The organism is Sediminimonas qiaohouensis DSM 21189 (genome assembly GCF_000423645.1).
GTDB lineage: Bacteria > Pseudomonadota > Alphaproteobacteria > Rhodobacterales > Rhodobacteraceae > Sediminimonas > Sediminimonas qiaohouensis.
This window is the reverse complement of record NZ_AUIJ01000020.1, coordinates 1-50,092: the sequence shown is the minus strand read 5'-3', so window position 1 is coordinate 50,092 and position 50,092 is coordinate 1. Positions and strand designations below refer to the sequence as shown.

Below are 50,092 nucleotides of genomic sequence, written 5' to 3'. Positions count from 1 at the left end.
CCAAAGGCTGCATCTTCCACAGCGACAGAGGCAGTCAATACTGTTCGCATGACTACCAGAAGATCCTGCGCGAACACGGCTTCCAGGTCTCGATGAGCGGAAAAGGTAATTGCTATGACAATGCGGCTGTTGAGACGTTCTTCAAAACCATCAAGGCGGAGCTGATCTGGCGGCGGGCATGGGCAACCAGGCGCCAAGCTGAGATGGCGATCTTCGAATACATCAATGGTTTCTACAATCCGCGTCGACGACACTCAGCATTGGGCTGGAAAAGCCCGGTCGCCTTCGAACGGAAAGTGGCTTAAACGAGCACTCGGAGCGGCACAAATACGTGACAGGTCCAGAACCGGAAGCATCATCAACAGGACGCGGATCCACACCTTGCTCGGAGATCTCGGACCGTCAGGGGTACGCGCCGCTCTCGCACTCTGTGCGCAACAATCCTATCGCACGTCGGAACACTACCAGGCGGAGAGCCTCGCTCGGAACCAGATGCGCGAGAGCCAGGTCCTCGTGAATGCGGCTATTCCGCTCTCCGAACAGGAACTGGAGCGTCGGCTGGAGGGGATTTAGATAGATGAGATACGAGCCAAACCTCGCAAATAATCAGGCCGGGACGACCGGCCATCGACGGCCGGCACAGATATGTGCTGGCCGTTTCAGTTTGTGCTATCGTATTTCTACCTCGGGTAAAGAGCTACCGACCTACAAGACCGAGCGATTTAGGTTAGGTGTCAAAGGACTACGCGGGATTTCCCCAGTAAGGCAGATTTGACACGAACACCCCCCGCACCTCCGAGTCAAAGGCTTTGCCGGTGTGCGTGTCAAATCCCGGATAAGGGCGGTTCCAGCCGTGTAAGAGCCTCGCAGGACGCCGCAAGCAGGATTTGCTCGATGCTCGGCTCGACGATTGCAAGATGCGGGATCAGAGCCCGATCGGGACACCCTGAGGCGTGACCCAACCGCCGCCCGGCGCGCGCCCTTGCATGAGGGCGCGCCGACCGGCGGTTGGGGGTTCTGAAAAACTGGGCGGGGACGCCTTGCGCGACGCCAATCGCCAAGCGTGGGGGGATCTCCACGATCGGAAAAACCAAGCTACACGACAAGAAACGCACCACTTCGCAGCGGGGATACTGACGCGGCCCACCCCGGGTTCGCGCATCACCAAGAGAGTGAGTATCCAGATGAAACACGAACCGAATATCAATTCCCTGCTGCGGAATACACAGATCGTCTGCGCATTCCGGCGCTGGCTCTGCCACGACGGCGACACCCTCGTCGCCGCGGCCGAGTTACTCGGCGGTCCGAAATGGGCGCGTCGCGCCAGCGCCGTCGTCACCTGCGCTCGGACCGGTGGCGACTTGCAGACCCGCCGGCGGGATTTTGCACGACTGGCACGGCTCTTGCGTCTTGAGCTCGTCGACGATCTCTCACGACCCGAAGCGGCCCGTTTCGCGGCTGTTCATCCCGACGATCCTCGGGCCTCCGAGGCCATGTACTGCGCTGAGGCGGTCTCACGCGGCAGCCGGGCGCTTGAAGCGCTCTGGCTTGCCGGACTCCCCGGTCGAGGCGTGGAGTTGGGCTGATGGAGGCAGAACAAGAACGCCGCGTCAGGACGGCCCGCCTCCAGGCGGAACTTGCCGCGCAGTGGCTGAACCTGATCCGCTTTGCCGCTCATCCCGGCGCGCCCACATTCTCCCCGAGCCTGTGTCACTACCACGCCATGCTCGATCCGGAGTCCAGCGACGTCGCCCGGCTGGAGGCGTGTCGCGCCATGCTGGCCTGCGTCCGGCAGCGTCTTCCGATCGAAGACTTTAAGGGTCTTGCGAAATTCACGGAGGAGCGACCGGTCGATCCCTATTGCAAGGCGTGGCGAACTACGCGGTCTGGCGCTGAGCTCTGGGCGATCGGGCATCTTCTCGAAATCGCGATCAAAGGGTTCGAGGAGGGCTGCCAATAAACCGTGGAAACCGGGGCCGCCATCAGGGCGGCCCCGGTTTCTAGTGTGCTGCAGTCAGCGGCGAAGGGCGACGACATTTCCCGGAAGTGACGCTGGATTGCGCCAGGGCGATACGATCTGCGAGATATCGATCTCGATCGATTGCACCCACTCATTGAATTCGGGATCGTAATGCTCCTCGGTCACGTCTCGGAGCTCATGGCCGATAAGTCCCTTGCGGATATCCAGCGGGCATTTCTTCCGTTTCAAGACTACAGTGAAATGGGTGCTCAGGGAGTGGAAGTCGTGCCGCGGTTGTAGCCGCCTTCGGTGATCCGGCAGTGCATAAAGGCCTTTGTGAAGGTGCCGGAAAGCCTGCCCTTTGCCGAGCTTCGCGGTATGTCTGGGAAAAGCCATGTCTGAGCTTTGATGGCATTGGGTACGTTGATTGGCTGCGCGTTCGGGAGGGTGTCATGTTCCGGTTCCCTGGCGTGAAATTGCCTCGCCAGGCTACCGTGTTTCGGTCGATCCTATGTACAATCCGCTGTCTCGATAGTTTTTTGGTGCCTACCGTGATTTTACAGGTCTCACGCCCTTTATGCGCCTGCGCTCCACTGTCAGGGGCTGCGCGGGCCGCAAGTTTTCGTAAACCGGTTCGGGAGAGATGTCTCCTGCGCAGCTGAGGCCTTCTTGAATCCGTAGTTGGGCGTTGTTGCCGATGCGCCCCAGACGGCGATGCAAGCGAGCGGTATCCTCCTCGGGCACAAGAAACCGTCGCCGCAAATTGAACTTCGTCGGAATGTCGAGTTTGGCCTCGGCCATCTCCACCGACCGTGAAATCGCGAGTTCATGAGGCGCGGGGCCGAAGGATTCAAGCGGACTACCCCAAGCGATATCGAGAAATCTCCGGCTACCCAGGGAGCGCGTGGCGACGACCAATCCAGGACGCGCGGTTGGCTTGGTGCCGCCGACGCGAAGATTCGGAAGCGCGCAGACCACCAGATCTCCTGCGACAAGATTGACCGGGCGGCAGTCCTGGTCCTGGATGTCCGGTTCGGCCGCAGCTGCAGGCGCGTCTCCGGTATTCTTAACCTCCGTGGCGACGCCGCGATTGGCGGCGGGAATGTAGAACGGTTTGTCGTCAACAAGGATCAGCAGATGCTCGAGTGCGGCCGTAGCCTCTTCGCTCGCGGGCATCGTGAGCGAATATTGCCGGCTGAGCGAGATGATCCGGGCGGCAACGTCGATTTCCTCGAGCTGACGGCATCCATTCCAGGGATATCCCGATGGGGCCTTGCGGCCGGAGATGCTGGCTTCGAACACGATCTCGTCTGTTTCTGCATCCCGGAGTTGAACGGCGGAGACTTCCTGGCGATCGGTCAACGCCACGTCGACATCGAGGGCCGTCTGCAGGGCGGTGCGGTTGCCGACAATAATCGGGAAGCCAAACCGTCTGTCGCTGCCGACTTCGATCCCGTAGCTGACGGCGTCGAGCAGGTCCTTCAGTTCCAGAAGGCCATGATCCGAATAGTGCCGGTCGATGGTCGTTCCCTCGAGGTGGCCGAGGATCCTTTGGCGCGTGCCGGTGTCGATGCCCAGGCCCATGAGCTTTGAGGACAGCGTGCGCCGCATGGCATAGATGTCTTCGCGCGCGTCTTGCAGCTTGAGTGTCTTGAGGAGATTCCGCAGGCGATCGCCGAAGGTCTGTGACCGCCGGCCATGGCTTTTGTCAGGCTGGATTTCAGGGAAAAGCCAGGTTTCGCCGGACTTCCTTTTCGCGACGATCCATTGCCGGAAACCGAGATCGAGAAGGATCTGCGGGATGGGCAGGACGCGCCGCGATTGTTGGTTCTTCAACACCGCGTCCTCCTCGTCTCCGACCAAGAAGCAGAGGATGCCATCGCGGCGAACGACGTCCTGCACGGCAGCCTGGAGGATTTCCTCGGGGCGGACGCCCATCGTAATCATGATGAGCGGAACCCAATAGATCGCATCCCTGATGATGTATCTCTTTCGCGCTGTCGCCTTGCGGCTGCGCTGCTTGGGTGAGGAGGTGCCCAAATAAATCGGTGAACGGAGGAGCCGTGATACGTGTTCGAGCGACCAGGACATGCGTCGCTTCGGCCGCGAGACGCGGGTGGGGAGTTTGCAGGAAGTCTTTTGGGATTTGTGCCAGGCCCGCAGCCGGTTCTTGAGTTGGGAGTGAGATGGAACGACGCGATCCTCGTCATCGACATCGCGACCGACGCGCTTTTTCCCGAGTGCTGCGCGGAAAATGCGGTTGAGCATGTCGCGCTGGACGAACAGGTATCCATCGGTGAGCCGCGGGGTCAGTTCCTGCACCAGCCGACGGCGCTTATCCGGGATCGACAGCGTGTCGAGGCTCATGATCTCCTCGACAAGTTCAGCGTCCTTCGCGTCGGCTTCGCGAATTTCTTCGAGAGGACAAAGCTCCCGACCGGCTTGGCCGTGTCGATTCCGACCGTGGGCCTTACCCCAACCTTTCGGCAGCATCCAGACGGTGAAGAGGAACTCGAAAGACCGCTCCAGCACGATCGATGACACCGGAACGTCTTCGAAGAACGCCACGGCGAGTTTGCCGACAACGCGGATCTTGCTCTCCACGTCCTGAGGGGCCTCCTCGCACGCTTTCTCGATTGCGTCTGACAACCGCATCGGCGGCTTCATGGCGTCCCGGGACGGCGGCAGTCCATTGTCGATGAGAAGATCCCGCCCGGCATTGAGGGGATCATCGAACTCTCTCTCGACGCGCGCGCCCAATTCGTTCAACCGGCGCATGAGGGAAAGGACTTGCCGGGCGACCGCGGGCGCCTCGACAGCTTCGGGATCGAGGCCATTCTGCCGTGCGATTTCTCCAGCGAACGCGGAGGCAACCGACCAGTCCCTGGCTTGCTGCGCGTTCCGGATCAGGCTTGCCTCTGCGCTGATCCGGCAGAGGCTCGCGTCGGAAGTATCCACGGGAGCATCGCTCTCCTGTCGAGCGATCATGCCGGCCATGGCCTGCCTCACGATCTCTCGCAGCATCGATTGGACCCGCGCCTCGCAGACCGGACTGTCCTGAAGTTCCTCGAGCACGTTTCTCTCTCCTGCTTCGACTGCGGACAGCAGGTCGGCCGACCGCTTTACCGCTTCGGCGAGAACGTGCGTACGAAGCGAAACCGACAGAAATGCAGGTGCGCCGAGACGCCGGATTTTTTCGGGCCAGCGCCGCCGGAAATAGAAGATCCCGTTTCTGCGAACGAGGTGAAGTCCCCATTTTCTCGACGGTTCCCGCGTTCTACACCGCGCACGATGTGAACCAGTTTGTGAACCACCGCGACGTGGAGACGGGAGGCTGGCCGCTTGATCAACGGCTATCCCATTGGGAAATATGGAGTTTTTGGAGGTCATTGGCTGGGGTGGTAGGATTCGAACCTACGATACACAGTACCAAAAACTGCTGCCTTACCACTTGGCTACACCCCAACGTGCGGGGGGCGTGATACGCCGTGGCGGCGGGGGGATCAAGACCGTTATAGGCAAATCATGCAAATTTTTGCACCATCGCGCACCGGCCGTTGCCTCACTCGTCCCCGGCCATCGCGCGCGCCACCGCGTAGCTTACCGGAAAGGCCAGGACAAACCCCGCCAGCGCCGCCCCCGCCAGCGTCCAGCCCGAGCCATAGCCCGCCACCAGAACCGCGATGAGGCCCACCCCCGACAGGGTCGCGCCGATGAACAGGTGCAGGATGATCGTCAGCCGGAACATGCCGCCTCTCTATGCGTTGACATGCATACCGTTTGCCACGCGCAAGGGGCAGGGCGCCTTGATCTGGGTCAGGCGCCCGTTGGCGTTTGCGGTCCCTTGGGCGGGCTTGTAAGAAGGTACCGGATCACAGCAGGAGAGACGCGTTATGAGATTGGTAATAATCGGGCTGGTGGCAAGCATGGGCCTTGCGGCGTGCGAGACGGTGCAAGGCGCTGGGCGCGACATCCAGAAAGCCGGGCAAACGCTGGAGAAGGCGGTCGAGTGACCAAGGCGGGGCTGATCGGTGGATCGGCCCCGGTTTTTTGTCGCCGGGGGCAATATACCCCCTAGGGGCCGCGCTGCGGCCAAGGTCGGGGTTTCCCCGGGTCCACTATATTTTCTCAGTCACATGGCGCCCCATAGGCGCGATCTCGGGCAGCAGGGGCCGCAGCACCGCGCCCCCTGCCGTGGCGTGGCCGGGTCACTCGACCCCTAGGATTTCCTTGGCCTCTGCCAGCGTCTCGACCGAGGCGGCATGATCGCCCGCCTGGTGCAGCTCCTCGCCCTCGGCGCGCAGGGCCTTCACCTCGGCCATTTGCTCTTCCGACAGGCTGGCCGTCTCAAGCGCCTCGTCGATCTTGGACATGTCCGCCGGACACTGGTTCGCCACCGCCGGACCGGCGAACAGTGCGAGTGCTGCGGTAAGTGCCAGGTATTTCATGGGTCAGATCCTCCCTTTTTGATTGGTGGATACGACGAATCTAGAGCGCCCCGACCGCTTGGCGAGCGCATCGGCAGGATGATGCCGAGAGGGCGGTGGTGCGCGTCCCCACGCCAAGCCGCGCCGCGCCACCCACGGGGTCGGGCGCGAACCTGTGTTGCACACGAAGTTCAGTGATCCGCAGTTCAATTCCACTACATCAGGACATAGCCTCAGGCGCGCCGATGAGTGTGCTCACCCGTCCATCTTCAGCGCATTGATGAACGCCGATTGCGGGATTTCCACCTTGCCGAACTGGCGCATCTTCTTCTTGCCGGCCTTTTGCTTGTCCAGCAGCTTGCGCTTGCGCGAGACGTCGCCGCCGTAGCACTTGGCGGTCACGTCCTTGCGCAGCGCGGCAAGGGTTTCGCGCGCGATCACCTTGCCGCCGATCGCCGCCTGGATCGGGATCTTGAACATGTGGCGCGGGATCAGCTCCTTGAGCTTTTCGACCATCGCGCGGCCGCGCATCTCGGCGCGGTCGCGGTGCACCATCGTCGCTAGCGCGTCCACCGGCTCGTCGTTCACGAGGATCGACATCCGCACCAGGTTATCCGTGCGGTAGCCGGTGATGTAGTAATCGAAGCTGGCATAGCCCCGCGTCACCGATTTCAGGCGGTCGTAGAAATCGAACACCACCTCGTTGAGCGGCAGATCATACACCACCATCGCGCGGCTGCCGGCATAGGTCAGGTCCTCCTGGATGCCGCGCCGATCCTGGCAGAGCTTCAGCACGTCGCCAAGGAATTCGTCCGGCACCAGGATCGTAGCCTTGATGCGCGGCTCCTCGACATGGTCCACGTGGGTCATGTCGGGCATGTCGGCGGGGTTGTGCAGCTCCACGCAGGAGCCGTCCTTCATATAGACGTGATAGATCACCGACGGCGCCGTGGTGATCAGCTCGATCCCGTATTCCCGTTCGATCCGGTCGCGGATCACCTCGAGGTGCAGCAGCCCCAGGAACCCGCAGCGGAACCCGAACCCAAGCGCGGCCGAGCTTTCCACCTCGTAGCTGAAGCTGGCATCGTTCAGCGCCAGTTTCTCGATCGCCTCGCGCAGGTCCTCGAACTCGGCCGAATCCATCGGGAACAGACCGCAGAACACCACCGGCTGACTGGGCTTGAAGCCCGGCAGCGGCTTTTCGGCGCCCTTCTTCTCGTGGGTGATGGTGTCGCCGACGCGGGTGTCGCGCACCTGCTTGATCTGGGCGGTGATATACCCGATTTCGCCCGGGCCCAGCTCATCGACCGCTTCCATCTTGGGGCGGAATACGCCGATGCGGTCTACCGTGTGCACCGATCCGTTCTGCATCATGCGGATACGGTCGCCCTTTCTCAGGACGCCATCCATGATCCGCACCAGAACGATCACGCCAAGGTAGCTGTCGTAGCGGCTATCGACCAGCATCGCCACCAACGGCGCGTCGCGCTTGCCCTCGGGCGGCGGCAGGTGCTTGACGATCGCCTCCAGCGTCTCGTGGATGCCGATGCCGGTCTTGGCGCTGACATGTATCGCGCCGCTGGCGTCGATGCCGATCACATCCTCGATCTGCTCGGCCACGCGGTCGCAATCGGCGGCCGGCAGGTCGATCTTGTTCAGCACGGGAATCAGTTCGTGATCGGCGTCGATGGCCTGATAGACATTTGCCAGCGTCTGCGCCTCCACGCCCTGCGTGCTATCCACCACCAGAAGGCTGCCCTCGACCGCCTGCATCGAGCGCGACACCTCGTACGAGAAATCCACGTGCCCCGGCGTGTCGATCAGGTTCAGAACGTAGGTTTCCCCGTCATCGGCCTTGTAATCGATGCGCACGGTGTTGGCCTTGATGGTGATTCCGCGCTCGCGCTCGATATCCATCGCGTCCAGCATCTGGGCCTTCATGTCCCGATCCTGCACCGTGCCGGTGGACTGGATCAGGCGATCGGCCAGCGTGGATTTGCCGTGGTCGATATGCGCCACGATCGAGAAATTGCGTATGTGCGATAGCTCTGTCATGCGCACCATATGCCCCGGATCGCCCCACGTAGCAAGACGCACCGTGAGCCGCGAACACGATTGCGCCGGCGGGACGCACGCGGATTGATGCAGCTGCGCGATCGGTGCATAGTCTTGGTGAATCGGCATGCCCGCCGGCGCGGCAACGAGGCACGGAAATGAAGGCAGTTGTGGTTTTGACGATGGCGGTGGCGCTGGCGGCCTGTGGCGGCGGCGACAGGCGCTCGAACGACCGCGCGCCGGTGACGCGACTATCGCCCGGGCCGATCAGTTCGGCTTGCATGGCCTCGCCCCGCAAGGCCCGCTCGCGGCAGCTTTGCGGCTGTATCCAGACGGTCGCCAATCGCACGCTCTCGCGCTCGGATCAGCACCTTGCCGCGTCGTTCTTTGCCGATCCGCACCGGGCACAGGAAATCCGGCAGTCCGACAACTTCCGGCACGAGCTGTTCTGGGAGAAATACACCGAATTCAGCGGCAACGCCGAGGCAAGCTGCGGCTGACGCTTGCGCAACGCTCATGGGGTTTTCGGGTTTGGCTGGGATAAAGTGCCCCGCACCAGCGTAGGATCGCCGCACCGCGTCCCACCGATGCGCGGCTTCTCAACGGCTCGTCCAATGTCCGCAAAAGGCCATCACCGCCCCGTACGCCGCCCTCATACCCCAACAAAAATCACCCCGGCCAAACGCCATTATACATTAAAAACAACCACGTAACATCACCATCCTACCGTGAACACCACCCAAAACAAGGCATCACGCGCCCCGGCCCGGGACGAAGGCCGAGGCGCGCTCATGCAAGGCCTATCCCCGGCTATCAGTTGCCGGAGCCCCCTTGCATGTTGCCGTGGTTCATCATGCCCTGGCCCGGCTTGCGCTCCAGGTCCACGGGCACCTCAACCTGCACATCGCCCGCCTTCTCAAACGTCAGCGTCAGCGGGATCATATCGCCCTGCTCGAACGGCTCACCGATGCCCATGAACATCACGTGATGTCCGCCGCGCTGCATCGCGATCATGCCATCCTTGGGCAGGGCAAACCCCTCCTCGACATGGATCATGCGCATCACGCCGTTCTCGTCCTCCTTGTGGGTGTGCAACTGCACGACCTCCGCCACCGGCGACGCCGCGCCGATCAGGCGGTCATCCTGCCCGGTCTCGTTCTTGATCATCATGAACGCCGCGCCCGAGGTGGACATCATCGCCGAGGCCCGCGCATAGGGATCATTGACCGTGATCCCCTCTGCCCATGCCGGCAGGGCCATTGCACATACGGCCGCAGCCGCCATTACCGTGGATTTGAAAGACATCGCGTCTCTCCCTTGTCTGTCTGTGAAACTGTCTGTTCGTGAAGTCTGTTATCGGATCACGACAGGGCAGGGGGATCGCGCGCCGACGGCACGACATACGCCGCCTGTCGCGTGGACACAGGCGCACGCACCACCGCCGCCTCGCTGCGCATCGCAGGGCGCGGCGGCATTTCGGGTGCCGCCGGCACGGCGGCAAACAAAGACATCGCGCAGTCGGGGCAGATATGCGGCGCGCCCACGGGCTGCCCGTTCTCGTCGGTCAGAACAGTGATCGGCCCGGTGCCGGTGCACAAAACCATCTGCCCCGCAGGGTCCGGTGCCGTGCGCATCAGGGCCACCGACTGCCCCGTCAGGACCAGCAGCAGCGCCAGCGCAATCGCTTGCAAGGGATGGATCATCCGCCTCATGCGCCCATCATATAGCGATGCGCAGGGCGGGGGAAAAGCGACAAAAGGAAACAGCCCCGCCACCGCTGGCAGGGCTGTTTGAACTCTACAAGGCGTCGGTGCCCGGGCCTCAGGCCTCGGCGGCGACGGATTGTGCCTTGGCAATCTCTTTCTTGACTTTCAGTGCCGCCGGCGACAGCTCGTCGTCCTTCGCCTTGGCAAGGAACTTGTCCAAACCGCCACGGTGATCCACGCTGCGCAGCGCAGATGCCGAAATCCGCAGCTTGATGCCACGGCCCAGCGTTTCCGATTGCAGCGTCACATCGTTCAGATTGGGACGAAACAGGCGGCGGGTCTTGTTGTGGGCATGGCTGACATTGTTGCCAGTCATGGGGCCTTTTCCGGTCAGTTCGCAACGGCGCGACATGGGCGTATCCTCGTCTGGGTCAGCGGGGTACATCTGACCCCATCAACAAATATGAGGGCACTGCCGATGCGCAGCGCCCGGAATTTCGTCAGCGGTCATTAGGCGGAATCGGCCCGCCCGTCAAGCGCCCGCCGGCGCATTTCCCGTATTCCCCGAAATTCGGGGCGTGACAGCGGCCGCGCGCCGCGTCAAACTCGGCCCCATGCCACATGACCACCACGATCACGATCACGCCCACGCGGTGCTGCCGCCCGATCCCGCGCTCAGGGTGCGGGCGCTGGAAACCATCCTGACGCAAAAGGGCCTGGTCGATCCCGCCGCCCTGGACGAGATCATAGATACCTACGCGCACCGCGTCGGCCCGCAAGAGGGCGCGCGCGTCGTCGCCCGCGCCTGGGCCGACCCGGCGTTCCGCGAGGCGCTGCTTGACGACGCCGATCCGGTGCTCGATTCGCTTGGCCTGACCGGGCGGCAGGGCGAACATGTCACCGTCGTCGAAAACACGCCCGCGCGGCACAACGTCATCGTCTGCACCCTGTGCTCGTGCTACCCGTGGACCCTGCTGGGCATCCCGCCGGCATGGTACAAATCCGACGAATACCGCGCCCGCGTGGTACGCGAGCCGCGCAAGGTGCTGGCCGAGTTCGGCCTGACCCTGCCGCGCGAACAGGCCGTGCGCGTCTGGGACAGCACCGCCGAGGTCCGCTACCTCGTCCTGCCGATGCGCCCCGAAGGCACAGAGGGTTGGAGCGAAGATGACCTCGCGCGCCTCGTCACCCGTGATTCGATGGTCGGCACCGGCCTGCCGCGCGCCGCCCACGAGGCGCCCGCGCCATGACCCGCCTGCACGATATGGGCGGGCGCTTCGGCGATGGCCCGGTCACGGTGGATGGCGAGGACGCCCCCGTGTTCAAGGAAGGCTGGCACGCCCACGCGCTGGCGGTGACGCTGGCGGCGGGGGCGCTGGGGCAATGGAACCTAGACAGCAGCCGCCACGCCCGCGAACGGCTCAGCCCGCGCGATTACATGCGCTTCAGCTATTACGAGAAATGGATCGCCGCGCTGGCCGATCTGCTGGTGGAGCAGGGCGTCGTGACCCGCGATGAGCTACGCGCCGGACAGGCCAGCGGCCCCGCGCCCGAGGGCCTGCGCGCCCGGCGGTTGGAGGCCGCTGCCGTCGCCCCCACCCTGCGCCGCGGCGGCCCGACGGATCGCCCCGGCCCCGCGCCGCGCTTTGCGCCAGGCGACCGCGTTCGCCTGCGCCGGGCGGGCCACGCCCACATCCCCGGCGGCCACACCCGCCTGCCGGGCTATGCCGGCGGGCACTTGGCCACGATCCTGCACAGCCACGGCGCGCATGTCTTTCCCGATAGCCACGCGCACGGCCTGGGCGAGGCGCCGCAGCCGCTCTATACCGTGGCGTTGCGTGCCGCCGATCTGTGGCTGGCCCCCGAGCACCCCGATGACGAGGTCACCCTCGACGCGTTCGAGCCCTACCTGGAGCCGCTTGAATGACCCTTTCACCCACGCCCGAGGACGCCCCCCGCTTTGACGCACCCTGGCATGCGCAGGTCTTCGCCCTCACAGTCGCTCTGTCCGAGGCGGGCGCCTTCACCTGGCCGGAGTGGACCGACACCTTCGCCGCCACCTTGCGCGCGCGCGGCGTGGATGGCCCCCTCGACGGGTCCGAGGATTACTACCTGGCATGGCTTGCCGCGCTCGAGGACATGGCCCGCGCCCGCGGTTTTGCCGGGCCGGATGCCGTGGCGGACATGGCCGAGCGGTGGCGCGCAGCCTACCTGTCGACGCCCCATGGCGACCCGGTGAAACTGTCCTGAGGGCGCTTGGGGGCGCTGCCCCCGCCGCCTGCGGCGACTCCCCCGGGATATTTCGGGCCAGAAGAAGATGCACGCGTGCAGCCCTGCGCTTCATCTTGCTGAAAATACTCCCGCCGGAGGCGGCCGCCCTTAGTGGCCGCGCATCAGGGTCAGGACCTCTTTCGCAGCGATCGCGGGTGTCACATCGCCGCGTGCCACGCGTGCGCCCAGGTCGTCCATGATGCCGCGCACCGGTTCCTTGTCGAGCTGCGCAAGCAACGCCTGGCGCACTTCCTCGCCGAACCAGTAGCGCGCTTGTTCCGCGCGGCGAGCGTCGAAATGGCCGTTGTCGCGCCGCCATTCGACGAGGTTGGTCATATCCTCCCACGCCGCCGCAAGGCCCTGTTCCTCGATCGCCGAGATGCAGGCGGCCTTGGGGAACCCTTCGGGGTCTTGCGGGCGCTTGCGCAGCAGACGAAGGGCGCCGGCGTAATCGGCGCGGGTGCGCTCGGCGGCGGGTTTCAGGTCACCGTCGGCCTTGTTGATCAGGATGATGTCGGCGATTTCCATGATGCCGCGCTTGACGCCCTGCAACTCATCGCCGCCCGCCGGGGCCAGCAGCAGCACGAACAGGTCCGACATCTCCGCCACCACGGTTTCCGATTGCCCCACGCCCACGGTCTCGATCAGCACCACGTCGAACCCCGCCGCCTCGCATAGCGCGACCGCCTCGCGGGTGCGGCGCGCCACGCCGCCCAGGTGGCTTTGCGCGGGCGAGGGGCGGATGAACGCGCGGGAATCGCGGCTGAGCCGTTCCATCCGCGTCTTGTCACCCAGGATCGAGCCGCCCGACCGCGCCGAGCTGGGATCGACCGCCAGCACCGCCACCCGCAGCCCCTGCGCGATCAGCATCATGCCGAAACTCTCAACGAAGGTGGATTTGCCCACCCCCGGCGTGCCCGACAACCCGATGCGCACCGCCTGCGGCCCGCCGCGGGTGCGCAGCGCCTCGATCAGCGCGGCGGCGCGGTCACGGTGATCCTCGCGCCCGCTTTCGATCAGGGTGATCGCGCGGGCCAACGCGCGCCGGTCGCCCGCCGCGACCCGGTCCGCCAGATCGTCGATGTCGTCGGCCATGTGCCCCCCTTGGTTGCCCTGCACCCCTTCATACCGCCCCGCGCGCCACTGTCCAGCCGCGCCGCGCTACGGCAGCTTGGGCGGCGCCCCCGCGGGGCGGCGCGCCTCTTCGACGCCGGCGCGAAACCCGCGCCCGATCCGATGCGCCAGCGCCGACCACGCCGCCGCTTGGCCCGCCGGCAACTGCCGGTGCAGCACCCCGTCGAACAGCGCCAGCCACACATCGAAATGCTCGGGCCGGACATCTCTTGCGGCCACGTGCACCGCCTGCGGGTTGCCGTCATAGCCACGCTCGCGCAGGATCGCGTTGGCCCAGAAACGGGTGATCTTCTCCTCGTGCGCGGGCCAGTCGGTGACATGCGCGGCAAACACCGGCCCAAGGCCCGGATGCGCGCGCACCAGCGCATAGAATTCCGCCACCACCGCGGCGATCTGCGCGCGGCTCACGTCGAATCTGGGGGGCTGTGCCTGTATCTCGCTCATGCCTGTCATCTAGCGCATCGCACTGCCCGCCGACAGGGGGGCAATGCGCCACTGGACGCCCCCGGTGTTGGCGCCTATAACGCGGGCCATGACGCGGATCGGCCTGATCATCATTCGAATTACGTGCCCGGCGCCCTGATCAGACGGGCGGCCGGGAAACAGGCGTATGAGCACTCGCGCCGATGACATTCCATCACAGCCACATCCGACGAAGGGACACCTTTCATGTCCACCGATACGCCCGACTACAAAGACACGCTGAACCTGCCGAAAACCGATTTCCCGATGCGCGCCGGCCTGCCCAAGCGCGAGCCATCCTGGCTTGAGCGTTGGAACCGCATCGGCATCTACGACCGCCTGCGCGAAAAGGAAGGGCGCACGCCCTTTACCCTGCATGACGGCCCCCCGTATGCCAACGGCCACCTGCATATCGGTCACGCGCTCAACAAGATCCTCAAGGACATGGTCGTGCGCAGCCAGCAGATGATGGGGCGCGACGCGCGTTACATCCCCGGCTGGGATTGTCACGGCCTGCCGATCGAGTGGAAGATCGAGGAACAGTACCGCGCCAAGGGGCAGGACAAGGATCAGGTCCCGGTCGTCGATTTCCGGCAGGAATGCCGCCGCTTCGCCGAAGGCTGGATCGATGTGCAGCGCGATGAGTTCAAGCGCCTCGGCATCACCGGCAAGTGGGAAAAGCCCTACCTGACGATGGATTTCCACGCCGAGGCGGTGATCGCGTCGGAATTCCAGAAATTCCTGATGAACGGCACGCTTTACCAAGGCTCCAAGCCGGTGATGTGGTCGCCAGTTGAAAAGACCGCACTGGCCGAGGCCGAGGTCGAGTATCACAACCGCCAGACCGACGCGATCTGGGTGAAGTTTCCGGTGGCTGCAGGAACTGTACATCTCCCTGCGGAGGCGGGTGAACGAGTTGATTTTCACACAAGGCTCGCCGAGAATATCGATCAGCTCTACGTCCTCATCTGGACAACCACCCCCTGGACCATCCCGCAGAACCGCGCGATCTGCTTTGGCCCCGATATCTCCTACGGCCTCTACAAGGTCGTGGGCACCCCCGAGGAATGCTGGGCCAAGGTGGGCGACACCTACCTGATCGCCGATGCGCTGGCCGAGGAAACCTTCACCCGCGCGCGGCTGGAAGAGGGCATGGTCACCCGCCTGCGCGACGTGACCGCCGACGAGCTGTCGGCGCTGACTTGCGCCCATCCGCTGCGCGGGGCCGAGGGCGCAGGCGGCGAATGGGACTTTGCCGTGCCGCTTTTCCCCGGCGACCACGTCACCGACGACGCCGGCACCGGGTTCGTGCATACCGCGCCCAGCCACGGCGATGACGACTACCAGATCGGCCTGAAGCATGGCCTGCCGATGACGCATAACATCCGCGACGATTCCTCGTTCCGCGATGACCTGCCGTTCTTCGGCGGCGAGCGGGTGATCCGCGAAAATGGCAAGCCGGGCGGCGCCAACAAGGCGGTGATCGACAAGCTGACCGCGCTTGGCGGGCTGCTGGCGCGGCAACGCATCACCATCTCCGACGCGCATAGCTGGCGCTCCAAGGCGCCGGTGATCCGTCTCAACCGGCCGCAATGGTTCGCCGCCATCGACCGGCAGCTTGGCGATGGACTGGACGAGGCGACGGGGCAGGGCACGATCCGGGGCCGCGCGCTTACTTCCATCGACAAGCTGGTGCAGTGGACGCCGCCCTCGGGCCGCAACCGTCTCTATTCCATGATCGAGGCGCGCCCCGACTGGGTGCTGTCGCGCCAACGTGCATGGGGCGTGCCGCTCACCTGCTTTACCAAGCGGGGGGCGAAACCGACCGATCCCGATTTCCTGTTGCGCAACGATGAGGTCAACGCCCGCATCACCGCCGCGTTCGAGGCCGAAGGCGCCGACGCATGGTACAAGGACGGCGCCAAGCAGCGGTTCCTGGACGGCATCGTTGACCCCGACGCGTGGGACAAAGTCGATGACATCCTAGACGTGTGGTTCGATAGCGGCTCGACCCACGCCTTCGTGCTGCGCGACCGCGAGGATGGCTCCGAGGACGGCATCGCCGACCTGTACCTGGAAGGCACCGATCAGCATCGCGGCTGGTTCCATTCATCGATGCTACAGGCCTGCGGCACCATCGGCCGCGCGCCGTATCGCGGCGTTCTGACCCATGGTTTCACGCTCGACGAGAAGGGCAACAAGATGTCCAAGTCGCTGGGCAACACCATCGCGCCCGAGGACGTGACCGGCCAATACGGCGCCGATATCCTGCGCCTGTGGGTGGCGCAGTCGGACTATACCGGCGATCTGCGCATCGGGCCGGAGATCCTCAAGGGCGTCGCGGACAGCTATCGCCGGCTGCGCAACACCATGCGCTTCATGCTGGGCGCGCTGGCGCATTTCGATGAGGCCGACCGCGTCGATCCTGCCGATATGCCCGAGCTGGAGCAATGGGTGCTGCACCGGCTGGCCGAGCTGGATCACCGCGTGCGCACCGGCTATGACGCCTATGACTTCCAGGGCGTGCTGCAGGCAGTGTTCAACTTCGCCACGGTCGAGCTGTCGGCGTTCTACTTCGACATCCGCAAGGACGCGCTCTATTGCGATGGCGATACCGACCGCCGCCGCGCCGCGCGCACCGTGCTGGATATCCTGTTCCATCGCTTGACCACCTGGCTGGCACCGGTGCTTGTCTTCACGATGGAGGAGGTCTGGCTCGAACGGTTCCCCGGTGATGACAGCTCCGTGCACCTTGTCGATATCCCCGACACGCCCGCCGATTGGCTGAACGAGCCGCTGGCGGCGAAATGGGCGCGCGTGCGCCGGGCCCGCCGCGTGGTCACCGCCGCGCTTGAGGTGCAGCGCACCGACAAGGTCATCGGTGCCTCGCTCGAAGCGGCGCCGGTGGTCCACGTGCGCGACGCCGAAATGCTCGACGCGCTCAAGTCCGTAGCGTTCGAGGATGTCTGCATCACCTCCGATATCGTGCTCACCGGCGATCCCAGCCCGGCCGAGGCGTACCGCCTGCCGGATGTGGAGGGCATCGGCGTGGTGTTCGAACGGGCCGATGGCGGCAAATGCGAACGCTGCTGGAAAATCCTTCCCGATGTCGGCACCCATTCCCACCCCGGCACCTGCGCCCGCTGCGACGCGGCGCTTGGCTGACGGCGCGGCCGGTTTTCACGACAAAGGCAAGGGGCGCCCGCGGGCGCCCCGGCGATGCGCGGCGGCGCTATGCGCCTGTATTCCGCGCGGGGCGCCATGTGAGATGTCACCAATATCTCGCACCACCAACCGCAAAAAAAACGGCCCGCATGCACCCTTCTCCGGCCAAACGTACGAATCGTAAGGTTCACGACCCGAAACGTCCGTTACGGGCAGTCCGTCAATCGTTACCCCGTCGTCCCGCGCGCCCTTTCGGGGATGATCTGCTGCGCGATTCCCGCGAAAACAAGGTAAACGCTGGTCAACACTAACCCCCAGTGCGCCCAGCTTTCGGGATGGAAATCCACCCATGCCGCCCAACCCGCAAAAAACGTCCACGCAAAGGCGATCGGCAATGAAATAAGCCGCCAGCGCTCGGTTCGAACGGGGTGAATGAACTTTAGCGGCAGGAACATCGCCACCGACAGCACCGTCACCAGTAGCAAGATCACCCAGATAGGCGGCGACACCGCGAACAGGACAATCACCAGCATGTTAAAGCATCCGGGAAATCCGTGAAAAGAATTGTCCTTTGTTTTCATGCTGCTATCGGCAAAATACATGGCGCTGGCATAGGTGATCACGATGATTGCCACCCATCCCGTCCACCCCGGCAACAGGTCCGAGCGGAACAGTGCAAAGGCGGGAATGAACACGTATGTCAGGTAGTCGATGATCAAGTCCATCAACACCCCGTCAAACCGCGCAGCCTTGGTTTTGACATGGTATTTGCGCGCCAAAGGCCCGTCGATCCCATCCACCGCAAAGGCCACGACCAGCCACAAGAACATCAGGTCCCATTTTTCATCTACTGCCGCCAGCATTGCCAGCATCGCGAAAACGGCACCGGTCGCAGTCAGCAGGTGAACGGTCAAGGCTTTGATTTCACTTGTCATTCGTCTCTTCCTCACGCGCGAGGTGGCCTTGCCTTGGGTGCGCTTTCTTGTATACGTCCATCAGGCGGGCCGTGTCGACCGCCGTATAGGCCTGCGTTGTCGATAGCGATGCATGCCCCAGCAGATCCTGTATCGCCCGCAGATCACCGCCCGCGTTTAGCAGATGCGTTGCAAAGCTGTGGCGCATCGCGTGCGGCGTGACGCTTGCCGGCAGGCCCAGTTGCATGCGCGCCTGTTGCGTGACCTTCTGCACCGCGCGTGGGCTTAACCGGCCGCCGCGCGCGCCCCGAAATAGCGGCGTGCCGGGGCTCAGATCATAGGGGCAGCTTCGCACATATCGCCCCACGACATCGCCCATGATCGGCAAAACGGGCACCACCCGCTCGCGCCCGCCCTTGCCGACAACCCGTAGCGCATCGCCGAGGGGAAGTTGCCCCGCATCTATGTCCAGGGCCTCGGAAATCCGCAGGCCACAGCCATAAAGCATTGTGACAACTGCCAAATCCCGGGCCGCGATCCAATCCTTGGGCGCCTGAAGTTCGACCGTCTCCATCATGGCGCGGGCGCCATCCTCGTCCAATGGGCGGGGCAGGCGGGCCTGAAATCGCGGCGCGCGCGTTGCCAGCACCGCAGTCGGGTCTATTCCCTCCCGCTCGGCCAGCCACTTGTAGAAACTCTTAACAGCCGACAGTTTGCGCGCCAGCGTCCGCGGCGAAACGCCCGTGCCCCGCACCTGCGCCATCCATGCGCGCATGTCCGATACCGTGATCCGCGAAAGCGGGCCCAGCCCCTGCGCCGCGCCGTGGTGGTGCGTGATGAATGACAGGAAATCTGATACATCGCGCTGATAGGCATTCAGGGTATTTTCAGATGCCCCGCGCAGCGCCTTGAGCGCCTCCAGCCAGCGCGCCAGCGCATCACGCGCAGCGGGCGCAATTGCCGTTGTCATGATAGCCAGCGGCGCATCGTCCTTTCGAATACGCCTGCGAAAAACGCCAGCAAATCAGTTCCTTGGCTCTGGTTGAACTGGTGCGGGTCCTCCGCCCCCATGGTCAGCATCCCGGGCAGCCGTCCAGGCCCGAAATCCAGTTTCAGACACGCCTCGGACCTGATCCAGTCAGCCGCTTCGCCGTGCACATCGGGCACCCCCGATGGCACCTGCCGCAAGGTGATCTGCCGCACCGGCGTATCGCGTCCGCCGGTCAGGTAATCGTCGATGAATCCCGGCGCGCGCACCGCCAGGACATTGCCCAACCGCTCGACCGTCGAATCGCCATCATTTTGCGCCGACTCTAGGACCAATCGGATACTGTCCACGCGCAAAATATCCGCCACAGGCCCCCCCAGATCGCGCAGGAACGTCTCGAATTCTGTCGAGTCGAGCATCCGCAGGATCGCGCGATGGACCTGGTTTGTCCCGGCAAGGTTGTCGTAGGCGGCCGCGATCACGCTGCGATGCGTGTCCTCCAGCCGGTCCAGCCGCGCCTCAAGCCGTTCCATTGCGATGCCGCGCAAATCGACGATGTTGCCGCCCATGGTGCGCTCGTTCGCGGCGATCAGGGCGCGCATAAGGTCCTGATCTTCAAGGATAACATCAGGTTGGGAAATGATGCGGTCGCGCAGGGCGTCATCGATCCGGGGCTTGGTGCTCATGTCTGCCTCGTAGCGTTTTCGCCTTTATAGCACGCGATTACAGGATTTTCTGCCCTGTTTTTTCCCAATCCTTCAAAAAGGTTTCCAAACCTTTGTCGGTCAAAGGATGCAACGCCAGCTTGTGGATCACCTCGGGCGGGGCGGTCACGATGTCGGCCCCGATGCGGGCGCAATCGGTTACGTGGTTCACGTTGCGGATCGACGCCGCCAGGATCTGGGTCTCGAACCCGTAGGTGTCGTAGATCTGCCGGATGTCCGCGATCACGTCGATGCCGTCCAGATTGATATCGTCCAGCCGGCCGATGAACGGGCTGATGAACGCCGCGCCGGCCTTGGCCGCCAAGAGCGCCTGATTGGCCGAAAAACACAGGGTCACGTTGATCATGTGCCCCTCTGACGACAGCGCCTTGCACGCCTTCAGGCCATCCCACGTGAGCGGCAGCTTGATCGCGATGTTGTCCGCGATCTTGGACAGTTTGCGCCCTTCCTCGATCATCGCATCGGCCTGCGTGGCAATAACTTCGGCGCTGACCGGGCCATCGATCAGGTCGGCGATCTGCTTGGTGACCTCGATGATGTCGCGTCCCGATTTCATGATCAGCGACGGATTGGTCGTGACGCCATCGACTATGCCCAGCTCGTTAAGCTCTGCAATGGCGTCGAACTCGGCGGTGTCTACAAAGAATTTCATGGCTCGGGCCCCCGAATGGCTTGGGTTTTGTCAGGGTTGGCTTTACCCCATAGACTGCTATCCCGAAACCCTTTTCACGGATGTGACGTGGCCGAGACGGATTTCTTTCACCATGACGATGTTGTGGCGGTGCTGACAACGCAGCCGCTGGATCGGGTGCTGGATTATCGTGCGCCCGAGGGCGGGTGCTTTGCCGGCGCGTTCGTCGAGGTGCCACTGGGGCCGCGCAAGGTGATCGGTGTTGTCTGGGGCGCAGGGCAGGGCGCGGTCGATCCGTCCCGTTTGCGCCATGTGATTCGGGTTCTGGATGCCGCGCCGATGCGCGCGGAGATGCAGGAATTCATTCACCGTGCAGCGGACTATACCCTTACACCATTGCCCGCCATGCTACGCCTTGCCACGCGCGCGCCGGGCCTCGGCGATCCGCCCGCCATGCGCCGCATCCTGCGCGCCACGCACACCCCCCCAAGCCGTTGGACCGATGCCCGTCACCGCGCGATGGAGGTGCTGAACGCGTATGGCGGCTTGGCGCTGACATTGGCGGAACTGACCGAGGCGGCAGGCGTTTCATCAAGTGTTGTCAAAGGGTTGATAAAACAAGGCTCCATTGTCGAGGAAGAAACCCCGCGCGACAGGGCATTCCCGCATCTTGATCCAGCGCGCCAGGGAAAGGCGCTTAGCGACGACCAGGCCGCGGCGGCCACAGCCTTGTGCGCGGGCCTGCAGAGCGGCGCCTATGGCACGACGCTTCTGCGCGGGGTCACCGGATCGGGCAAGACCGAGGTGTACCTCGAGGCCGTGGCGGAGTGCCTGCGGCAGGGGCGGCAGGCGCTGGTTCTCTTGCCCGAGATCGCGTTGACGGCCGAATTCCTGTCGCGGGTCGAGGCGCGGTTTGGGGCACAACCGGCGGAATGGCATTCTGGTGTCACCATGACCGAGCGTCGCCGCATCTGGAAAATGATAGGCCAGGGCGGCGCGCAACTGGTGGTGGGCGCGCGGTCTGCGTTGTTCCTGCCTTTTCAGAACCTTGGCCTGATTATCGTGGATGAGGAACACGACACGTCCTACAAGCAGGAGGATGGCGTTCTGTATAACGCGCGGGATATGGCCGTGCTGCGCGCGTCGATCTGCGATGCGCGGGTGGTGTTGGCGTCCGCGACGCCCAGCCTTGAAAGTTGGGCGAACGCCGAGGCGGGCAAGTATGACAAGCTGGTTCTGACGGATCGCTACGGCGCCGCGGTTATGCCGCGCATCGGTGTTATCGACATGCGGAGCGAGAGCCTTCCGTCTGATCGGTGGATATCGCCCAGCCTGCAACAGGCCGTGAACGAGCGGCTGAACAGGGGTGAACAGGCGATGCTGTTCATCAACAGGCGGGGCTATGCGCCGATCACCCTTTGCCGCGCGTGTGGTCATCAGATCGGGTGTGACCATTGCGATGCGCGCATGGTCGAACACAGGTTCCTCAAGCGGCTGGTCTGCCACCAATGCGGCGATAGCAAGCCGATCCCGAATGCCTGCCCCGCCTGCGACGCCGAGGATCGCCTTGCCCCGGTCGGCCCGGGTGTCGAGCGCCTGTCGGAAGAGGCCACCAGCCTGTTCCCCGACGCCCGGATTGCCACGCTGTCATCCGACATGCACGGCACCGCACGCGACCTCAAGGCCGAGATCGAAGCGATCGTCGCAGGCGGGGCCGATATTATCATCGGAACGCAATTGGTGGCCAAGGGGCACAACTTTCCGCTCCTGACGTTGGTGGGGGCGATCGATGCCGATCTGGGGCTTCAGGGCTCTGACTTGCGCGCGGCCGAGCGGACCTTTCAATTGATGCGGCAGGTCGCCGGGCGCGCGGGACGCGCGGAAAAGCAGGGTATCGCGATGCTGCAAAGCTATCAGCCCGAGCACCCGGTGATCCGCGCGATCGTGGCCGGCGACGAAGAGGGCTTCTGGCGGGCAGAGGCGGCCGAGCGACAACAAGCCGGTGTGCCGCCCTATGGCCGCATGGCTGGGATCATCCTGTCGGGGCCGGATATGCAGCAGGTGTTCGATCTGGGTAATCGGCTGGCGCGCAACGACGTTGCATTGCGGCGGATCGGGGCGCAGGTGTTTGGCCCTGCCCCCGCTCCGATCGCGCGCATTCGAGGGCGTCATCGGGTGCGCCTGCTGGTCAAGGCTGACAAGTCGGCCCCGTTGCAGGGCGCGTTGTCTCAATGGGTTGGACAGCTCAAGCTGCCCGCGCAGGTGCGGCTGGCGGTGGATATCGACCCGCAGAGCTTTTTCTGAAGTGCCTCAGGCGTGTGCCGTCGCGTGGCGCTGGTCCAGCAAGAAGTCCGTGACCATCGCCCCGATCCACATGCACAACAGCGCCAGCCATGCCGTGCCCGCGAAGACGGAGGTTCCAGTCACACCGTTACCGATCGCGCAGCCACCAGCCAGCATGCCGCCGAACCCCATGAAAGCGGCTCCAGTCAGGGCGCGCCGCATGTTGGATTCGTCAGAGAATCCTTGAAACTTGAACTCGCGCGCCAGCATGGAGGCGATGAAAGAGCCAAGAAAGACGCCCGGTATCAAGCCTATGTCGAACTCCAGAACCGCATTGTAATCGAGAAAGAACATCAGCGTGTTGGCCGACGGACCGGTGAAGGTGGCGCTTTCGATCTGGATCGGGTCGAACACGACTTGGCTAAGGGTGAACGTGCTGACCCAGCCAACAGCGACGGCAAAGCCGACCCCCGACGCAAAGACAAGCCGCCCAAACCCGATGCGGTTGCGGCGGGAAACCTCCAGCGCAACAAGCGCCGTGACTACCCCAAGCGCCAAGCCTCCCCACTCGGGCAGGCCGGACCATGCCAGCAAATCCATGTTGCGCCCACCTTGCGTTATCCACATCGCCGCCAGCCGGTCCCGTATCGGCGAAAGCCACCCAGAAAGGCTCATCTGCGCAAAGACCGCGAACACCAGCCCGGACATGAGCGACCGCAGATTGCCCGTGGCGGCCAGAACCAGAAGCCGCCCAGAGCACCCGCGCGCCAGCACCATGCCCACGCCGAACAATAGACCGCCGATGATGGCGCCCGACCAACTGCCGGTGACGGCAACGATGCGCGCATCTTCGGGGCGCATCCATCCCATGAGGCTGGCGGCCTGAACCCAGACCATTGCAGTGGAAAACGTCAAAAGCCAAACTGCGACGCTGTCATTCATGCGACCGCGTGCGAATTCGACCGTGGCCGCGCGTAGGCAGAATCGCGAGCGTTGCGCCGCGATGCCAAAGATCACGCCGGTCAACATGCCAAGCAGCGCGGCGGTCGGAGCTTCGCCGATACGTTCAACAAGCAGCAGAATATCCATAGGCGGGGTCCCTTGGTGTTTGCGGCGCTTCTTGCCACAATCATATTCCATTTTCATTGATTCAGATCAGATATCTACACATTCATCGCAAAGCGGCGTAAGGCAAATGGATGAGACAGATCCTTCCCTTGGCCCAGGCACGGCAAATGCCGCTATTGAGGCGCCCGACTGCGCTGTTGTTCCTCATGGCGGTGGCGATGCCGGTCGCGTTTGCCACGTGGTCTGCATTGCTCAACAACTTCGTCATCGAGGCGGCCGAGTTCGATGGCTCTGACATCGGGTGGCTGCACACGGTGCGCGAGATCCCCGGTTTTCTGGCCGTTGGGGTGATCGCCATCATCATGGTAATGCGCGAGCAGGTGCTTGGCGTCGTGGCGCTGGCCCTCTTGGGGGTGGCCACGGCAATGACGGCCTGGTTCCCTTCCCTCGGCGGCATTTTGACGATCACGATGCTCAGCTCGATCGGATTTCACTACTATGAAACGGTCAATCAGTCGCTGCAATTGCAGTGGCTGCCAAAGGATCGCGCGCCGCAAATGCTGGGCTGGCTACTGGCCGCGGGGTCGGGCGCGACGCTTGTGGCTTATGTGCTGGTTGTCCTGACATGGCGTGCTTTTGACCTGAATTACAACCTTGTTTACATGGTGTCGGGCGGGTTCACCGCGATCGTGGCGGTGATCGCCTATTTCGCGTACCCACAGTTCGAGGCCCCCAATCCGCAGATCAAGCGCATGGTGCTCCGGCGCCGCTATTGGCTATACTATGCGCTGCAGTTCATGTCGGGCGCCCGGCGGCAGATTTTTGTCGTGTTCGCGGGCTTCATGATGGTCGAAAAGTTCGGCTTCGAAGTGCACGAGGTGACCGGCCTTTTCTTGATCAACCTGATCGCCAACATGGTGTTCGCGCCGCTACTGGGGCGGGCCGTTTTCCGGTTTGGGGAACGCAGCGCGCTGATTTTCGAATATGTCGGCCTGATTGGCGTATTCCTGGCCTATGGGGGCGTCTACTATTTCGGCTGGGGTGTGATTCTGGCCGCAACGCTTTACGTGGTCGATCACATGTTCTTTGCCCTCGCGCTGGCGCTAAAGACGTATTTCCAGAAGATCGCCGACCCCGGGGATATCGCGCCAACGGCGGCGGTGGCCTTTACCATAAACCACATTGCGGCGGTGTTCCTGCCTGCGGCCTTGGGCTATCTGTGGCTGGTCTCGCCGGGGGGCGTGTTCGTCCTCGCGGCGGGCATGGCGGGGGTGTCGCTTGCGCTTGCGCTGCTGATCCCGCGCCATCCGGTACCCGGATATGAAACGCGGCTAAGCAATTTGGTGCCCGCAGCGGCAGAGTGAGCGTGCGCCCGACGGCCGGCAGAGCTTGACGCCGCATTCGCGGCGACATAGGCGCATCGGCATAGCAATCGGAGACGCATGATGCCCACATTCACGGCCCTGACCACCCTTCCCGGAAAAGACGCGGCCGAAGCACTCGGCGAGGCGGTCGAGGCGCTTACGCCCGAACCCAGTGGCGTTGGCGTGTTCGAGATCGAGGACGATTCCGGCCTGTGGGAAGTCGCCTGCTACTTCACCGAAGCGCCGGACGAGGCGGGTCTGGCCCTTCTGGCAACGATCCATGATGCAAAGCCGTTTGTCGTCTCGGAACTGCCGGAAACCGATTGGGTCGCCAAGGTCAGACGAGAGCTGAGCCCGGTCGAGGCCGGGCGGTTCTACGTCTATGGCAGCCATGATGCACACACCGTGCCCCGGGATTGCGAGCCGCTGCTGATCGAGGCTGCGATGGCTTTTGGCACTGGCCACCATGGCACGACGTTGGGATGTTTGCGGGCGCTTGATCGGTTGGACAAGGCCGGGATCATCGGCAAGAACGTCGCCGATATTGGCTGCGGAACGGCAGTGCTGGCAATGGCCGCGGCGCGGATCTGGCCCAACCCTGTCTTGGCGAGCGATATCGACGCAGTCGCAGTTGATGTGGCCAAGGCCAATGTCACCGCCAATGGGCTTGAGGGGCGCGTGATCTGTGTCGAAGCGGAAGGGTTCGATGCCCCCGCTCTGCGCGACGCGGCGCCCTACGACCTTATCTTCGCAAATATCCTGAAGGGGCCGCTGATTGATCTGGCTCCTGACATGGCGGCGAACCTTGCCGCCGGCGGGCACGCGATTCTGTCTGGTATTCTGACAGGGCAGGCAGACGAGGTGGTTGCCGTTTATGCACAAAATGGCATCAATCTTGATCACCGTGAGGATATTGGTGAATGGACGACGCTAACCATGGTCAAATCCGGCTGATTTTGTTCAAAATGCAGCGCAAATGGGGCAGATGCCCAAATTTTGCCACATTTACATTTCATTAAACCGCTCGGTTATTGGTGGGGGCCATTGACCAGAGGCTGCGATGGAAACCTCATCAACAACGCAACGCCGACGTTCGCGGCGCGAGTATACCACAGTTTTCAATGGCGAACGGTGGGTGGTGGTGCGCGCACGGCCACGCAGACGCACGCGCATGCCGCTTCGCGGGATCGGTGTGGCGATTATTGTCCTGTTCCTGACGAAAGGTGCGGTCCTGGCGTATCTGGGGCCCGATGGGCACAGAACGCGGATGATAACATTGGCATCCGACAGCTTTTCCCACCAGGCGCAGGCGTGGCTTATGCAGTCTGACCCGCTATCGCGCTTCGTGGCTGCGCAAATGCGCCCCCTGATGCGCTGACACACAGGCTTGTCGCAAATACCAAGGGCCGCACCGTTCCGAGGTGCGGCCCTTCTTTGCAATCTACGGTAAGGCGTGGGCTCAGCGAATGCGGGCGACGATGTCGATGTCACCGCGGCAAAGGCCGATGTCCTCAAGCTCACGATCCGACAGCTTTGACAGCGCATTGCGGGTCTCGCGGGATTCATGCCAGCCGACGAGCATGCCGTTGACCGATGCGAAAGCCTGACCGATACGGCCGATCAGACCAAGGTGGTGCGCGCGGGGGGCTTCAAATACAGCCATATCCAGTCTCCGTTTTCCAAAGGGCACATATCGAACGTGATCCGTGCTTCTGATCCGCAACTAGGCAGGGTGAGGGGGCGGCGCAAGACGTAATTTTTGCATAGGTCCCATATCAATTTCGCATAACTCGAAATCATTATTTTTTGTTGTATAGCAACAGTTTATGCACATTAAATGTGACGCTTTCAGAACAGGATTTGCCGCAAACAGGCGATGGCTGTCGCGGCGTGAATATCAATGTCGCATTCAGGACAGGCCGGATTGGGATTGGTTTTTGTTCGCGTTTCGTGCTAGTGAGTTGGAAAAGCAACACGAGCAGGAAAAGTAATGCGGATTTTGGGCATTGACCCAGGCTTGCGCAATCTGGGTTGGGGCGTGATCGAGGCGGTGCAAGGGCGGCTCACGCATGTTGCGAACGGCGTTTGTCACTCGGAAGGGACGGATCTGGCGCGGCGCCTGTTGTCCCTGCACAGCCAACTCAGCGATATCATGACGCAGTATGCGCCCGATGCGGCGGCTGTCGAGCAGACCTTTGTGAACAAAGACGGTGCCGGGACGCTCAAGCTCGGGCAGGCGCGGGCGATTGCGTTGTTGGTTCCGGCACAGTGGAACGTGCCGATTGGCGAATATTATCCCAACACAGTCAAGAAAACGGTTGTCGGGGTCGGACACGCGGCCAAGGCGCAGGTGGACCACATGGTGCGCATGCAATTGCCGGGTGTCGAGATTGCCGGCCCCGATGCGGCGGATGCACTGGCAATCGCGATTTGTCACGCGCATCATGGCGGCGCGGCTGGTGGGCTGGCTGCGGCGGTACGAAGGGCAAGCGCATGATCGGCAAACTGGCGGGGCAGGTGGATTACAAGGCCGAAGACCACGTGTTGATTGATGTGCGCGGCGTTGGCTACTTGGTGTACTGCTCGGAGCGCACCTTGTCGGCCTTGCCCGAACCGGGGGGCGCTGCGGCACTCTATACCGAACTTCTGGTGCGTGAAGACATCCTGCAACTATTTGGTTTCACGACGCTTTTGGAAAAAGAATGGCACCGTTTGTTGATGACCGTGCAGGGCGTCGGGGCCAAGGCGTCGATGGCGATCCTCGGTAGCCTTGGGGCTGAAGGTGTCGGACGGACGATCACACTGGGCGATTGGACCGCGATCAAGGCGGCCAAGGGGGTCGGCCCGAAAACGGCGCAAAGAATTGTTAATGAGCTCAAGGACAAGGCGCCTGGCGTGATGGCATTGGGCGGAACGATGCAGATGGCCATGGGGACCGTGAGCGCAGACGGGGACGCCGTGATTGACGCGCCCGCCGCAGGTGGCGCGCCCGCGCCGCAGCCACAGCCCCAGAGCACGAGCGCCGCCGCGCAGTCCGAGGCATTGTCGGCGCTTGGCAACCTGGGGTATGGCCCGGGCGAAGCGGCCAGCGCGGTTGCGCAGGCCGCGAACGATGCGCCGGAGGCGGAAACGCCCGCCCTGATACGCGCGGCGCTTAAACTGTTGGCACCAAAGGGATAATACATGACGGATCCGGACCCGACCCTGCGGCCAGATCGCCAGCCAGACGACAATGATCGCGCCCTGCGGCCCGAGGCGCTGGACGATTTCATCGGGCAGGCCGAGGCGCGCGCCAACCTGAAGGTGTTCATCCAGTCCGCCCGCCAGAGGGGCGAGTCGATGGATCACACGCTGTTCCACGGTCCGCCCGGATTGGGCAAGACGACGTTGGCGCAGATCATGGCCAAGGAGCTGGGCGTCGGGTTTCGGATGACGTCGGGGCCGGTGTTGGCGAAGGCGGGGGATCTGGCGGCGATCTTAACCAATCTTGAGGCGCGCGATGTCCTGTTCATCGACGAAATCCACCGTCTCAATCCCGCGGTGGAGGAGGTTTTGTATCCCGCGTTGGAGGATTTCGAACTTGATCTGGTGATCGGGGAAGGGCCGGCGGCACGGACAGTTCGTATTGAATTACAACCATTTACGCTGGTCGGGGCCACGACGCGCATGGGTCTTTTGACAACGCCGCTGCGCGACCGCTTTGGCATTCCGACGCGGTTGAACTTCTATAGCACGGACGAGTTGCACGAGATCGTCACCCGCAATGCAAGGTTAATGGGCGCGCCGGCCGAGGACGCGGGCGCGCGGGAAATTGCGCGTCGGTCGCGGGGGACGCCGCGCATCGCGGGGCGGCTTCTGAGGCGGGTCGTGGACTTTGCCGTGGTCGAGGGAAACGGCAAGGTCACGCAGGCGATCGCCGATCATGCCCTGACCAGGCTGGGCGTAGATGGCTTGGGCCTGGATGGCGCTGATCGGCGCTATCTCACTGTAATCGCGGAAAACTATCAGGGCGGGCCGGTTGGTATCGAGACCATGAGCGCGGCCTTGAGCGAGAGCCGCGACAGCCTGGAAGAGGTGATCGAGCCGTTCCTTTTGCAGCAGGGATTGATCCAGCGAACGCCGCGCGGGCGGATGCTGGCGCAGAAGGCCTGGGCGCATCTGGGGCTGCCCGCGCCGCAACGCCCCGAGCAGGCGCAGCTGTTCGGCGAGGGGAGTTGAGCGCCGTGTGAAACGTACGAAACGGACGTTTCGTGGCGTGAGCCGTACGTTTCGACAGGTTGCTGGACGTCGGGGGCAGAGACTGTAAAAGGGTGGCGATTGTGACCCGGGATCGGAGGCCGCGATGACACCCGATGAGATCGAGACGCTGTTCACTCGGCGCGACGACAGCTATGGCTTTGCCCGGTGGGGGCGACCCATCGTGCCGGTCGTTTTTGGCGTGGAGGATGACACCCTGCGCGTGATCAAGGGCGCCATCGAGGCGGTGGTCACCCTGGCCGGGCACAAGATGGCCGAGACCGACCCGGAGCTGGGCGCCAACCTGATGATCTTTTTCCTGCGGGAGTGGAGCGAGTTGGAGGAGGTGCCCAACCTTGACCGGCTGGTGCCCGACCTGGGGCCACTGGTGGCGCGGCTAAAGGAGGCGGGGGCCAACCAGTATCGCGCCTTTCGGTTTGACGAGGATGGCGCGATTCAGGCGGCGTTCGTGTTCTTGCGAATGGATAGCCACCTGAGCGATCTGCCGGCGCAGGACCTGGCGTTGGGGCAGGCGGCGCAGGTGATGCTGTCGTGGTCCGAGAGCGCCTTTGCCGCGCGTGCGCCGCTGGCGCGGGCGGGCGAACAGACGGTGCTGCGGCCCGATCTGGCAGACCTGATCCGCGCGGCATACGATCCTGCCATGCCGGCGTCCGCCAATGACAGGGCGCATGCACTACGCCTTTATGCGCGGATGCAGGCCGCGCCGCAGGCGAACGCGGAGTAGGGCGCGCGGGCGGTCAATACCACGCGTCGGGCATCGAATCCTTTCGGGTCTGGACGAAGTCGCGCAGCGCCGTGTCTATCGCCGGGTCGATCATCGGGGCCTGGTAGTTGGCCAGCGTCTCGCGCCAACGGGTGTTCGCGCGCTGCAACGCGTCCTCGCGCCCCTTCTCGGACCAGGTTTCCCAAGGGGTGTCATCGTTGATTGCGCTGTCCCAATAGGCGGTCTCGAAGTGGCGCATGGTGTGGGCGGTGCCGAACATGTGGGTGCCGGGGCCACCTTCGGCCAAGGCGTCGAAGGCCAGCGTTTCGTCGTTCACGTCCAACCCCTTGAGGTAGGTGTGCATCATCGAACAGATATCGGTATCGAGCACGAATTTCTCGTAGGACATGGAGAGCAGCCCATCGAGAAACCCGGCGGAGTGCAGGATGAAGTTGGCCCCGCCCTGCACCGCCGACATCATCGACATCACGGCCTGGATCATGGCTTGCCCGTCGGGCAGCTTGGAGGTCGAGAAGTTCCCCGCGCAGCGCAGTGGCAGGTTCAGCCGGCGCGCCAGTTGCCCCATCACCAGAGAGCCGAGCGCCGGTTCAGGCGTGCCGAATGTGGGCGAGCCCGAGCGCATCGACAGGGACGACAGGAAACTGCCCAGGATGGCGGGCGCGCCGGGGCGGGTTAGCTGCGTCAGGGCGCAGCCAACCATGGATTCGGCCAGGCTCTGGGCGACGGCGCCGGGCATCGTGACGGGAGACACCGCCCCGCCCAGCAGGAAGGGCAGGTGGATCGATCCCTGGCCAGCCGCGGCATAGGTGCGGATGCCTTGCGTGGTGACGCCATCCCAGACCAGCGGCGAGGTGGAGTTGAAATTGCCCATGATGACGCAGTTGTTGTCCACGAAATCGGCGCCGAACAGGATGCGGCACATTTCGATGCTGTCGGCCGCGCGCTCGGGCGCGGTGATCGAGCCGAGGAACGGGCGATCGGAGTAGCGGATATGGGCATAGACCATATCGAGGTGGCGCTTGTTCACCGGCTCGTCGGTGGGCTCGCAGATGGTGCCGCCGGAATGGTGGAGCCAGGGCGACGATTGCGCGAGCTTCACGAGGTTCTCGAAATCCGCCAGGGTGGCGTGGCGGCGGTTGCCGTCCATGTCCATGATGAAGGGCGACCCATAGGAGGGGGCGAACACCATGGCATCGCCGCCGATCTCGACCGAATTGGCGGGGTTGCGCGCGTGCTGGGTAAAGCGGGCGGGCGCGGTTTTCAGGATGTCGCGGATCAGGCCCGGCTCGAACCGGATGTTCCATGCCTCTTCGCCCGCGTCGGTGACCCGGCCACCGGCGGCGCGGAACATCTCGACGGTTTCGGGGTCTTCGCGAAACTCGATCCCGATCTCGTCAAGCAGGCGGTCGGCGCCTTGTTCGATCCGCGTCAGGCTGGCGTCGTCCAGGATGTCGTAGGTGGGCACCGTGCGGGTAATGTAGGGCACCTGAAGCGTCGGGTTCTCGCCCGGCGTGGCAGAGCGCTGCGGCTTGCGTCCGGCACGCTGTCGGCGGGCGCCGGTGGGTCGGCTGCGCGAGGTGCTGTGCATGGTGATCCTCCTGCTTTCTTTGCGTGCCGCGGTGTTTGTCGGGGCAGAAAACCATCTGGAGCAAGGAGTGTCCGCCCTGAAAGCGACACACATGTCGTAAAATGTGACGATCATGTTGGAAATTGCAGCTACCACAAAACACTGCTAGGGCACGCGGGATGGAGCGCAGTGTGAAACAGTTGAAGCCCGAGAAAACGACCGGCTGGCGCGGGTCCGAGGAATTGTGGCTGCAAGCGGCCTACGAGACGCTGATCGAGCAGGGCGTCGAAGCGGTCAAGGTGATGGAGCTTGCCAAGCGACTGGACCTGTCGCGGACAAGTTTCTATGGCCATTTCGAGAACCGCGAGGCCCTGTTGCAGGCACTGGTCGAGCGGTGGCGGCAGAAGAATACCGGCAATCTGCTGGAGCGGACGCAGGCCTATGCCGAGACGATTGCCGAGGCGTTGTTCAACCTGTTCGATTGCTGGCTGTGCGATGATCTGTTCGATGCGCGGCTTGATTTCGCGATTCGCAACTGGGCGCTGTCCGATCCCGAACTGCGCGCGGTTCTGGAGGCGTCGGACCAGGAACGGATCGACGCGATCCGCGAGATGTTCGTGCGCTTCGGTTTTGAGCCGGACGAGGCGCGGGTGCGGGCCTATACGGTCTATTATACGCAGATCGGGTATATCTCGATGATGGTGGACGAGCCGCCCGAGCCCCGGATCCGGCGCATGCCGATCTATGTAGAGACATTCACCGGCACCCATCCGACCGAGGCCGAGGTCGCGCGCTTTGCCTCGCGCCATGGCATGTCGGCGGATTTCGTGCAGCGCCGATCGGGTGGGCAGGCGGCGCTGTAACGCCACCTGCCTTGCGCAATCAGATATCCTTGACCAGCCGCAGCGCATCGTAGATCGCCGCGTGGGTATTGCGGGCCGAGATCGCATCGCCGATCCGGTAGAGGGCAAATCTGCCCTCCTCGTTGGCGCCAGCCGGTTGCGGGCGACCGGCCAAAAGCGCGTCCTGATCCACCGCGCCGAGGTTGCGCGAGTGCGGCTTGAGATCGAAATACAGATCGTCCAGCGGCATGGTGCCGTGATTGACCACGACCTGATCAAAGTCCCGCTCTTCGCGGTGGTCGGAGTAATCCGTGCCGATCACCGCGCGCAACTGGTTCCCCTCGCGCCGCACATCATGCAGCCGGTAAGTGACGGTAAAGCACACGTCGCGCGATTGCAGGTTGCGCATGTAGGGCACCAGGTTCATCGCCATCACATCGGCGGAAAAGCTGCGGTCGGGGGTCATCACTTCGACATGGTTGCCCGCTTCCGCGACGATCTCGGCGGCCTGAAGGGCGGGGTGGTCGCCCGCGTCGTCATAGACGAGGACGCGCGCGCCGGGCTTTACATCGCCGGCGATGATGTCCCACGCCGACACGACCAGGTCGTTGCCCGTCTCCAACACCTCGGTATGGGCCATGCCGCCAGTGGCGACGATGACCACATCGGGGTTTTCCGCGCTGACGTCTGCCGCTTCGGCATAGGTGTTGAAGCGAAACTCCACGTCGCGGGCGGCGCATTGGGCCATGCGCCAGTCGATGATGCCGATCATCTCGCGGCGGCGGGGGTTTTGCGCGGTCAGGCGGACCTGTCCGCCGGGGTCTGCGGCGGCCTCGAACACGGTGACTAAATGGCCGCGCTCGGCGGCGACGCGCGCGGCCTCAAGCCCGGCGGGGCCGGCGCCGACGATCACCACGCGCTTGCGCGTCGGGGCGGGGGCAATGTCGTGCGGCATCGACAGCTCGCGCCCGGTGGCGGCGTTGTGGATGCACAGCGCATCACCGGCCTGATAGATCCGATCAAGGCAATAGGTGGCGCCGACGCAGGGGCGGACGTCCTCCTCGCGGCCCTCTACGATCTTGCGCACGATATGCGGGTCGGCCATGTGCGCGCGGGTCATGCCGACGAGGTCAAGCTTGCCCTCGGCGACGGCATGGCGGGCGGTGGCCACGTCGGGGATGCGCGCGGCGTGGAAGGTTGGCATGCCGGTTTCGGCGCGGATGGTTCCGGCGAAATCAAGGTGCGGGGCCGATTTCATGCCCTGAACTGGGATCACGTCGGTCAGGCCGGCATCGGTTTCGATATGGCCGCGGATCACGTTGAGAAAATCCACCTGCCCCGTGTCCCTGAGCCGCCGGGATATCTCCAACCCTTCCTGAACCGAAATGCCGCCATCCATCGCCTCGTCGGCTGTGTAGCGAAAGCCGACGATGAACTCGGGGCCGACGCGCTGTCGGATGGCGTCCAGCACTTCGAGCGAGAACCGCATGCGGTTTTCAAGGCTCCCGCCATAGGGCGCGTCCAGCGTGTTGGTCATCGGCGACCAGAACTGATCCATCAGGTGGCCGTAGGCTTGCAATTCGATCCCGTCGAGGCCGGCCGCCTGCATGCGTTCGGCGGCATCGGCGTAATCGGTGACGATGCGCGCGATATCCCATTCCTCGATCTGCTTGGGAAAGGCGCGGTGCGCGGGTTCGCGTTCATGGCAAGACGATACCGCCGGGAGCCAATCGCCCTTGTTCCAATGCGTGCGGCGGCCAAGGTGGGTGAGCTGGATCATCACCGCGCAGCCATGGTCATGGCACGCATCGGTGAGCTGTTTCATCCACGGCACGACCTCGTCCTTGTAGGCGAGGATATTGTTGAAAACGGGCGGCGAATTGCGCGACACGGCCGCCGAACCGGCGGTCATTGTCAGGCCGACGCCCGCCCGCGCGCGTTCCTCGTGATAGGCGCGGTAGCGATCCTTTGGCATGCCATCCTCGGGGTAGGCCGGCTCGTGCGCGGTGGTCATTATGCGGTTTTTCAACGTCAGATGCTTGAGCTGGTAAGGTTGCAACAAGGGATCGCTGGACATTCTGGCACCATTGTCTTGCTGGGTTCATGCGTGGTTGCGGGGATCACTGTGCCCAGATCGCGAGGCCGGGTCAAAGAAAAACACGACAGTAGTGTCTTTAAACGCGACATTACTGACAATCATGCCGCGATGGCGACGATTGCATCTTTCAAAACGGGTGCGGTTGTGGTGACGTGCCGTTGGCGGCGCAGGCGTTGCCGCGCATGACCAGCCCGAGGAAAAACATGACCTGTGTATTCGTGCAAATCCGGTGCAAGCCGGGAACCACATATCGCGTTGCCGAAGCCATCGTTCTGCGAGAGCTGCATTCCGAGTTGTATTCCACTAGCGGCGAGTGGGATCTGTTGTGCAAGCTATACATCCCCGAGGGCGCGGATGTGGGCAAATATATCAATGACAACCTGTTGGATATCACGGGTATCGAGCGGACCTTGACCACCCCCACCTTCAAGGCGTTCTGAGCGCGGCGATTTATTAGGTCGCGGGGCTGCAGATCACGGTTTGCGTGCCCCATTCGGCGCACCGCTGCAGCAGCGCGGGCGGCAACGGCTCGTCGGTGTAAAGCGTATCGATCTGTTCCAGGGATGCGATGCGCGCGGGCGCGGTGCGTTGCAGCTTGGAATGGTCCGCGACCAGTTTGCTGCGCCGCGCCTGGCGGATGATTGTTTGGCTGACAGTGACCTCTTGCACATCGAAATCAAGGATGTCGCCACTGGTATCCATGGCGGAGCAGCCGATCACCGCGATATCGACCTTGAACTGCTCGATCACGCGGGTTGTCAGCGTGCCGATCAGCCCGCCATCGGCCCGGCGCAGCACGCCGCCCGCGACGATCACCTCGATATCGGGGTTGGCGACAAGGATGTTGGCGACGTTCATGTTGTTGGTCACCACCATCAGGTTGTGATGGTGCAGCAATTCGCGTGCGACTGCTTCGGTCGTGGTGCCGATATTGAGAAATACCGACGCGCCTTCGGGAATATCGCGTGCGCAGCACTTGGCGATATCCGTCTTGGAGGCGGCATTGAGGCGGCGGCGCTCGTCATAGCCGATATTGGTGACGCCGGACGGCAGGATCGCGCCGCCGTGGACGCGCTCAAGCTTGCCCGCCTCGGCCAGATCGGTGAGGTCGCGGCGGATTGTCTGGACCGTGACGCCAAAACGTTCGGCCAGCCCCTCGACCGTGACCTTGCCCTCGTTCCGCGCGATTTCGAGTATGTCCGGCTGCCGAAATGTCTGGCTCATGTGGCGCTCCTTTAGGGGACTATTTTTGATATTTCGCCTCAGTGCAAGCGCTTCGCCCGCCCTGGTGCCCGGTTTCGGCGGTCATGGCGGCGGGGGTTACCCAACGGAATGTTCGCCCGGGCCCAGGGGGCGAAAAGCGACGCCATAGCCTATGCATACGACATGTTGGATGGTAATTTGAGACTTGGATCAAGCCCGTTCTGTCATGAAACCTTCCAGTTTATGCTTGATACATCGGGCACAATCGGCATTGTTGACTCGCGAGTCAATGACCCGGCCATCGGGCTGCCAGTACACCGACAGGGGAGAGTATTATGCGAGATCAGATCGAACACCTGAAAAAGCGGGTTGGACAGGGCCGGATCACCCGGCGCGAATTCGTCGGCCGGTTGGGCGCCTTGGGCGTAAGTGCCGCGATGGCCAATGTCATGATGGCCGAGGCCGTACGCGCCGAAAGCCCGAAAAAGGGCGGTCACCTGAAGATGGGGTCCGTTGGCGGCGAAAGCACCAACTCCCTGGATCCGGCAGCGGCGGCCAGCCAGGTGCCCTATTACAACCTGAACCTTTTCGGCGATACGCTGGTCGAGGTGACGCCGGACGGCTCGGTGGGGAACCGCCTGGCCGAGGAGGTCAGCTCGAGCCCGGACGCGAAAACCTGGATGTTCAAAATCCGCAAGGGCGTCGAGTTCCACAACGGCAAGACACTGACCCCTGAGGACGTGCTGCGCACGATGGAGCGTCATTCAAACGAGGAGTCCAAGTCGGGTGCACTGGGCATCATGCGCGGCATCGAATCCATGAAAACCGAGGGCGACATGTTCTCGGTCACGCTCAAGACGCCGAATGCGGACCTTCCTTACCTGATGGCCGATTATCACCTGCAGATCCAGCCCGATGGCGGGTTCGACAACCCCGGCGCGGGTATCGGCACGGGGCCCTACATCCTGGAGAAGGACGAGCCGGGCGTGCGCCACCTGTGGTCGCGCAACCCCAACTACTGGGATGACAGCCGCGGCCACGTGGACAGCGTTGAGATCCTGGTCATCAACGACGCGACCGCGCGGATGGCGGCGCTTCAGTCCGGGCAGGTTCATCTGGTCAACCGGGTTGATCCGAAAGTGGCCGACCTGGTCAACCGGGCGCCGGGCGTGAGCATCAAGAGCGATTCGGGGCCGGGGCACTACGTCTTCATCATGCACGTGGACACCGAGCCGTTTTCGAGCAACGATCTGCGGCTGGCACTGAAATACGCCATCGACCGCGAGGACATGGTGGACAAGATCCTGCGCGGCTATGGATCGGTCGGGAACGACATGCCGATCAACGCGGCCTATCCGCTGTTCGACGAGACGATCCCGCAGCGCAGCTATGACCCGGATAAAGCCGCCGAACACTACAAGAAATCGGGCCATGACGGCAGCCCGATCATCCTGCGCGTGTCCGACGTGGCCTTTCCCGGCGCGATCGAGGCGGCGCAGCTATTCCAGGAAAGCGCCAAGGCCGCGGGTATCCCGCTTGAGTTGAAGCGTGAGCCGGGCGACGGGTATTGGTCGGAAGTGTGGAACAAGCAGCCCTTCTGCGCCTCGTACTGGAGCGGCCGCCCCGTGCAGGACCAGATGTATTCGACCGCGTACCTGTCCACCGCGGACTGGAACGACACGCGCTGGGACAACGAGGAGTTCGACAAGCTGCTGCTTGAGGCGCGGGCCGAGCTGGATCAGGAAAAGCGCAAGGAAATGTACTCCAAGATGGGCCGCATGATCCGGGATGAGGGCGGGCTGATCTGTCCGATGTTCAATGACTTCATCACCGGGGTCAGTGACAAGGTGCAAGGCTGGGAGGATGACCCGACCGGCGAGACGATGTCGGGGCAGTGGTCCTCGAAGCTTTGGCTGGCATGATCCGGGGCGTCTGAATGCATCCGGTTCTGATATTGGTGGTCCAGCGCATCGCGCTGGGCCTCCTGCTTCTTGTTGCGGCGTCGGTCCTGATTTTCGCGGGGACGATGATCCTGCCGGGCGATGTTGCCCAATCCATTCTGGGGCAATCGGCCACGCCCGAGGCGCTGGCCAACCTGCGCGCCGAGCTGGGTCTGAACGAGCCGCCGGTGACGCGCTATTTCAACTGGCTGTTCGGGGTGGTGCAAGGGGATCTGGGCACCGCCCTTACCAACGGGCAGGACATCGCAACGTCGATGGGGCGGCGCCTGTCCAACACGTTGTTCCTGGCGTTTTGGGCTGCGGCGGTGGCTGTGCCACTGGCAATTTTCCTGGGACTTCTGGCGGTTTTGTACCGTGATCAGTGGCCTGACAAGCTGATCTCGGGGGTGACGCTGGCGTCGATCTCGATCCCGGAGTTCCTGATCGGCTACGTGCTGATGTACTTCGTGGCGGTGCAACTGGGGTGGTTTTCGACCGTCGCGATGATCAACGATTCCATGACCTTGCTGGAAAAGCTCAGTGCCATCGCGCTGCCGGTGGCGGTGCTGACGCTGGTGGTTTTGGCGCACATGATGCGGATGACGCGCGCGGCGATCCTGAACGTGATGCAATCGGCCTATATCGAAACCGCCGAGTTGAAGGGGCTGAGTGCGTTCAAGGTGATCTTTCGCCACGCCTTTCCCAATGCCATCGCACCGATCGTGAACGTGGTGATGATCAACCTGGCATACCTGGTTGTGGGTGTCGTGGTGATCGAGGTGGTGTTCGTCTATCCCGGCATGGGGCAATACCTGGTCGATCACGTGTCCAAGCGTGATGTGCCGGTTGTGCAGGCCTGCGGCCTGGTGTTCGCCGCCGTCTATATCGGCCTGAACATGGTGGCCGATATCGTGTCGATCCTTGCCAACCCAAGATTGAGGCACCCAAAATGAGAGGAATTCCAATTTCCGCCCTCATCGGGTTGGCCTTTACCGCCGCGTATTTCCTGGCGGCGATTTTCGCGCCTTTGATCGCGCCCTATGGCCTGTCCGAGATCGTCGGCGATGTGTGGGAGCCGTCCTCGTCCAGGCATCTTCTGGGCACTGACAGTATCGGGCGCGACCTGCTGACTCGGATGATATATGGCGGGCGCACCACCATTTTCATCGCGACCATGGCAACTCTGCTCAGCTTTGTCACCGGGTCCGTTCTGGGGTTCCTGGCGGCGGTGCTGGGGGGCTGGATGGATCAGGTGATGTCGCGGCTCATTGATCTGCTGATGTCGATCCCGACGCTGATCTTCGCGCTGGTGGTCCTGTCGGTGATGCCGGTGACGATCCCAGTGCTGATCGCGGTGATGGGCCTGCTGGATTCGACGCGCGTCTACCGCCTTGCCCGGGCGGTGGCGGTGGATATCAACGTGATGGATTTCGTCGAGGCCGCCCGCCTGCGCGGCGAGGGGCGTGGATGGGTCATCTTTCGCGAGATCCTGCCCAATGCCCTATCGCCGCTGGTGGCGGAAATGGGCCTGCGGTTCATCTTTGCGGTGTTGTTCGTCTCAACTCTGTCGTTCCTGGGGCTGGGGGTGCAACCGCCCGCAGCAGACTGGGGCGGTATCGTGAAGGAAAACAAGGACGGGATCGTCTACGGCATTCCGGCGGCACTGGTTCCCGCTTTTGCCATCGCGACGCTGGCGATCTCGGTTAACCTTGTTGCGGACTGGGTTCTCAACCGCACCACGAGTTTGAAAGGGGGGCGCGGTGGCTGATCCGCTGTTGAAGGTGACCGATCTGAAGATCGAGGCGACGGCCTATCCGCCCGGAGAGCCGCCGCAGGACATCACCATCGTCGAGGGCGTTTCATTCGCGCTGGAAAAGGGGCGGGTCCTGGGCCTGATCGGCGAGTCCGGTGCCGGCAAATCCACCATCGGGCTAAGCGCCATGGCCTATGGCCGGGGCGGGGTGCGGATCACGGGCGGGCAGGTGCAGGTGAACGGCCGCGATATCCTGAAACTGGGCACATCGGGCCTCAGGCGACTGCGAGGGGCCGAGGTGACCTATGTCGCGCAATCGGCGGCGGCGGCGTTCAACCCGGCGCGCAAGATCATGGAGCAGGTGACCGAGGCAACGCTGGCCCATGGCCGCGCCAGCAAACGCGAGGCCGAGACGCGCGCGGTGGCCCTGTTTGACAAGCTCGGCCTGCCCGATCCCGAGACGTTCGGAAACCGCTACCCGCACCAGGTATCGGGCGGGCAGTTGCAGCGCGCGATGACCGCGCTGGCGCTATGCCCCGAGCCCGAGCTGGTGATTTTCGATGAGCCGACGACGGCGCTGGACGTGACAACGCAGATCGACGTTCTGGCCGCGATCAAGGATGCGATCCGCGATACCGGGGTGGCGGCGTTGTATATAACGCATGACCTGGCCGTTGTGGCGCAGGTCAGCGACGACATCATGGTGCTGCAAAACGGCCACCGCGTGGAATACGGCGCCACCGACCAGATCATCAACGCCCCGCGCGAGGATTACACCCGCGCACTGGTGTCCGTGCGCTCGATCGTGCACGAGGAAAAGCAACCCGGCGACGATCCCGTGTTACAGGCGAGCCACGTCACCGCGCGCTACAAGGGAACGAAATTCGACGTTCTGCACGATATAAACGTGGCCCTGGACGCCGGTCAGACGCTGGCGGTTGTCGGCGAAAGCGGCTCGGGGAAATCGACGCTGGCGCGGGTGATCACCGGGCTGCTTCCGCCCTCAAAGGGGCAGATCACCTTTGCCGGGCGGCGGTTGTCGTCGGACCTTGCGGGGCGCTCGCGCGAGGATCTGCGCGAATTGCAAATGATCTACCAGATGGCCGACGTCGCGATGAACCCGCGCCAGACCGTGGGCACGATCATCGGCCGGCCCTTGGAGTTCTATTTCGGCCATCGCGGTGCAGAGAAACAGCGCCGGGTGATCGAGCTGCTGGACAAGATTGAAATGGGCGCCGGCTATATCGACCGCTATCCGGCGGAATTGTCAGGCGGCCAGAAACAGCGCGTCTGCATCGCCCGCGCGCTGGCGGCGGAACCGCGGTTGATCATCTGCGACGAGGTGACCTCGGCGCTGGACCCCCTCGTCGCCGATGGCATCCTCAAACTTCTGCTGAACCTCCAGAAGGCGGAAAACGTGGCCTACCTGTTCATCACGCATGACCTAGCCACCGTGCGGGCCATCGCGGACAGTATCGCGGTGATGTACCAGGGCCGCGTCGTGCGCTACGGGACAAAATCGCAGGTGCTGGCGCCGCCCTATGACGACTATACCGACCTGCTGTTGTCATCGGTGCCCGAGATGAAACTGGGTTGGCTGGAAGAGGTGATCGCGCATCGCAAGATGGAAAGCGCGGGTCACTGAGATATGCCTCCGGCAGGAGTATTTAGAGCAAGATGAAGCCCTTGGTGTACCAGTCTTCATCTTGCCGGAAATACTCCCCCGCCGGAGGCGTCCGCGGATGAAGCCCGGGGCATTGGCCAGTGATGGGGAAGACATGGATCGCAAGCTGTTATTGATCATTCTGGACGGGGTGCCGCTGCGCAATTGGCGCCGCCTTTTCGGTAACCTTGAAGGGTGGGTCGATTCGGGCGACGCGCAGAGCTGGACCATCCGCTCGGTCTTGCCGTCGATCTCGGCCAGTTGCTATGCCTCGATCCACACCGGGGTGAGCCCGCAGGAGCATGGCTGCACCGGCAACGGCAACGTGTTCCGCCTGTCGCAGCCGGATGTCTTCGGTCAGGTGCGCAAGGTGGGCGGCGTGACCGGGGCTGTGGCGCATTCGTTCTGGTCGGAGTTTTTCAACCGCGCGCCATTTGACCGGGTGCGCGACATTGAATACGACGAGCCGGGCAGCGACAGCATCAACCACGGTCGGCTCCACACGATGACCGGCTATGGCCTGATCAACCAGATGACGCCGAGCGACGTGGACCTGTTTGCAACGCTGAGCAACCTGTGCGCCCGGTTTTCGTTGAATTACGGTATGCTGCACACTTGCACGCTGGATAGCATGGGGCACAGGTTTTTCCACGATTGCCAGGAAATGGATCATGCCTGCGTAGTGATGGATGAAATGCTGGCGCCGTTCATTCCGCGTTGGCGGGCCATGGGGTACGAGGTGATCGTGACCGCCGATCACGGGCAGGACGCGCGCGGACATCACGGGGGGCGCGATCCGTTGCAGCAGGAGGCGGCGCTTTACTATTTCGGTCCGGGGCAGGGGCCGCCAGGCGACACCGTTCTGGACCAATTGCAACTGGCGCCGACGATCCTGAGCCGGCTGGGCGCGCCGATTGCCGATACCATGCGCGGCGAGGTGTTCTTGCGTTAGGGCGGCGCGGCGTCAGGACGCGCGCGGTGGCAGCTCGTCGAGCACGGCGCGCGCGGCGGCGCGCGGGTCTGCGGCGGAGTGGATGGGCCGGCCCACGACGATATGGTCCGCGCCGTCCAACACCGCGCGTTCCGGGGTTGCGATGCGCTTTTGATCGCCGGGCGCGGCGCCGGCCGGGCGCACGCCGGGGGTGACGATCAGGCGTCCGGCAGCATTGGGAAGCGCGCGGATGGCAGCGGCCTCTTGCGGGGAGGCGATGACGCCATCGGCGCCGGCCGAAAAGGCGCGCGCGGCGCGTTCGACCACCAGTTCGGACACATCACCGGCCTGCATCAACCCGTCGTCCAGGTCGGACCGGTCCAGCGAGGTAAGGATCGTCACGGCAAGTATCTGCAGGTTGGAGCCCGCCGCGCCCTGCTTGGCGGCGCGCACGACATGCGGATCGCCATGCACGGTCAGGAAATCGATATCGAACTGCGCCAGGCCGCGCACGGCGGCCTCTATCGTGGCACCGATATCGAACAGTTTGAGATCGAGGAAGATGCGTTTGCCGTGCTCTTGCTTCAGCTCGTTGGCCAGCGCCAGCCCGCCCCCCGTCAGCATGCCCAGCCCGACCTTGTAGAAGGACACGGCATCGCCAAGTGCCTCAGTGAGTTTCAGCCCTGCGAGTGCATCAGGCACATCGAGGGCTACGATCAGTCGGTCATCTGGCTGCATGGGGCGCTCCGGCTGCGGTTTGCCCCTTATTCTACCGCCGCGCGGGGCGGGTCAAGCTCCTGTCGGTGCGCCAAGCCCGGGCGCGACGTCGATGCGGCGGCGGCCGGTGCGGTATTCGGGCATGCGGCGCAACTGGCGCAGGGCCTCGGCGACAAAGGCGGTGCGGCGATTGGCGGGGTCGGGTTCGCTGGCGGAGCAGGACAGGTTGACGCAGCGGTTGCCGCTGAACAGGGCGACAAGCCCCTGCCACGGCTGCCCCGGTGCCGAGGGGGTGGATTCGGCGATGTTGATCTGGGTGATATACATGGCATACCTCGTTGTCCGGCTTGGCCGCGGCGGATGGGCTCGGGGCAAGCTATACAGTTCGAATCCGGCGAAAAATGTGGATGAATGCGACTTTTTCGCGGCTTGCCACTCTTGAACGGGCGCTGTGTGATCACAATCTGTTGTTCGAGGCCCGCAGAGGGGACGTGCCGCGATGGCGGGCGTTTTCGGCGACGGGCGCTTGGCAGAAAAGGAGAGATACCCATGGACTTGAACAAGTTCACGGAACGGTCGCGCGGCTTTATTCAGGCGGCGCAGACGATCGCGATGCGCGAGAACCATCAGCGGCTCTCGCCGGAGCATGTGCTCAAGGCATTGATGGATGACGAAGAGGGGCTGGCCAGCAACCTGATCCGCCGCGCGGGCGGTGCGCCCGAGCAGGTGGCGCAGGCGGTTGATGTGGCCCTTGGAAAAATCCCGCAAGTCAGCGGAGATGCCGGGCAGGTGTATCTGGACAGCGCCACCGGCAAGGTCATGGACGAGGCCGAGAAGATCGCGAAAAAGGCCGGCGACAGCTATGTGCCGGTCGAGCGTATCCTGATGGCCCTGGTCATGGTGAAATCCCCGGCGAAAGAGGCGCTGGAGGCAGGCGCGGTCAGCGCGCAGGCGCTGAACGAGGCGATCAACGATCTGCGCAAGGGGCGTACCGCCGACAGCGCCAATGCCGAGGAAGGCTATGAAGCGCTGAAAAAATACGCGCGCGATCTGACCGAGGCGGCGCGCGAGGGCAAGATCGATCCGATCATCGGGCGCGACGAGGAAATCCGCCGCTCGATGCAGGTGCTGAGCCGCCGGACCAAGAACAACCCGGTCCTGATCGGTGAGCCGGGCGTGGGCAAGACCGCCATCGCCGAGGGGCTGGCCCTGCGGATCGTCAATGGTGACGTGCCCGAATCTCTGCGCGACAAGCGTCTTATGGCGCTGGACATGGGCGCGCTGGTTGCAGGCGCCAAGTATCGCGGCGAGTTCGAGGAGCGCCTGAAGGCGATCCTGAGCGAGATCACCGCCGCGGCGGGCGAGATCATTCTGTTTATCGACGAGATGCACCAACTGGTCGGGGCCGGTAAGACCGAGGGCGCAATGGACGCGGCCAACCTGATCAAGCCGGCGCTGGCGCGGGGTGAATTGCACTGCGTGGGCGCGACGACGCTGGATGAATACCGCAAATACGTGGAAAAGGACGCGGCCCTTGCCCGCCGGTTCCAGCCGGTGACGGTGGAAGAGCCGACCGTCGAGGACACGGTCAGCATCCTGCGCGGTATCAAGGAGAAATACGAGCTGCACCACGGTGTGCGCATCAGCGACAACGCACTGGTAGCTGCGGCGACGCTGTCGAACCGATACATTACCGACAGGTTCCTGCCCGACAAGGCGATCGATTTGGTGGACGAGGCGGCTTCGCGGCTGCGGATGGAAGTGGACAGCAAGCCCGAGGAGTTGGATGCACTGGACCGCGACATTTTGCAAAAGCAGATCGAGGCTGAGGCGCTGCGCAAGGAAGACGACCAGGCCAGCAAGGATCGCTTGGAAAAGCTGGAGCGGGAGTTGGCCGAGTTGCAGGAGCGCGCGTCGGAGATGTCGGCGCAATGGCAGGCCGAGCGCGACAAGCTGGCCTCGGCCCGCGACCTGAAAGAGCAACTTGACCGGGCGCGTGCCGATCTGGATATCGCCAAGCGCGAGGGCGATCTGGCCAAGGCGGGGGAGCTGTCTTATGGCGTGATCCCACAGCTTGAAAAGCAACTGGCCGATGCCGAGGCGCAGGGCGAGGACGACGTGATGGTCGAAGAGGCCGTGCGCACCGAGCAGATCGCCAGCGTTGTCGAGCGCTGGACCGGCATACCGATGTCGAGGATGCTGGAAGGAGAACGCGACAAGCTGCTGCGCATGGAGGACGGGCTGCACAAGCGCGTCATCGGTCAGGACACGGCCGTGCAGGCGGTTTCAAACGCGGTACGCCGTGCGCGCGCCGGCTTGCAGGACGAAAACCGCCCGCTTGGCAGTTTCCTGTTTCTCGGGCCAACCGGCGTGGGCAAGACCGAGCTGACCAAGGCGCTGGCCGAGTTCCTGTTCGATGATGAGCACGCAATGGTGCGGATCGATATGTCGGAGTTCATGGAGAAGCATTCGGTCGCGCGGCTGATCGGCGCGCCTCCGGGCTACGTGGGCTATGACGAGGGCGGTGTCCTGACCGAAGCGGTGCGGCGCCGGCCCTACCAGGTGATCCTGTTCGACGAGGTCGAAAAGGCGCATCCGGACGTGTTCAACGTGTTGTTGCAGGTGCTGGACGATGGCGTGCTGACTGATGGACATGGCCGTACCGTTGACTTCAAGCAGACGCTGATCGTGCTGACATCGAACCTTGGCAGCCAGGCGCTGAGCCAACTGCCCGAAGGATCCGATTCCGGTCAGGCCAAGGCCGAGGTGATGGAAGCCGTGCGCGCCCATTTCCGGCCCGAGTTCCTGAACCGTCTGGACGAAACGGTGATCTTCGATCGCCTGGGGCGTCAGGATATGGGCGGTATCGTCGAGATTCAGCTTGGCCTGCTGGCCAAGCGTCTGGCCGGGCGCAACATCCGGCTGGAGTTGGACGACGCGGCACGCCAGTGGCTGGCCAACGAGGGCTATGACCCGGTGTTCGGTGCGCGCCCGCTCAAGCGGGTGATCCAGCGTAGCCTGCAGGACCCGCTGGCCGAGATGCTGTTGTCTGGCGATGTGATGGATGGCGCGGTGATCCCGGTGACGGCAGGGGCCGATGGCCTGATCATCGGCGACCGCGAAGGCGAATCCAACCGCCGCCCGCCGCAAGATGCGGTCGTGCACTGACGCGGTGCGCCAAACCAAGAGAACGGGCCGGGGCACATGCGCCCCGGCCCTTTTGTATTGTCGGTGTGGCGGCACTCACTTGGGCATGATCACGCCGTCGATCACGTGAATCACGCCGTTCGATGCCTTGATATCGGCGGTGACAACGTTCGCGCCGTCCACGGATACGCCGCCCATGGTGCCGATGGTCACCTCGTCGCCCTGCACGGTGGCGGCCATCATGCCGTCGCTCAGGTCCGAGGACATTACCTTGCCCGGCACGACATGGTAGGTAAGGATAGCGGTCAACTGATCCTTGTTCTCGGGTTCCAGCAAGGCATCGACCGTGCCCTTGGGCAGGGCGGCAAAGGCCTCGTCAGTGGGGGCGAACACGGTGAACGGCCCGTCGCCCTTGAGCGTTTCAACCAGGTCTGCGGCCTTGAGCGCGGCCACCAGCGTGGTAAAGCTACCGGCATCCACGGCGGTCTCCACGATATCCTTGGAGTGCCCATCGGCCAGCGCCGGACCGGCCATCAGCGTTGCAGCGGTCAGCGCGAGATAAGTTCTGCGGAACATGTTTGGTCTCCTTGCGTTTCCAAAGCGTCCAACCCCCGTTATCGGGTGTTGTGCGAAGGCCTACGCAAGAATCGGCGGTCCGGTTCACCGGCGAAATCCGCCTACGCGATTTGACGAAAGCGGGCGCCGCCCTAAGCCACGCCCGCCTGGGATTTCCACTAACTTTCTTGTGACCGCGCGTGAAAAAGGGCGGCGTTATTCCATCCCGATGGCATTGCGCGCGATCCGGTCCAGCAGCGTCTGGATCTTCTGCATCTCCCCGTCGGGGAAGCTGCGATAGCCGATCATCGTGCTGTCGTCGCCGGGTTGGCGCGCGACGAAGATGTCATAGGGGCAGAACACGATGTTCATCGGGTCGGCCTCCATCACCTCGCGCGACAGTTGGGCCGAGCAGAAGCTGTAGACATCGGCGGCCTCGAACAAGACCACGTCCGAGCCGACATCGGCGCGGGTGCGTTCCAGCATCGCGCCAACATGGCTGGTACTGTCGATCACCAACCCCTCGTCGAGGATGGCATTCTCAAGCCCGAACACGACATCCTCATAGCTTTGATCGGTGGTGTAGCTGATCATTTCTTCCGCCGCGGCTGGCGCGGCCATGGCAGCGCAGGTGAGCGCGGCGGTCAAAAGGCGTTTCATGGAGATCCTCCCATTGTGATCCATAGGGCAATGCTGACGCATAGGCCAATCTGGCGCAAGATTCGGCGCCGAAGATGTGGTATGGTGCATAAAATGCGGCAGGATCGCGTTGATTCACATCAATCGTCATCGCTCGTACCATGGCCGAGGGAGCCAATGCGCGTGATGCCGCCCAGACGGCGCAATAATCTTGCATGTTGCATGGGGCGTGTTGAAACGCGATTTCTCTAACAGGTTGTAAACACGTGAATTTCGGGTCTGATGAAGAAAAAATGACATAACTGCGAAAAAGGGGTTGCGGGTTTTGGTTTGTAGCAGTAGATACCCCTTCACCGGCGGCACAGAGGTGCGGTTGGCGGCCTGGAGGGCGGCGGGACTTGGGTCCCGGGGAAGTTTTCCGGGTTGATTGCAGAGGCAGGATTGAGGCGGGGTTGCGCTGGTTGAGGTTGGCGCGTCCTTGTTGTTTTGTCTCTCACGCTGTTTGACATTGCTGGTATCTGAAGAGATATGTGGGCGGTTTGGTTCATGTCGATGGATCAACGTCTGTATATCGCGCTCCTAGGGGTTTTCCCTGATTATGGAGTGTCAGCTTCACTGTTTGAGCGTGCAACGTTTCTTTGGAAGCGATGTACATCAGACAGATGACTTCTAATGCAGATCGCGCCTAGCCGGGCCGATCATGCTGCAGTCGGTTGTGCTGGGCGCTTATCGCGCTCAAGTAGCCGAAGGCGGTAGCGCATTAGAGATGTGCAGAGGTTCGACGTCAAGGATAGCGCCGCAAGGTGCTTTCAACTTGAGAGTTTGATCCTGGCTCAGAACGAACGCTGGCGGCAGGCTTAACACATGCAAGTCGAGCGATCCCTTCGGGGATAGCGGCGGACGGGTGAGTAACGCGTGGGAACGTGCCCTTCACTACGGAATAGCCCATGGAAACGTGGATTAATACCGTATACGCCCTTTGGGGGAAAGAATTTCGGTGAAGGATCGGCCCGCGTCTGATTAGGTAGTTGGTGGGGTAATGGCCTACCAAGCCGACGATCAGTAGCTGGTTTTAGAGGATGATCAGCCACACTGGGACTGAGACACGGCCCAGACTCCTACGGGAGGCAGCAGTGGGGAATCTTAGACAATGGGGGCAACCCTGATCTAGCCATGCCGCGTGAGTGATGAAGGTCTTAGGATCGTAAAGCTCTTTCGCCTGTGATGATAATGACAGTAGCAGGTAAAGAAACCCCGGCTAACTCCGTGCCAGCAGCCGCGGTAATACGGAGGGGGTTAGCGTTGTTCGGAATTACTGGGCGTAAAGCGCGCGTAGGCGGACTGGAAAGTTGGGGGTGAAATCCCGGGGCTCAACCCCGGAACTGCCTTCAAAACTATCAGTCTAGAGTTCGAGAGAGGTGAGTGGAATTGCGAGTGTAGAGGTGAAATTCGTAGATATTCGCAGGAACACCAGTGGCGAAGGCGGCTCACTGGCTCGATACTGACGCTGAGGTGCGAAAGTGTGGGGAGCAAACAGGATTAGATACCCTGGTAGTCCACACCGTAAACGATGAATGCCAGTCGTCGGGTTGCATGCAATTCGGTGACACACCTAACGGATTAAGCATTCCGCCTGGGGAGTACGGCCGCAAGGTTAAAACTCAAAGGAATTGACGGGGGCCCGCACAAGCGGTGGAGCATGTGGTTTAATTCGAAGCAACGCGCAGAACCTTACCAACCCTTGACATCCCGGGACCGCCAGAGAGATCTGGTTTCCACTTCGGTGGCTCGGTGACAGGTGCTGCATGGCTGTCGTCAGCTCGTGTCGTGAGATGTTCGGTTAAGTCCGGCAACGAGCGCAACCCACGTCCTTAGTTGCCAGCAGTTCGGCTGGGCACTCTAGGGAAACTGCCCGTGATAAGCGGGAGGAAGGTGTGGATGACGTCAAGTCCTCATGGCCCTTACGGGTTGGGCTACACACGTGCTACAATGGCAGTGACAATGGGTTAATCCCCAAAAACTGTCTCAGTTCGGATTGGGGTCTGCAACTCGACCCCATGAAGTCGGAATCGCTAGTAATCGTGGAACAGCATGCCACGGTGAATACGTTCCCGGGCCTTGTACACACCGCCCGTCACACCATGGGAGTTGGGCCTACCCGACGGCCGTGCGCTAACCTTTTCGAAGGAGGCAGCGGACCACGGTAAGCTCAGCGACTGGGGTGAAGTCGTAACAAGGTAGCCGTAGGGGAACCTGCGGCTGGATCACCTCCTTTCTAAGGATGATCGTAGTTGGCCGGCTTGCCGGTCACGTCGATCACTTAGCAGACCGATCAGTCAGATCGGTCATATATGCCAGGTCCTTTCGGGGGCACTGGCCGGGCCAGGCCGTCCTCATATCTCTTCAGACACGTACGGGTTGCCGCCCGTGATCTTGGGTCGGTAGCTCAGGTGGTTAGAGCGCACGCCTGATAAGCGTGAGGTCGGAGGTTCAAGTCCTCCTCGACCCACCACTCCCCTTCGGTCGTGTTGGGGCTTGTCGGATTTATGACTTGTGCGTCCTCGGGTCTTGCGACCCTGCGGGCGACACGGGCCTCGACCCACCACTCGCCCGCAAGGGTCATTTGGCCTCAAGTAGCCGAATAGGCGGTAGGCCGGATATAATGGCCTCAAGTAGCCGAATAGGCGGTAGGCCACCCAAGATGGGGCCTTAGCTCAGCTGGGAGAGCGCCTGATTTGCATTCAGGAGGTCAGGAGTTCGATCCTCCTAGGCTCCACCATTTCCGATTTGACCGCCAAGCGCTGTAGTCAGTGTTTGGCCGTCCAATCGGACGAAACGTCCTCAAGTAGCCGCAAGGCGGTAGGACACGATCATGTCCTCAAGTAGCCGCAAGGCGGTAGGAC

At 63.0% G+C, this 50,092-nt stretch carries 47 protein-coding genes, 3 tRNA genes, 1 rRNA gene and 1 pseudogene; 27 read left to right on the top strand and 25 right to left on the bottom strand.

The window, feature by feature from the left end:
* From G568_RS0114230 to G568_RS0114220, 3 genes are all read left to right on the top strand, one after another.
* Positions 1-305, top strand: a 305-nt coding sequence (locus tag G568_RS0114230) for an integrase core domain-containing protein (RefSeq protein WP_026758657.1), incomplete at its 5' end; no start/stop codon positions are given.
* A gap of 879 nt (positions 306-1,184) precedes the next feature.
* Positions 1,185-1,586: a hypothetical protein gene (locus tag G568_RS18940; protein WP_051203025.1), complete on the top strand. Its 402-nt coding sequence runs from the start codon at positions 1,185-1,187 to the stop codon at positions 1,584-1,586.
* Positions 1,586-1,960, top strand: coding sequence for a hypothetical protein (locus G568_RS0114220; RefSeq protein WP_026758656.1), 375 nt, complete (start codon positions 1,586-1,588; stop codon positions 1,958-1,960). Before G568_RS18940 ends, G568_RS0114220 begins: the two co-directional genes overlap by 1 nt.
* Before the next feature lie 54 nt (positions 1,961-2,014).
* On the opposite strand, the gene G568_RS20535 is transcribed toward G568_RS0114220, so the two are convergent.
* From G568_RS20535 to G568_RS0114195, 5 genes and pseudogenes are all read right to left on the bottom strand, one after another.
* Complete coding sequence (locus G568_RS20535; RefSeq protein ID WP_169576964.1) at positions 2,015-2,356, bottom strand: site-specific integrase; 342 nt, start codon at positions 2,354-2,356, stop codon at positions 2,015-2,017.
* A gap of 150 nt (positions 2,357-2,506) precedes the next feature.
* Positions 2,507-5,035 carry a tyrosine-type recombinase/integrase gene (locus G568_RS0114205; RefSeq protein WP_169576963.1) on the bottom strand — a complete coding sequence of 843 codons (2,529 nt, stop codon included), beginning with the start codon at positions 5,033-5,035 and terminating at the stop codon, positions 2,507-2,509.
* Positions 5,036-5,062: 27 nt separating this feature from the next.
* Positions 5,063-5,350 (bottom strand): annotated as a pseudogene (locus G568_RS20870) (DUF6538 domain-containing protein); the annotation flags it as partial.
* Positions 5,351-5,425, bottom strand: a tRNA-Gln gene (locus tag G568_RS0114200).
* Positions 5,426-5,522: 97 nt separating this feature from the next.
* On the bottom strand, positions 5,523-5,708 hold the full coding sequence (locus G568_RS0114195) for a hypothetical protein (RefSeq protein WP_026758654.1): 186 nt from the start codon (positions 5,706-5,708) through the stop codon (positions 5,523-5,525).
* Positions 5,709-5,853: 145 nt separating this feature from the next.
* Between G568_RS0114195 and G568_RS19990 the strand changes: the two genes are divergently transcribed.
* Positions 5,854-5,973, top strand: coding sequence for an entericidin A/B family lipoprotein (locus G568_RS19990; protein WP_084627413.1), 120 nt, complete (start codon positions 5,854-5,856; stop codon positions 5,971-5,973).
* A 195-nt stretch (positions 5,974-6,168) separates the two neighbouring features.
* Here the strand turns inward: G568_RS19990 and G568_RS0114185 are convergent, their stop codons facing one another.
* Positions 6,169-6,408: a hypothetical protein gene (locus G568_RS0114185; RefSeq protein ID WP_026758653.1), complete on the bottom strand. Its 240-nt coding sequence runs from the start codon at positions 6,406-6,408 to the stop codon at positions 6,169-6,171.
* Positions 6,409-6,642: 234 nt separating this feature from the next.
* Positions 6,643-8,442 (bottom strand): translation elongation factor 4, encoded by a 1,800-nt coding sequence (gene lepA, locus G568_RS0114180; RefSeq protein ID WP_026758652.1) that lies wholly within the window; start codon positions 8,440-8,442, stop codon positions 6,643-6,645.
* A gap of 158 nt (positions 8,443-8,600) precedes the next feature.
* Between lepA and G568_RS0114175 the strand changes: the two genes are divergently transcribed.
* Entirely contained in the window at positions 8,601-8,942 is a 342-nt protein-coding gene (locus G568_RS0114175) for a hypothetical protein (protein ID WP_026758651.1), read from the top strand.
* 313 nt (positions 8,943-9,255) lie between these two features.
* Here G568_RS0114175 and G568_RS0114170 read toward each other — a convergent pair whose 3' ends face one another.
* The 3 genes from G568_RS0114170 to rpmB form a co-directional block, all read right to left on the bottom strand.
* Positions 9,256-9,747, bottom strand: coding sequence for a copper chaperone PCu(A)C (locus G568_RS0114170; RefSeq protein WP_026758650.1), 492 nt, complete (start codon positions 9,745-9,747; stop codon positions 9,256-9,258).
* 56 nt (positions 9,748-9,803) lie between these two features.
* Positions 9,804-10,154 (bottom strand): hypothetical protein, encoded by a 351-nt coding sequence (locus G568_RS18935; RefSeq protein ID WP_157084421.1) that lies wholly within the window; start codon positions 10,152-10,154, stop codon positions 9,804-9,806.
* 109 nt (positions 10,155-10,263) lie between these two features.
* Positions 10,264-10,560 (bottom strand): 50S ribosomal protein L28, encoded by a 297-nt coding sequence (gene rpmB / locus G568_RS0114160; RefSeq protein WP_026758649.1) that lies wholly within the window; start codon positions 10,558-10,560, stop codon positions 10,264-10,266.
* A gap of 202 nt (positions 10,561-10,762) precedes the next feature.
* Here rpmB and nthA point away from each other — a divergent pair, with 202 nt between their 5' ends.
* The 3 genes from nthA to G568_RS0114145 are packed head-to-tail and all read left to right on the top strand — an operon-like array spanning position 10,763 to position 12,398.
* On the top strand, positions 10,763-11,398 hold the full coding sequence (gene nthA, locus G568_RS0114155) for a nitrile hydratase subunit alpha (RefSeq protein WP_026758648.1): 636 nt from the start codon (positions 10,763-10,765) through the stop codon (positions 11,396-11,398).
* Entirely contained in the window at positions 11,395-12,075 is a 681-nt protein-coding gene (gene nthB / locus G568_RS0114150; RefSeq protein WP_026758647.1) for a nitrile hydratase subunit beta, read from the top strand. Before nthA ends, nthB begins: the two co-directional genes overlap by 4 nt.
* Positions 12,072-12,398: a nitrile hydratase accessory protein gene (locus G568_RS0114145; RefSeq protein ID WP_026758646.1), complete on the top strand. Its 327-nt coding sequence runs from the start codon at positions 12,072-12,074 to the stop codon at positions 12,396-12,398. Before nthB ends, G568_RS0114145 begins: the two co-directional genes overlap by 4 nt.
* A gap of 129 nt (positions 12,399-12,527) precedes the next feature.
* Here the strand turns inward: G568_RS0114145 and meaB are convergent, their stop codons facing one another.
* Positions 12,528-13,514, bottom strand: a complete 987-nt coding sequence (gene meaB, locus G568_RS0114140; protein WP_037374229.1) for a methylmalonyl Co-A mutase-associated GTPase MeaB — start codon at positions 13,512-13,514, stop codon at positions 12,528-12,530.
* Positions 13,515-13,580: 66 nt separating this feature from the next.
* Entirely contained in the window at positions 13,581-13,997 is a 417-nt protein-coding gene (locus G568_RS0114135) for a group III truncated hemoglobin (protein WP_026758644.1), read from the bottom strand.
* 225 nt (positions 13,998-14,222) lie between these two features.
* On the opposite strand from G568_RS0114135, the gene ileS reads away from it, so the two are divergent.
* Positions 14,223-17,180: an isoleucine--tRNA ligase gene (gene ileS / locus G568_RS0114125; RefSeq protein ID WP_026758643.1), complete on the top strand. Its 2,958-nt coding sequence runs from the start codon at positions 14,223-14,225 to the stop codon at positions 17,178-17,180.
* 227 nt (positions 17,181-17,407) lie between these two features.
* Here the strand turns inward: ileS and G568_RS0114120 are convergent, their stop codons facing one another.
* Genes G568_RS0114120 through fsa form a run of 4 tightly spaced genes read right to left on the bottom strand, consistent with a single transcriptional unit; the run spans position 17,408 to position 20,459 of the window.
* Complete coding sequence (locus G568_RS0114120) at positions 17,408-18,115, bottom strand: CDP-alcohol phosphatidyltransferase family protein (protein ID WP_026758642.1); 708 nt, start codon at positions 18,113-18,115, stop codon at positions 17,408-17,410.
* A complete protein-coding gene (locus G568_RS18930; RefSeq protein WP_037374225.1) occupies positions 18,105-19,064 on the bottom strand; it encodes a tyrosine recombinase XerC in 960 nt (319 codons plus the stop codon). The genes G568_RS0114120 and G568_RS18930 overlap by 11 nt, the downstream gene beginning before the upstream one ends.
* Positions 19,061-19,768 (bottom strand): DUF484 family protein, encoded by a 708-nt coding sequence (locus G568_RS0114110; RefSeq protein ID WP_026758641.1) that lies wholly within the window; start codon positions 19,766-19,768, stop codon positions 19,061-19,063. The genes G568_RS18930 and G568_RS0114110 overlap by 4 nt, the downstream gene beginning before the upstream one ends.
* Positions 19,769-19,805: 37 nt before the next feature.
* Entirely contained in the window at positions 19,806-20,459 is a 654-nt protein-coding gene (gene fsa, locus G568_RS0114105; RefSeq protein WP_026758640.1) for a fructose-6-phosphate aldolase, read from the bottom strand.
* Positions 20,460-20,474: 15 nt separating this feature from the next.
* Between fsa and G568_RS0114100 the strand changes: the two genes are divergently transcribed.
* Positions 20,475-22,742: a primosomal protein N' gene (locus G568_RS0114100; RefSeq protein WP_084627412.1), complete on the top strand. Its 2,268-nt coding sequence runs from the start codon at positions 20,475-20,477 to the stop codon at positions 22,740-22,742.
* Between the two features lie 6 nt (positions 22,743-22,748).
* Here G568_RS0114100 and G568_RS0114095 read toward each other — a convergent pair whose 3' ends face one another.
* Entirely contained in the window at positions 22,749-23,810 is a 1,062-nt protein-coding gene (locus tag G568_RS0114095; RefSeq protein ID WP_026758638.1) for a YeeE/YedE family protein, read from the bottom strand.
* Positions 23,811-23,920: 110 nt separating this feature from the next.
* Here G568_RS0114095 and G568_RS0114090 point away from each other — a divergent pair, with 110 nt between their 5' ends.
* Both G568_RS0114090 and G568_RS0114085 read left to right on the top strand, forming a co-directional pair.
* Entirely contained in the window at positions 23,921-25,153 is a 1,233-nt protein-coding gene (locus G568_RS0114090; RefSeq protein ID WP_026758637.1) for an MFS transporter, read from the top strand.
* 81 nt (positions 25,154-25,234) lie between these two features.
* Positions 25,235-26,107, top strand: coding sequence for a 50S ribosomal protein L11 methyltransferase (locus G568_RS0114085; protein ID WP_026758636.1), 873 nt, complete (start codon positions 25,235-25,237; stop codon positions 26,105-26,107).
* Positions 26,108-26,612: 505 nt separating this feature from the next.
* Here the strand turns inward: G568_RS0114085 and G568_RS0114075 are convergent.
* On the bottom strand, positions 26,613-26,816 hold the full coding sequence (locus G568_RS0114075) for a DUF1127 domain-containing protein (protein ID WP_026758635.1): 204 nt from the start codon (positions 26,814-26,816) through the stop codon (positions 26,613-26,615).
* Between the two features lie 327 nt (positions 26,817-27,143).
* Between G568_RS0114075 and ruvC the strand changes: the two genes are divergently transcribed.
* The 4 genes from ruvC to G568_RS0114055 all read left to right on the top strand — a co-directional run bounded on the left by ruvC (position 27,144) and on the right by G568_RS0114055 (position 30,134).
* Positions 27,144-27,650 (top strand): crossover junction endodeoxyribonuclease RuvC, encoded by a 507-nt coding sequence (gene ruvC, locus G568_RS0114070; RefSeq protein ID WP_026758634.1) that lies wholly within the window; start codon positions 27,144-27,146, stop codon positions 27,648-27,650.
* A complete protein-coding gene (gene ruvA, locus G568_RS0114065) occupies positions 27,647-28,333 on the top strand; it encodes a Holliday junction branch migration protein RuvA (RefSeq protein ID WP_026758633.1) in 687 nt (228 codons plus the stop codon). Before ruvC ends, ruvA begins: the two co-directional genes overlap by 4 nt.
* Before the next feature lie 3 nt (positions 28,334-28,336).
* On the top strand, positions 28,337-29,371 hold the full coding sequence (ruvB, locus tag G568_RS0114060; RefSeq protein ID WP_026758632.1) for a Holliday junction branch migration DNA helicase RuvB: 1,035 nt from the start codon (positions 28,337-28,339) through the stop codon (positions 29,369-29,371).
* A gap of 124 nt (positions 29,372-29,495) precedes the next feature.
* Positions 29,496-30,134, top strand: coding sequence for a hypothetical protein (locus G568_RS0114055; protein ID WP_026758631.1), 639 nt, complete (start codon positions 29,496-29,498; stop codon positions 30,132-30,134).
* A 13-nt stretch (positions 30,135-30,147) separates the two neighbouring features.
* On the opposite strand, the gene G568_RS0114050 is transcribed toward G568_RS0114055, so the two are convergent.
* The gene (locus G568_RS0114050) at positions 30,148-31,722 is read right to left on the bottom strand and encodes a trimethylamine methyltransferase family protein (RefSeq protein WP_026758630.1); all 1,575 of its coding nucleotides are present in this window, start codon (positions 31,720-31,722) and stop codon (positions 30,148-30,150) included.
* A gap of 170 nt (positions 31,723-31,892) precedes the next feature.
* Between G568_RS0114050 and G568_RS18920 the strand changes: the two genes are divergently transcribed.
* Positions 31,893-32,564: a TetR/AcrR family transcriptional regulator gene (locus tag G568_RS18920; RefSeq protein WP_245582951.1), complete on the top strand. Its 672-nt coding sequence runs from the start codon at positions 31,893-31,895 to the stop codon at positions 32,562-32,564.
* A 19-nt stretch (positions 32,565-32,583) separates the two neighbouring features.
* On the opposite strand, the gene G568_RS0114040 is transcribed toward G568_RS18920, so the two are convergent.
* A complete protein-coding gene (locus tag G568_RS0114040) occupies positions 32,584-34,620 on the bottom strand; it encodes an NADH:flavin oxidoreductase (protein WP_026758629.1) in 2,037 nt (678 codons plus the stop codon).
* Between the two features lie 224 nt (positions 34,621-34,844).
* On the opposite strand from G568_RS0114040, the gene G568_RS0114035 reads away from it, so the two are divergent.
* Positions 34,845-35,081, top strand: a complete 237-nt coding sequence (locus G568_RS0114035; RefSeq protein WP_026758628.1) for an Lrp/AsnC family transcriptional regulator — start codon at positions 34,845-34,847, stop codon at positions 35,079-35,081.
* A gap of 13 nt (positions 35,082-35,094) precedes the next feature.
* Here the strand turns inward: G568_RS0114035 and G568_RS0114030 are convergent, their stop codons facing one another.
* Positions 35,095-35,865, bottom strand: coding sequence for a DeoR/GlpR family DNA-binding transcription regulator (locus tag G568_RS0114030; protein WP_026758627.1), 771 nt, complete (start codon positions 35,863-35,865; stop codon positions 35,095-35,097).
* Between the two features lie 314 nt (positions 35,866-36,179).
* On the opposite strand from G568_RS0114030, the gene G568_RS0114025 reads away from it, so the two are divergent.
* From G568_RS0114025 to G568_RS0114005, 5 genes are all read left to right on the top strand, one after another.
* Complete coding sequence (locus G568_RS0114025) at positions 36,180-37,766, top strand: ABC transporter substrate-binding protein (protein ID WP_026758626.1); 1,587 nt, start codon at positions 36,180-36,182, stop codon at positions 37,764-37,766.
* Between the two features lie 14 nt (positions 37,767-37,780).
* Entirely contained in the window at positions 37,781-38,737 is a 957-nt protein-coding gene (locus G568_RS0114020) for an ABC transporter permease (RefSeq protein ID WP_026758625.1), read from the top strand.
* Positions 38,734-39,552, top strand: a complete 819-nt coding sequence (locus G568_RS0114015) for an ABC transporter permease (RefSeq protein ID WP_026758624.1) — start codon at positions 38,734-38,736, stop codon at positions 39,550-39,552. The genes G568_RS0114020 and G568_RS0114015 overlap by 4 nt, the downstream gene beginning before the upstream one ends.
* Complete coding sequence (locus G568_RS0114010) at positions 39,545-41,182, top strand: ABC transporter ATP-binding protein (RefSeq protein WP_026758623.1); 1,638 nt, start codon at positions 39,545-39,547, stop codon at positions 41,180-41,182. The genes G568_RS0114015 and G568_RS0114010 overlap by 8 nt, the downstream gene beginning before the upstream one ends.
* Positions 41,183-41,315: 133 nt before the next feature.
* On the top strand, positions 41,316-42,152 hold the full coding sequence (locus G568_RS0114005; RefSeq protein ID WP_026758622.1) for an alkaline phosphatase family protein: 837 nt from the start codon (positions 41,316-41,318) through the stop codon (positions 42,150-42,152).
* 12 nt (positions 42,153-42,164) lie between these two features.
* Here the strand turns inward: G568_RS0114005 and pyrF are convergent, their stop codons facing one another.
* Positions 42,165-42,869, bottom strand: a complete 705-nt coding sequence (pyrF, locus tag G568_RS0114000) for an orotidine-5'-phosphate decarboxylase (RefSeq protein WP_026758621.1) — start codon at positions 42,867-42,869, stop codon at positions 42,165-42,167.
* Positions 42,870-42,920: 51 nt separating this feature from the next.
* Positions 42,921-43,175: a hypothetical protein gene (locus G568_RS0113995; protein WP_026758620.1), complete on the bottom strand. Its 255-nt coding sequence runs from the start codon at positions 43,173-43,175 to the stop codon at positions 42,921-42,923.
* A 222-nt stretch (positions 43,176-43,397) separates the two neighbouring features.
* On the opposite strand from G568_RS0113995, the gene clpB reads away from it, so the two are divergent.
* Positions 43,398-46,016, top strand: coding sequence for an ATP-dependent chaperone ClpB (clpB, locus tag G568_RS0113990; RefSeq protein ID WP_026758619.1), 2,619 nt, complete (start codon positions 43,398-43,400; stop codon positions 46,014-46,016).
* A 75-nt stretch (positions 46,017-46,091) separates the two neighbouring features.
* On the opposite strand, the gene G568_RS0113985 is transcribed toward clpB, so the two are convergent.
* Positions 46,092-46,571: a fasciclin domain-containing protein gene (locus tag G568_RS0113985; RefSeq protein WP_026758618.1), complete on the bottom strand. Its 480-nt coding sequence runs from the start codon at positions 46,569-46,571 to the stop codon at positions 46,092-46,094.
* A 195-nt stretch (positions 46,572-46,766) separates the two neighbouring features.
* Positions 46,767-47,210 (bottom strand): DUF302 domain-containing protein, encoded by a 444-nt coding sequence (locus tag G568_RS0113980; protein WP_026758617.1) that lies wholly within the window; start codon positions 47,208-47,210, stop codon positions 46,767-46,769.
* Positions 47,211-47,999: 789 nt separating this feature from the next.
* On the opposite strand from G568_RS0113980, the gene G568_RS18915 reads away from it, so the two are divergent.
* From G568_RS18915 to G568_RS0113965, 3 genes are all read left to right on the top strand, one after another.
* Positions 48,000-49,464, top strand: a 16S ribosomal RNA gene (locus G568_RS18915).
* Positions 49,465-49,624: 160 nt separating this feature from the next.
* Positions 49,625-49,701: transfer RNA gene (locus tag G568_RS0113970), tRNA-Ile, on the top strand.
* Between the two features lie 191 nt (positions 49,702-49,892).
* A tRNA-Ala gene (locus G568_RS0113965) sits at positions 49,893-49,968 on the top strand.
* The last annotated feature ends 124 nt before the right edge of the window (positions 49,969-50,092 follow it).

Coding starts and splice junctions, on each gene's coding strand:
- G568_RS18940 (WP_051203025.1), top strand. CDS start 1,185: ATGAAACACGAACCGAATATCAATTCCCTGCTGCGGAATACACAGATC.
- G568_RS0114220 (WP_026758656.1), top strand. CDS start 1,586: ATGGAGGCAGAACAAGAACGCCGCGTCAGGACGGCCCGCCTCCAGGCG.
- G568_RS20535 (WP_169576964.1), bottom strand. CDS start 2,356: ATGGCTTTTCCCAGACATACCGCGAAGCTCGGCAAAGGGCAGGCTTTC.
- G568_RS0114195 (WP_026758654.1), bottom strand. CDS start 5,708: ATGTTCCGGCTGACGATCATCCTGCACCTGTTCATCGGCGCGACCCTG.
- G568_RS19990 (WP_084627413.1), top strand. CDS start 5,854: ATGAGATTGGTAATAATCGGGCTGGTGGCAAGCATGGGCCTTGCGGCG.
- G568_RS0114185 (WP_026758653.1), bottom strand. CDS start 6,408: ATGAAATACCTGGCACTTACCGCAGCACTCGCACTGTTCGCCGGTCCG.
- lepA (WP_026758652.1), bottom strand. CDS start 8,442: ATGACAGAGCTATCGCACATACGCAATTTCTCGATCGTGGCGCATATC.
- G568_RS0114175 (WP_026758651.1), top strand. CDS start 8,601: ATGAAGGCAGTTGTGGTTTTGACGATGGCGGTGGCGCTGGCGGCCTGT.
- G568_RS0114170 (WP_026758650.1), bottom strand. CDS start 9,747: ATGTCTTTCAAATCCACGGTAATGGCGGCTGCGGCCGTATGTGCAATG.
- G568_RS18935 (WP_157084421.1), bottom strand. CDS start 10,154: ATGAGGCGGATGATCCATCCCTTGCAAGCGATTGCGCTGGCGCTGCTG.
- rpmB (WP_026758649.1), bottom strand. CDS start 10,560: ATGTCGCGCCGTTGCGAACTGACCGGAAAAGGCCCCATGACTGGCAAC.
- nthA (WP_026758648.1), top strand. CDS start 10,763: ATGCCACATGACCACCACGATCACGATCACGCCCACGCGGTGCTGCCG.
- nthB (WP_026758647.1), top strand. CDS start 11,395: ATGACCCGCCTGCACGATATGGGCGGGCGCTTCGGCGATGGCCCGGTC.
- G568_RS0114145 (WP_026758646.1), top strand. CDS start 12,072: ATGACCCTTTCACCCACGCCCGAGGACGCCCCCCGCTTTGACGCACCC.
- meaB (WP_037374229.1), bottom strand. CDS start 13,514: ATGGCCGACGACATCGACGATCTGGCGGACCGGGTCGCGGCGGGCGAC.
- G568_RS0114135 (WP_026758644.1), bottom strand. CDS start 13,997: ATGAGCGAGATACAGGCACAGCCCCCCAGATTCGACGTGAGCCGCGCG.
- ileS (WP_026758643.1), top strand. CDS start 14,223: ATGTCCACCGATACGCCCGACTACAAAGACACGCTGAACCTGCCGAAA.
- G568_RS0114120 (WP_026758642.1), bottom strand. CDS start 18,115: ATGACAAGTGAAATCAAAGCCTTGACCGTTCACCTGCTGACTGCGACC.
- G568_RS18930 (WP_037374225.1), bottom strand. CDS start 19,064: ATGACAACGGCAATTGCGCCCGCTGCGCGTGATGCGCTGGCGCGCTGG.
- G568_RS0114110 (WP_026758641.1), bottom strand. CDS start 19,768: ATGAGCACCAAGCCCCGGATCGATGACGCCCTGCGCGACCGCATCATT.
- fsa (WP_026758640.1), bottom strand. CDS start 20,459: ATGAAATTCTTTGTAGACACCGCCGAGTTCGACGCCATTGCAGAGCTT.
- G568_RS0114100 (WP_084627412.1), top strand. CDS start 20,475: ATGGCTTGGGTTTTGTCAGGGTTGGCTTTACCCCATAGACTGCTATCC.
- G568_RS0114095 (WP_026758638.1), bottom strand. CDS start 23,810: ATGGATATTCTGCTGCTTGTTGAACGTATCGGCGAAGCTCCGACCGCC.
- G568_RS0114090 (WP_026758637.1), top strand. CDS start 23,921: ATGAGACAGATCCTTCCCTTGGCCCAGGCACGGCAAATGCCGCTATTG.
- G568_RS0114085 (WP_026758636.1), top strand. CDS start 25,235: ATGCCCACATTCACGGCCCTGACCACCCTTCCCGGAAAAGACGCGGCC.
- G568_RS0114075 (WP_026758635.1), bottom strand. CDS start 26,816: ATGGCTGTATTTGAAGCCCCCCGCGCGCACCACCTTGGTCTGATCGGC.
- ruvC (WP_026758634.1), top strand. CDS start 27,144: ATGCGGATTTTGGGCATTGACCCAGGCTTGCGCAATCTGGGTTGGGGC.
- ruvA (WP_026758633.1), top strand. CDS start 27,647: ATGATCGGCAAACTGGCGGGGCAGGTGGATTACAAGGCCGAAGACCAC.
- ruvB (WP_026758632.1), top strand. CDS start 28,337: ATGACGGATCCGGACCCGACCCTGCGGCCAGATCGCCAGCCAGACGAC.
- G568_RS0114055 (WP_026758631.1), top strand. CDS start 29,496: ATGACACCCGATGAGATCGAGACGCTGTTCACTCGGCGCGACGACAGC.
- G568_RS0114050 (WP_026758630.1), bottom strand. CDS start 31,722: ATGCACAGCACCTCGCGCAGCCGACCCACCGGCGCCCGCCGACAGCGT.
- G568_RS0114040 (WP_026758629.1), bottom strand. CDS start 34,620: ATGTCCAGCGATCCCTTGTTGCAACCTTACCAGCTCAAGCATCTGACG.
- G568_RS0114035 (WP_026758628.1), top strand. CDS start 34,845: ATGACCTGTGTATTCGTGCAAATCCGGTGCAAGCCGGGAACCACATAT.
- G568_RS0114030 (WP_026758627.1), bottom strand. CDS start 35,865: ATGAGCCAGACATTTCGGCAGCCGGACATACTCGAAATCGCGCGGAAC.
- G568_RS0114025 (WP_026758626.1), top strand. CDS start 36,180: ATGCGAGATCAGATCGAACACCTGAAAAAGCGGGTTGGACAGGGCCGG.
- G568_RS0114020 (WP_026758625.1), top strand. CDS start 37,781: ATGCATCCGGTTCTGATATTGGTGGTCCAGCGCATCGCGCTGGGCCTC.
- G568_RS0114015 (WP_026758624.1), top strand. CDS start 38,734: ATGAGAGGAATTCCAATTTCCGCCCTCATCGGGTTGGCCTTTACCGCC.
- G568_RS0114005 (WP_026758622.1), top strand. CDS start 41,316: ATGGATCGCAAGCTGTTATTGATCATTCTGGACGGGGTGCCGCTGCGC.
- pyrF (WP_026758621.1), bottom strand. CDS start 42,869: ATGCAGCCAGATGACCGACTGATCGTAGCCCTCGATGTGCCTGATGCA.
- G568_RS0113995 (WP_026758620.1), bottom strand. CDS start 43,175: ATGTATATCACCCAGATCAACATCGCCGAATCCACCCCCTCGGCACCG.
- clpB (WP_026758619.1), top strand. CDS start 43,398: ATGGACTTGAACAAGTTCACGGAACGGTCGCGCGGCTTTATTCAGGCG.
- G568_RS0113985 (WP_026758618.1), bottom strand. CDS start 46,571: ATGTTCCGCAGAACTTATCTCGCGCTGACCGCTGCAACGCTGATGGCC.
- G568_RS0113980 (WP_026758617.1), bottom strand. CDS start 47,210: ATGAAACGCCTTTTGACCGCCGCGCTCACCTGCGCTGCCATGGCCGCG.